The sequence below is a fragment of the Pedobacter sp. AK013 genome (assembly GCF_014205835.1).
Taxonomy (GTDB): domain Bacteria; phylum Bacteroidota; class Bacteroidia; order Sphingobacteriales; family Sphingobacteriaceae; genus Pedobacter.
The window spans coordinates 1-57,671 of record NZ_JACHCQ010000026.1 but is presented as its reverse complement, the minus strand read 5'-3'; the positions used below and the strand labels follow the sequence as shown (position 1 = coordinate 57,671).

Sequence of the window (57,671 nt, the reverse complement as noted above, 5' to 3'; positions counted from 1 at the left end):
TTAGTGATTAAACGTCCTACTGGAATAAACCTATAAGATACCGGAAACATTATTATGATTTTTGATATAAGCAAGACTAAGTCTATCGCCAATACCTTTATTGCCGAACTTCGGGATGAGCACATCCAGAAGGACTCGATGCGTTTCCGCAAAAATATGGAAAGGCTCGGCGAGTTTTTTGCCTACGAGATCAGCAAATCATTGAAATACACCAATAAGGAAATTGTAACCCCATTAGGCGTATCGTCTTGCGAAGTTTTAAGCCAACAGCCTGTTTTAGCTACGATCCTTAGGGCCGGGCTGCCACTTCAACAGGGTCTGCTCAACATCTTCGACCAGGCTGAATGCTGTTTCATATCTGCCTATCGCAAAGTAAAAAAAAGTGGCGATTTTGTGATTCAGATGGATTATATTTCTACCCCTGATCTGGAAGGAAAAGTGTTAATTATGGCCGACCCAATGTTGGCAACGGGACAAAGCATGGTGATGTGCTGTAAAGAATTAATTAACCGCTATAAAGTTGCCGAACTTCATATCGTTGCCGCCATAGCCAGTACAGAAGGTGTAGCACATGTACGCGCTAATTTACCTAAAGCAAAACTTTGGCTCGGGGCAATAGATCAAGAAATGACCAGTAAATCTTACATCGTACCGGGGCTTGGCGATGCAGGTGATTTAGCCTATGGAGAGAAGGTGTAATTAGTCCTTCGTCTAGCGTCTTTAGTCCAAAGTCTACATTCTTATAAAAACAATTGAGTGAACATCCTCTTTATATGCAGCAGAAATAAATGGCGTAGCGCCACTGCTGAAAACATCTATAAAAACCATCCCGATCACCAGGTAAGATCAGCAGGGACCGAACCATCGGCAAGGATTAAAATTAATGCAAAATTGATTATCTGGGCAGATCTCATCTTTGTAATGGAGAAAAAACATAAACAAAGAATCGTTAAACGTTTTCCTGAAGAAACCTGTGAAAAGGAAATTATTACACTCGATATCCCTGATGATTATCAGTATATGGATGAAGAGCTTATTGGAGAGCTAAACTCAAAAGTTGCCGATTATTTATAAATCAAAAATCATTAGCCTACCTTTGTGAAAATAATGATTCATGAAACCATCATGATTTTTCAAATCATGTAGGGGATTAGAAAAATCTGATAGCTTCATTACAGCTGCAGCTAATATATATACTGATGAAAAAGCACATCTTCTTCGACCTTGACCACACGATTTGGGATTTTGACCGCAACGCCGAAGAAACATTAAATGAACTTTATCATATTTATAAGTTAGATACACTTGGCCTTAAGTCTTGTGCCGATTTTATCAGTACTTATACCGACAACAACCATCAGTTGTGGGCCGACTACCACCAGGGCAAAATCACTAAAGATTTTTTAAGATCTGAGCGCTTTAGCAAAACATTTATTCAACTGGGTGTTCATCCTGATGCCGTTCCACATCAATTTGAGGATGATTACGTAAATATTTCGCCAACTAAAACCAACCTGTTCGAAGGGGCAGAAAATGTTTTGGGCTACCTAAAGCAAAAATATACCCTGCATATTATTTCTAACGGGTTTAAGGAAACAACCTTAACCAAAATGAATCTTTCGAATCTTAACCCATATTTCGAAAATGTAATCATCTCTGAAGATGTAGGTGTAAACAAGCCAAACCCTATTATTTTCGAATATGCGTTGAATAAGGCCAAAGCCTTAAAAGCAGAAAGTATTATGATTGGCGACAGTCTTGAAGCCGATATTTACGGTGCACTAAACTTCGGTATGGAAGCGATATTTTTTAATCCTTCAAAAAAAGAGAAACCCGATGATGTCCAGAAAGAAATTATTCACCTCGAAGAGTTGTTAAAACTTTTTTAAGTTACTCCTTTTTGTTTGGTTTTGGCATTCATTTGGCATTAACTTAATACACACACAAATGAAACCTTAATTAAAATGAAGAAAACCATCTTTTTAGGATTGGCAATGCTTTTTGCTACCCTAAGTTTCGCTCAAAACAACCGCAGTGCTGCTGAAGTATTCCTGCAAATTGCTAATCCAGGCAAGTATAACGTGTATTTAGACGATGAACTTGTTGCATCGGCCAACGGTAGGTTCCGTTTTTATGATGTATACAATTCAGCACCAACACTATCTATTATTCAGGGCAGTACAATAATTTTGAAACAGAGAATAAGGGCTGTTCCACAACAAAGGCTTATTTTAAGTTTGGAAGATAAGCGGTTAATTACGTTAAAGCAGCTAACAATCTACCGGAACAGACAATATGCGCTTGATGATTTTGACGGTTATACCGGAGACTATAATACAGGGATCGTTCCGCCGCTACCACCACAGCCCGAATTAAATTACAGATTACTATCTGACGAAGCTTTTCAGACTTTTTTAACGCAATACAGAAAGGAAAGTTTTGATGATGGAAGATTAAGAATGATAAATGTGGTGAGCAAAAATTCGTCACTGCTGAGCGCCCAGGTGAGGGTACTCTTAAAATCTTTTACCTTTGATGACGAACGTTTGAAGGTAGCCAGGAACCTTTATAAAAACGTTGCCGACCCGCAGAACTATTTTACCCTATCCGATATTTTTGTTTTCCCATCCAATAAGGACGATTTCTTAAAATATTTGGAGAAACAGTAATTCAGCTTATCTTTATTAAATGACGGCTGCAAAAATTAAGGCATCGATACATAAAATTGTCGATGCCTATAAATCGAAATTATCTCACTATTCTGAAGATATTTTTCAAATCACTCCACCTATTGCCGGTTGGAGTTACAGTGAAGTATATTCGCATATTTTCGATTCAAGCTTACTCTCCTTAATTGCACTTGAACGCGCAGCAAGCAGTAAAGGTGAAAACAAACCCACACTTTTTATTGTAAAACTGATTTTGCTTTTAGGCACCCTGCCGCCGTCAAAAAAGTATAAAGTTCCGAAAAGACTGGCTGAGCGTGTTAAAAAAATCAGCAAAACAGAAGCACTCGATTTTATTTTAGAATTTGAAAAAGGTCTTGATGATAATTACCCTTTAATTGCCAACGCAGAAGCCGATTGTAAAACAAAACACCCACGGCTAGGCTACTTAAATGCCAAACAATGGTTAAGGTTTATCGAAATTCATTTAAAACACCACCTCAAGCAGTTAGAAAGGATAGAAAAGAGTTTTTAGGCGTAAATTAATTTCGCCATATTTGGGTAAACTAAATTCAGCGCCATGAAAAATGCCTTTTATCTATTAGCCATTGCTGTTCTTTGCGCCTGCAATAGCGAAAAGAAAGAAACTACCCAGGCAGTTATTCCAACTCCTACCGGGATACAGGGACTCCAAAAAAGCAATACTGTTCAGCCTGCAGCACAGCAAGCCAAAACCAACCTTATTTTCAATCCGCCACATGGCGAGGCTGGGCATACCTGCGCATTGGCCGTTGGCGCACCATTACACCAAACAGCTGCAGTTCAACCACAAAAAAGTGTTAGTTCACAGCCAGTGACCGTTCCGACGACTCCTGCAATAAATACATCAGGTAAAAAACTTAATCCTAAACACGGGGAACCTGGCCACAGATGTGATATTGCGATTGGTGCCCCTCTGGATAGTAAACCAACGCAGATAGTGACCACACAGCCAGCAGTAAAGCAAACCGTAGCTATAAAAACCGGGAAGGGTTTAAATCCACCTCACGGCCAGCCTAACCATAGGTGTGATATTGCTGTTGGCGCACCTTTAAATAGCAAACCTGTCCCGGCTGTAAATACAACTCCTATACCAACACCTGAAACTAAAACTTCAGAAACAAAAGCTCTGGAGGCAAAAAATGAAGGGAAATAATCGTGTATTCATGGTGCCCTTAATATTTTGAATTTTCAGCATCTAACTTAACGCACATTTTTTTACATCTTTGCGTTAATGAAATTACCCGCCATAAAAGGTTTTGATGAAGAAGCGTTTAACAAGTATTTAAAAAATACAGGGTGGGTTATGTTTGGCAAAATACTGAGCATGATTGTTGGCTTTGTTGTCGCCAGGTTCCTGGGGCCAATTTCCTTCGGTGATTTAAGCTTTGCCGATGCATTTACGGCTATTGCTGCAGCTATTGGAGCCTTAGGCTTGGATACGTTCATCATTAGAGAAATATTAAATGACCCGGATAAAAAAGATGAAATATTAGGAACTTCCTTATTACTAAGGTTAGGCGTTAACCTATTATTGATCCCCATTTCAATCGGTTTATATCTTGTTTTTCATAAATTGTCAGATAATCCTGGCGAACCATTAACCTATGTGGTTGCACTACTGTCTTTTGCCGCGTTTTTTAAATCATTTAATGTAATCGATTCCTACTTTCAATCACAGGTACAATCTAAGTATGTAGTGCACATTCAAAATATCTGTGTAATACTTTCGGCGCTAGTAAAAATTTTATTAGTTGTTTTACACTTGCCTGTAATTTGGTTTGCCTGGGCATTGGTTTTCGATGGTTTTATTTTAGCCCTTGGCCTCGTTTTACTTTATCAAAATAAAGGATTAAGCCTATTTAACTGGCATTTTAAGAAAACTCGGGCAAAATCACTTTTAAAGCAATCAGCTCCTCTAATACTATCGGCTGTTATGGTATCTATTTACATGAAAATAGACCAGGTGATGCTAAAAACAGAAGGGAGTAGTGCTGTTGGAATTTATAGCGCCGTGGCCAAAATTAGCGAGGCCTGGTATTTTATCCCTGTAGCTATTGTTACTTCAGTTTTTCCGGCGCTGATAAATGCCCGTAAAACAGATCATGGCCGCTACATTAAACGCCTGCAAAACCTATATGACCTATTAGTTGCAATAAGTTTGCCTGTTGCAGTAATTATTACTTTTGCATCAACACTCATTATTCGTATTATTTACGATAATCGTTTTGAAGGTGCAGAACACATGTTACCCATCCACATTTGGTCGGGTGTATTTGTCTTTTTAGGAAGTGCCAGCTCCCAGTACTTATTGGCAGAGGGATTTACAAAGATTTCCTTTTACCGTACCGCTTTTGGAGCGATCATAAATATCATGTTAAACTTTTGGCTAATACCACGCTATGCTGGTATTGGAGCATCAATTGCAACCTTAATAGCCTGTGCCTGTTCGGCATTTTATATTTTATTAATCCCTAAAACCAGACAACAAGGTATAATGATGTTAAAATCATTATTTTTGGTCACCGCATTTCAAAAAATATTTAAACGTTGAGTACTCTTAAAGCATTAACCACATTAATTGCAAAGCCAAGCAGGCTTAAGGCATTATTATCTTACGGACATAAAGGCTACCTGAACAGCATTGGCTGGTTTACCGCCTTCGATAAAAAACAGGCCGTAGACGGACAAGGGAAAGCTTTGCCTTGGGTAACCTATTCGTTTATCGATTTTATTAAAGAGCGGATAAACAAAACACAACACATTTTCGAATATGGCTCTGGCAGTTCTACTATTTTTTATGCAGAAAGAGCGGCCTCTGTAACTTCTGTGGAGCATGATAAAGGCTGGTTTGATAAAGTAAAAAATTCAAGCCCAGCCAATGCCGAAATGATATTCTGCCAATTAGAAAAGGACGGGGAATACGCTAAAAAAGCAACCTTACTTGATAAAAAATTCGACATTATTATTGTTGATGGGCGCGATCGTGTAAACTGTTGCAAGTATAGCGTGGCTGCGTTATCAGCTAATGGTGTGCTGGTTTTGGATGATAGTGAACGTGAAGTTTATAACCCGGCCCGTGGGCTTTTAAAGGCCCAAGGTTTCAAAGAAATCAGTTTTAGTGGAATTTCGCCAGGCCTTTTTTACGAAAAAGCAACCTCGGTTTTTTATAAACAGGATAATTGTTTAGGTATTTAGATTATTGAGCATAATGTTAAGCGAAGAAGTAAAAACAGCCTACGATAATTTTTATACCAATAGCGATGTAGCATGGAGAATGCTTGGCGCAAAATATAAAGCACAGAATATTGTTGATGTTTGCAAAGGGCTAAAGCCTAAGAAGGTACTCGAGGTTGGCGCCGGAGATGGCAGTATTTTACATTTTTTAAATGATTGGCACTTCGCGCCAGAACTTTATGCTTTAGAAATTGCACAAAGTGGCGTCGACATTATAAAAGACCGTAACCTCGCCAGTTTAAAAGAAGCACAAACTTTTGACGGATATAAAATCCCTTATGAAGATGATTCATTTGATCTGATTATTCTTGCGCACGTTTTAGAACACGTAGAACATGAGCGGATCCTGATCCGTGAATTGAAGAGGGTAGCAAAATATATTGTAGTTGAAGTACCTAAAGATTATCGCTTCGGTGTAGACCAAAGAATGAAACATTTTCTTGATTATGGGCATATTAACATGTACACACCAACTTCTTTAAGGTTCTTGTTACAGAGCGAAGGTTTAGAAATTTTAGAAGATAAAGTATCAATGACTGCACCAGAAACGGTAAAGTTTAATGAGTTTATCAATAAAAAGGCACCTAAAACATTTTCTAAAAACCTAAAAATCGAACTGGAATACCGGATTAAAAAAACCTTAGGCAATTTGTTTGGGAAGAAAAAACAAGAACGGTTTGCCAATGCCTATACTGTGTTAACCAAAAAATCTGACCATAACCTGCATATATTTTAGTGGTTAAATGTGAATACAGGGCATACCCCCCCAAACTTATATGAACCTTAAGCTTCTTGTATGGCGAAAACCATAACTGGATATAATATACTCTTATCTTAATAATTGGAATTTTATCGTGGCCATTTAACCATATAAGGAATAGAAGAAAATATAAGTGTGGGTTGCTACTACTACCAAACTTTAATTTAATATATTGCAATAGAAATTAAATCTGTTAAAATACATCCCTAGTTGATTATTAATAAATATAAACAAAGGAATGTTATTAACTAGAAATTACTTAAAGGACTTAGTTTACAAGGTAAACGGAGCAGCCATTGAGGTGCATAAAACCTTAGGCCCAGGACTATTAGAATGTACTTATCATAAGTGCATGATTCACGAACTGGAAATCAGAAATATAAACTTCAAATCCGAGTTAACAATCCCAATAGATTATAAAGGGTTATTAATTGATTCAGAACTAAGGTGTGACTTATTAATTGAAGATTCCCTTGTAGTTGAGTTTAAAGCTGTAGAAAATACTGCACCAATTCATGTCGCCCAACTACTAACTTATATGAAGTTACTAAGGCTACCGCTCGGACTAATGATAAATTTTAATTGTTTGCATATCTTTTCAGAAGGACAAAAAACATATGTAAACGAGCTATATGAATCAATTTATTAGTATATTTTTGCTTTGCCTTAAATGAACCTTAAATTTCTTATATGGTGAAAGATGTGGCCAACTTATTACTATGATTACCCCTATAAAGCTTCAATCGTAAAACAAAAATGCAAAACCTTGCCCCAATAGCACTTTTCGTATACAACCGTCCGCAGCATACCGAGCGTACTTTACAATTCCTGCAACAGAACGAACTGGCTGCTGAAAGCCATTTATACATCTTTTCGGATGGGGCAAAAACCATTCGCGAAGAGGAAAATGTTGCTGAAGTGAGGAAAATCATCAATAAAACGAAGGGTTTTAAATCTGTTAAAGTAATTGAAAGAAAAGATAATGCTGGCCTGGCTAACGCTGTAATTGCGGGTGTAACCCAGTTAGTAACAGAATACGATCAGGTAATTGTTTTTGAAGATGACCTTGTTACCTCGCCTCATACTTTAGCTTATTTTAACAACGCTCTAAATCATTATCGCGAAGAGGAAAAAGTAATGCATGTTGGGGCCTATATGTATCCACTAAAATCAGATAATCTTTCACAATCCTTTTTCTACAGGGCAGCTACAAGTTGGGGGTGGGCAACATGGGGAAGGGCATGGAAAAACTTTGAACCAGATATTAATATTCTTATTAAACAGTTTGATAAAAAGAAAAGAGCTGCATTTTCCATCGATAATAAAATGAATTTCTGGAAACAGATGCAGGAATTTAAAAAAGGGAAAAATAATAGCTGGGCCATAAGATGGTATGCCTCTATCTTTTTAAAAGGAGGTATTACGCTTAATCCATCGCAATCACTCGTTAACAATATTGGCCATGATGGCACTGGTGTACACTCAGGAATAAACGATATCTATAATGTAATTATCAACCCCAAACCAATTGTCGAATTTCCAACTGTAATAGCCGAAGACCCCATTGCATACAAAGCCATTAAGAGTTTTCTGATTAAAAGGAAAGGCAATATGGTAACCCGTGTTAGGAGTTTTGTAAAAGAAAAGCTTGCACAATACTTTTCAAAGAAATAATTAAGCCGATATAGCTCACTGTTGTAGACAATTAAAAAAATGACAAACCTTTTTTTAATTGGTCATGTTGCTTTTATACATCGAAACTATAAAAATAAAAACATGAAAACGACAACAGCAACAGCAGAGGTATTAAACGATCTGGTTCAAATTAATAACGATCGTATTGAAGGTTATGAGAAAGCCCGTCAGGAATTAAAAGATGGTGATACCGACTTAAAGACGCTATTTTTAAATATGATAGGCGAAAGTCAAAAATATAAAATGGCTTTAGCGACAGAAATATCGGCCTTGGGCGAAGATGTTGAAACAGGCACCACCAATTCTGGTAAAATTTATAGAGCCTGGATGGATGTTAAAGCGTTTTTTACTGGCCACGACCGTAAAACCGTTTTGAACAATTGTGAGTTTGGAGAGGACGCTGCACAAAATGCGTATAAAATGGCCTTAGAGGAAGAAAACATTCCTTCAAACATCAGAGATTTAATTTCAGAACAAAAGGCAACCTTAAGAGAATCGCATGATGAAATTAAAAGATTACGTGATGCTGAGGCATAGAGCGAAATATTAAAAACAAAAAAACCTCCTTCGATTTATTATCGGAGGAGGTTTTTTGTTACAGGGTTTCGTCATCTCCTGGAGCAACGCGGAGTGGAGATATCTATCAAGAAAGATTTCTCGGCTTCATTGCATTCTGCTCGAAATGACGATCGGCGGCAGGGTAAACTAAGTATTTACGATTCTAACTCTCGGTCCAAATGTTCAGTAACACGTTGAATCGTATTATCAATCGTGTTACTTAAAATTGTCAGATAAGAACCCTTTTTAGCAGCTTCAATAGCGATTCGCAAGCACTCGGTACTTTTATTATTGATGATGATCTCTTTATTAGGATCAACTTCCTTAATGCCTTTTACCAGCAGATCAACTAAATCCTGTTGTTGTCTGCCACGCAGGTATTTCTCCTGACAAACATAAATTTTATCGAACATCTGTGCAGAAATACGGGCTGTTTCGATAATGTCTTCATCTCTTCTATCTCCCGTTGCAGAAATAATGCCTACATGTTCTGTAGCCTCTACGCCTTGTAAGAAACCTTTTACACCATTAAATCCATCAGGGTTATGCGCAAAATCGACCAATACTTTAAAATCTTTGAACCTGAAAATATTCATCCTTCCTGGCGTATGTGCTGCAGAAGGGATAAAGGTTTCTAATGATAAGCGGATATCTTCGGGTTTATAGCCCCATAAATAGGTTGCAAGTGTTGCTGCAAGCACATTTTGGATCATAAAGTTTACAGAACCACCAAAAGTTAAAGGAATGTGGGTGGCTTTATCTACTCTTAATTTCCAGTCGCCAGTTTTAATGGTAATATATCCATTTTCATAAATGGCTGCAATACCACCCTTTTTACAATGTTCTTTAACTACAGGATTATTTTCATCCATGCTGAAATAAGCCACATTACAACGGGCATCTTTAGCAATACGAACGCAATAACCATTATCGGCATTCAATACAGCCCAACCTTTACGGCGTACTGCCCCAATTACAACAGCTTTAACCCGGGTTAAATCGTCAAGATTGTGGATATCAGAAATACCCAGGTGATCTTCCTGAATATTGGTAACCACGCCAATATCGCAGGCATTAAACCCTAAGCCTGCTCTTAAAATTCCGCCACGGGCAGTTTCCAGCACCGCAAACTCTACTGTCGGATCTTTTAAAATGAACTCGGCACTTACAGGCCCAGTGGTATCACCCTTCATCAGCATGGTGTTATGTACATATACCCCATCGCTGGTGGTAAAACCTACACGTTTACCATTGCTACGGATAATGTGTGCAATTAAACGTGTGGTAGTGGTTTTTCCATTTGTTCCGGTTACGGCAATAATCGGGATTTGCGACAACTTCCCTTGAGGATAGAGCATATCAATAACCGATGCAGCTACATTTCTAGGCAAACCTTCGCTCGGTGCCAGGTGCATTCTAAACCCTGGTGCTGCATTAACCTCCAAAACCACTCCTCCATTTTCTGTTAAGGGCTGGGTAAGGTTCTGCGCCATGATATCGATACCGCAGATATCTAATCCGATTACCCTCGAAATCCTCTCACAGATAAAAATATTCTGAGGATGAACAATATCAGTTACATCAATAGATGTTCCACCTGTGCTTAAATTTGCTGTAGATTTTAAGTAAACCACTTCTCCCTTTTCCGGAATGGTTTCTAAAGTATATTCTTTTTTGGCCAGCAGATCCAATGTATCCCGGTCAACAGCAATTTCTGTTAACACATTTTCGTGACCATAACCACGACGTGGATCTTCATTTTCCTTATCAATTAACTCTTGAATGGTATGAATTCCGTTCCCTTTAACATGTGCAGGATCGCGCTGTGCTGCGGCAATAACTTTATGATCGATTACCAGCACCCTAAAATCGAAGCCGGTAATGAATTTTTCTATAATTACCCTTCTCGAATAGGTTTTGGCATATTCAAAAGCGGCCAAAGCATCTTCCATCGTTTTCACATTAATGGTTGCGCCTTTGCCATGGTTGCCATCAAGTGGTTTAAAAACTAAAGGAAATCCAACTTTTTTTACAGCTGCTTCCAGATCATCAGGATTTGAAATGGTTACCCCAGAGGCTACCGGAATGGCTGCTTCGGTAAGCAAGCGTTTCGTTTCTTCCTTGTTGCTGGCAATATCTACTGCAATACTACTGGTTTTTTCAGTCATAGTCGCCCTAAAACGGACCTGATTTTTACCATAACCTAACTGTACCAACGAACTTTTATTCAGCCTGATCCAAGGAATACTTCTACTCACTGCCTCTTCTACGATAGAGGCTGTACTTGGACCCAATGCCTCTAGCTCGCGTATTTCCTTCATCCTACGGATATCGTGCTCCAAATCGTATTCTTCATTATTAATCAGGGCTTCGGCAATTTTAACTGCGGCTTCAGCAGCATAAACACCAACCTTTTCTTCCAGATAACTAAAAACTACATTGTAAATCCCTTCGGTTTTGGTCATGCGAGTTCTGCCAAATCCAGTTTCCATACCAGCGAGCGTCTGAATTTCGAGCGCAATGTGCTCAATTACGTGCCCCATCCAGGTTCCTTCTTTAACGCGGGTAAAAAATCCCCCCTCAACACCTTTTGAGCAACGATGGGTAAACATACTGGGCAACAGTTTCTCAATCCTTTCACTAAAACCTTCTATTACATTTGTTGGTCTTTGTTCTAAATCTTCTAAATCCAACCGCATCTGGATCAATTTCTTCCGGCTAATCGACCATATATTTGGCCCTCTTAATACTTGTATGTTTAATATCTTCATGTAATGTTTTGTTCGTTTTTTATTTTAAACAAGGATTTGGGATAGCCTTTTTAACTCAATTTTTAGAATAAAATTGATGACTGTAAATTATGCATTTATTTTGGAATTAGACGCCCCATTTACCTAAATCAATTTTAGCGCCTATTTGTTTTATTTTCAAGTACAACACCGTTAATTTTACGTTATAATATTTTAACGTTTGTTAATAAATTGAATATTCTTGACAAAAAAAGTCGTGTTTTTTATCTTAAGCCTATATATTTGGGTTTTTTGATACAATTATAATACACAAAAAATGGTTCCGAAAGGTAAACTCATCATCATTGGTGGCGCAATAAACACAGGTAGCTTCGCAGAAACGCAATTTGGACTGCCTGAGAATATGAATTTTTTTGAGCGTGGAATTTTAAAACGGATTACTACAGAATCATTAAGGGATACCCAATCCCGCTTCGAGATCATCACTACGGCGTCATTAATGCCCGAAAAAGTTGGTGAGGAATATATCAAGGCTTATGCACAATTAGATGTACATAATGTTGGTGTTCTTAATATTAAGAACCGGGAAGAAGCCAATTCTGATGAAAATTATGAGCGTATCAAAGCAGCAGAGGTAATTATCTTTACCGGTGGCGATCAGCTCCGTCTTTCTTCAATCTTTGGCGGAACAAAAATCCACCACCTCTTGCTGGAAAAATACAGGGATGAGCCTGTGGTCATTGCCGGAACTTCTGCTGGGGCCGCTGCCAGTTCTAAAAATATGATTTACCAGGGTAGCAGCAAAGATGCTTTACTTAAAGGAGAGGTTAAAATTACCGGTGGATTAGGCTTTATTGATGATGTTATTGTAGATACACATTTTGTTCAACGTGGAAGAATTGGCCGTTTGTTATATGCTGCTGCCAGTAATCCTGGTATTTTAGGGATTGGTCTTGGTGAAGATACCGGACTTTTCATCTCTGATGGCCATACGATGGAAGCCATTGGTTCTGGTATGGTAATTTTGGTAGATGGCCGGAACATGGCCGATACCAATTTAACTGATGTAGAAATGGGACAGCCTGTTTCAATCAAAAACATGGTGGTACACGTAATGTGCGATGGTGACGTTTATGATTTAACAGACCATAGCTTAGTCATCCATCACCCAAAGGTTGTTCCTATAGGATAATTCAGGTAGCAGTTGACAGTAGGCGATTTTCAGTTAGCACTTACCCAATCTTGCTACCTAATACTACAATAAGAAAAAATGAAACTAATCATACACGGCGGCTTCTTCAGCGAATCAGCTACCAACCAGGAAACAAAAAAGGCTAAACAAGATGCTTTAGCTTTAATTGTTACGCTCGGGCACGAATATCTAAAAACACATACTGCTTTAGAAACAGTGGTCTATACTGTTGCGCTGTTAGAAGATAACGAGCTTTTTAATGCAGGTATCGGTTCGCAGATTCAGAGTGATGGAAAGGTGAGGTTAAGCGCGGCCCTAATGGATGGCAAAACTGAAAAATTTAGCGGTGTAATTAATGTAGAGGATGTTAAAAACCCTATACAAATTGCACAAAACCTGCTAACATATGATGACCGGGTACTTAGTGGCGCCGGAGCCCAGCAATTTGCAAGAGCAAATGGATTCGAATACTTCAACCCCATTACCCTACAGCGTCAATCAGAATACGAAACTAAATTAAACCAAAAGAACAATAAAGGAACGGTAGGCTGTGTAGCACTCGATGCAGATGGGAATTTAGCAGCAGCAACCTCCACAGGCGGAAAAGGATTCGAAATCCCTTGTCGGGTTAGCGATTCTGCAACCGTTGCAGGCAATTACGCCAATCAATATGCGGGTATTTCTTGTACCGGAGTAGGCGAAGATATTGTAAGTGGTGCCTTAGCTGCTAAAATTGTAACCCGTGTTACTGATGGTTTTTCTTTAAAGGAAGCATCAGATAAATCTTTTACCGAACTTAAAGCTTTTGATGGCTTTGCAGGCATTGTAGGCATATCTGCAGCTGGAGAAGTTTACCATTGCGACTCGCATCCATACATGGTTTGGGCGTCTTTTGATGTTAATTTACAGGTATTTAGCTAAAATTAGATTTAAAGTATTATTTTTGTTGCATGACCAAGATTGTATTGGCTTTAATTGGCCTTTTTGCATCATTACAACTACAAGCTCAAAATATAGATAAATCTGAGTCCCAAGAACCTAATGGTAGTGCTATCAATATAGCAGTATCTAAGTTTGATTTGGAGGATGGGAATTCTTTTTTTGAGGAAGCAGAAGATTTAGAGCGAAAAGGCGATTATAACGAAGCCCTCACCTTATTTGGCAAAGCAGCTTTCGAGTATAATGCCGTAAAAAATTTCAACAGGTACGGACAGGCCATTATCAAAATGAGCAATATGCATTATCAACTTGGCCGGTTCACTGATGCAGAGCAGATTCTTTTAAACGTAGCCTTAAAAAATTATTCAAAAACCGGGAACAGAACCGGGGTAATGAACACCTATAATCTTTTAGGCAAAGTTTACCTGGCCAATACCAAGTATACCCAATCAATGTGGTTTTATACGCAACAAGGTATTCTCGCAAAGCAGTTAAAAAGCAACAATGCTTATATCGAATCTATTTTAGGTATTGTACAGGTTAAAATTAAAAAGAAAGATTTTACGCTTGCACTAAGGGATCTGAAATCGGCCGAATGGCTGGCCAACTCCATCAAAACTACCCAGTATAAAACGCAAATTAAAGATGCCAGGGAAATGATTGCCAGCAAAACCACCAGTAAAAAGGTAAACCCAAGCTAATTTAAATACTTATTTTCCGCTAAAATTTCCTGCATTATTGATCCTTATAACCTTTAAAGGTCTGTAATCGGTCAAATTTTGGGCACCGAACAAAACAAAAAATAACGCTCAACGTTCTACATAAGAAATTGTTAAATAAAAAGCTTTTAGTTAGATTTGATAAAGTTTTAACAAGAGACGGTAATAATGCTGTCTCTTTTTTGTTTTTTTGCTAAAATGGTATCATATTGGCTATATAGAATTGGAAATGGATTTTAAATCATTTAAAGAGATGTTAAAGAGAATATTTTTTGTAATTTTTACTGCGGCAGTGCTTGCTTGTCATGCTGCACCTAAAACTCAGCCAATGGTTGAGGGTATTACCAATGTGAAACCTGATGAGCAGCAACAACTCGTTATAAAAGAGGTTGTAAATTTAATTGAGAGTTATAATTATAAAAAAATCCAGATTAATGATTCTATTTCTTCGATCATTTTAGATAAATACATCAAATCGCTAGATCAGGGCAAAAATTACTTCCTTGCATCGGATATCAAAGAATTTGAGAAATACAGATATACCCTGGATGATGATTTTAAAAATGGTGATTTAAGTGGCCCATTTTTTATCTATAATGTTTATGCCAAAAGATTAAACGAATATTTTACTTATTCTCTAGCACAGATTAAAACAAAATTTGATTTTAATCAAACGGACACTTATGTATACGACAGAGAGAAGCAGCCTTGGGCAACTTCTTCTGCAGCATTAAATGATACCTGGAAAAAACGTGTTAAATACGAATTGATCAACTTAAATTTAGCTGGTACGGCCGAAGCAAAGAATGTAGAAACATTAACTAAACGTTATCAAAACTTACAGTCGCAAACCTCAAAAACCAATAATCAGGATGTTTTCCAGATTTTAATGGATGCTTTTACCGAATCGATTGATCCGCATACCAATTATTTTAACCCAACTAATGCGGCAGCATTTAATGAAGATATGTCTCGTTCTTTCGAAGGTATTGGCGCCCGCTTACAATTAGAAAATGAAGTAGTTAAAATTTCCGAAATTATTGCAGGTGGACCTGCCTTTAAAGGCAAACAACTGAGCGCTGGCGATCGTATTATTGCCGTAGCCCAGGGTGATGGAGAGTTTGTTGATGTAGTAGGTTGGAGATTAGATAACACTGTAGCGAAAATCAAAGGCCCGAAAGGCACTAAGGTGCGTTTAAAAGTAATCCCTGTAGGAAAAGAAATGTCATCTAAACCAGTAATTATCGAATTGGTTCGTGATAAAATTGTTCTGGAAGAAACATCTGCCAAGAAAAAAGTTAAAACCATTAACAGTAATGGTAAAGATTATAAAATCGGAATTATTACTTTACCGGCATTTTATGCTGATTTTAAAGCAGCTAACGCTGGCGATAAAAATTACAAAAGTACCACCCGCGACGTTAGAAAATTAATCGACTCGTTAAAAACTTACGATAAGGTAAATGCCATAGTAATGGATTTACGCGGAAACGGTGGCGGTTCATTGGTTGAAGCCATATCATTGACCGGTTTATTTATTGATAAAGGACCTGTTGTTCAGGTAAAAGACTTACGCGGTAAAATTGAAGTAGATGAAGATGAAAACAGCGGTGTAGCTTGGGATGGCCCTTTTGGTGTAATGGTAGACCGTTTAAGTGCATCAGCATCAGAAATCTTTGCTGGAGCAATACAAGATTACGGACGCGGTATTATTATGGGTAGCCAAACCTATGGTAAAGGTACCGTTCAATCTTCAATCGATTTAAATAAACTCGTAAACCCAAGTATGCTGCAAAGGGTGGCAGGGTTAATCTCGAAAGATAAAACTGTTGGAACATCTCCTAGCAGTGCTAATCCTGCTGATATTAATTTAGGTCAGATCAATTTAACCATGGCTAAATTTTACCGCGTGGCAGGTAGCAGTACACAACATAAAGGGGTAATGCCTGATGTTGTTTTCCCTTCTATTTACCCAATGGATAAAATTGGTGAAGATACAGAGCCATCAGCTTTGCCATGGGATGTTATTCCAAGCTCTAACTTTAAAGCAGTTGCCAATCTGACTCCTGTTAAGGCACAATTGATTAAAAATAGCGAACAGCGTATTGCAAACTCATTGGACTTTAAATACCTGAAACAAGATATTGCGGACCTTAAAAAACGTGATAGTGAGGTTTCCGTAACCTTAAACGAGGCCAAACTTAAAGCAGAGCGCGATGCGCAAGAAACTAAAACACTAGCCAGACAAAATGAGTTAAGGGCATTAAGAGGATTGCCAGCCATTAAAAAAGGAGATAAAATTACCAAACAGGATGCTTTCGATTTTATTGAAGATGAATCGTTAAAAGTAATGGGCGATTTTATGCAACAATCTGGTAACTATGTAATGAACTTAGGTGTGATACAAAAAAATAACTAAGAAATATATGTTTTAACTCCTAGTCGTCACCCTGAATTTATTTCAGGGTCTATATAACTAGAAAGATGCTGAAACAAGTTCAGCATGACGATAGGCACAGTAAAAGGCTGCTTTAGCAAACTAAAGCGGCCTTTTTGTTTTTTAAAAAACCTATGAGGTCTAAAATAGTTATTTTCGTGGTGTCAGATATTTCTATCTGACACTAGATAATTCATCTTTAAATTTTAATGTCAGATGGTAACATCTAACAGCACAACAAACCTTAGAGGGCTAAAATAGCTTATTTCTTTCCGGTAGGCTCGTTCTGTTTGGTCATTTGCATTGCCATCATTTCTTTCATGGTTTTGTTCATGCCCTCAGTACTGCCATCTAAAAAGATTACGTTGCCCTCGCTATATTCTGCAAATTGCTTAATGGCCTCTGTCCACATGGTAAATAAGATTACAGAAGTGTCTAAATTCGCCTGTTGCATTTCGTGTGCAGCGTTAGTCATACCTTTTGCAACTTCTTCCCTAAACAAGGCAATACCCTGTCCGCGTAACTGAGCAGCTTCACGCTCTGCTGTAGCGGCAATTTTAATTGCATTACCATCTGCTTCTGCAGCTTTGGTTTTGGTAATCAGCAATGCCTGTCCTTCATTCTCCGCCGCTGCTTTTAAGTTGTTTGAAGCTACTACACGACTCATTGATCGCATAATTTCTTCATCGAAAGTAATATCGTTTAATTGAAGATCCTGAAGATGGTAACCCCATCCGTCTAAAACCTGGTCAATCTGCTCCTTAACATGAAGCACAATTTCGTTGCGCTGGGCCAATACATTTGCCTGCTTTTGCGTAGCAACATATGCACGGATAGAACCTTCGATAGTTCTAATCAAAGCCTGCATTAAGTTGGTGGCATCAACAAATTTAAATGCTACATTTTTGATGGTTTCTTCATCTTGGTTAATTACAGAATAAAGAAGCATGGCCTTGAAGTAAACATTGGCCTGATCTTGTGTTACCGCTTGAAAAGAAAGCTCTACAGAGCGGTTTTGGATCGATATCCGCGAATAAATCTGCTCTATTAAAGGGATTTTAAAATTTAAACCTGGCCTTAAGAGCCTTTGGTACTTACCAAAAACGGTTACCACCGCAATGGTGCCCTGTTTAACGGTAACGAACGAACTTAGTAGTATAATAACTCCTATTACTACTAAAATGTAAACGGTGTATTGCATAATTAGATTTTTTTATGAAGTTATAAAAAATTCATGCAAACTACATCAGGCATTTTGTAGCTTTAGATTTTCTAACTAACTTATATACAATGAAACCATCATGATTTTTCAAACCACGCAGTGGGATGAACAAATCTGATCGCTTCATCACCTTAAAAAAAACAAATTATAGACAGATGAAAATTAAATTATTTCTTCCGGCGGCAGGCGTTTTGCTGTTTGCAGCATGCCAGAATAAGAGCCATCAAGAAACCGATACAGTAAATGCACGTACCGAATTTTTCGATAAGGCTGGCATGGATACCACTGTAAAACCCGGCGATAACTTTTTCTTATATGCCAATGGAAAATGGATGAAAAATACTGAAATTCCTAAAACCGAAACAGGCTGGGGTTCTTTTTATACGCTATATAATGATAACCTGAAGAATCTGAACAGTATTCTCGAAAACGCTTCAAAAGCTAATGCAGCCAAAGGAAGTACCGAACAGAAAGTTGGCGATTTCTATACCAGTGGAATGGATACCCTTACCATCGAAAAGTTGGGCATCGAACCTATAAAACCACTATTAAGTAAAATAGATGGGATTAAAAACGATAAGGATTTAATTAATTTTATAGCCGACGGCTATAAAGATGGTGAGGGAGATTTATTGGGCTTTGGTGTAGAACCAGATGATAAATTAAGCACTAAAAATGCTTTATCATTTTCGCAGGCTGGTCTTACCCTGCCTGATCGCAGTTATTATTTAGAACAAGATGATAAGGCAAAAAAAATCAGAGCCGAGTACATCAAATACATCACAAAAATTTTTAACCTGTCAAGTGATTCTGCGAATGCGAGTAAATATGCCGACAATATTTTAAAACTGGAAACAGCGATTGCACAATCGCATTCAACTCCAGTGCAACTCCGCGATCCACAGAAAAACTATAACAAAATGACGGTGGCTGATTTTCAAAAGCAGACACCCAATATTGAGTGGAAATCTGTTTTAAGTAAACTGGGCGCAAACACAGATACCGTTATCGTGAGGCAGCCAAAATATTATCAAACCTTATCAGCACTGGTTAAAAGCCAGCCTATCGAAATCTGGAAAGAAAAATTAAAGTTTGATGCTTTAAACAGATCGGCTAATGCTTTTACCAAGAAATTCAGAGATGCTAAATTCGATTTTTTCTCTAAAACACTCTATGGTCAGCAAGCGCCAACAGAAAGATGGAAAGCCATTGTAAATGCTACCGATCGTAACTTAGGCGAGCTTTTAGGCCAATTATATGCCGAAAAATATTTCAAGGCAGAGGCTAAAGCGCGTATGTTAACCTTGGTAAACAATTTACAGAAAGTATATGCAGAAAGAATCCAAAAGGTAGATTGGATGATGCCAGAAACCAAAAAGAAAGCCTTAGAAAAACTAAATGCATTCATCAAAAAAATAGGCTATCCTGATAAATGGAAAAAGTACGATGATGTAGAAATTTCGAAAAACACTTATTATGCAAACCTTCAATCAGCAAGCAAGCATGCCTACAAAGAAATGATGGATAAACTGGGCAAAAATGTAGATAAAACAGAGTGGGGAATGACTCCCCCTACCGTTAACGCCTATTACAATCCATCGTTCAACGAAATTGTTTTCCCTGCCGGAATTTTACAGTTCCCGTTCTTTGATTTTGCTGCAGATGATGCCATTAACTATGGTGCAATAGGTGCGGTAATTGGTCATGAAATGACGCATGGTTTCGATGATCAAGGTCGCCAGTATGACGCCGTAGGCAACTTAAAAGAATGGTGGACCAAAGCCGATGCTGATAAATTTAAGATCAAAGCTGGTAAAGTAGAAACATTTTACAATAACTTCTCGCTATTGGATAATCAGCATGTAAATGGCTCGCTAACTTTAGGTGAAAACCTGGCCGATATTGGTGGCTTAAACATTGCATATGATGCTTTTAAATTAACTGAGCAAGGCAAAGGCGACAAAAAGATTGATGGTTTTACGCCTGATCAACGCTTCTTCTTAAGTTTTGCCCAAGTGTGGAGAATCAAAACCCGTGACGAAAGCATGCGCGTAAGGTTAAAGACAGATCCACATAGCCCGGAGATGTTCCGTGTAAATGGCCCCGTATATAATATGGAAGCCTTTTATAAGGCATTCAACATTCCTACTACGGCGAAAATGTATATCGCTCCAACAAACCGATTAGGAGTCTGGTAAATTATCTTTTCATCTAATAAAAGCAGCCCATCCAGTTAATGAGATGGGCTGCTTTTTTGGTTTAAAACAAAAGCGAGAATATTTTGTCTATATTTTATAAAAAAGACAACCACATGAACGTAAAACGCACTTTCGGAACGATATTAACCATATTGGGGATTATCGGTTTAATTTATGCCGGGTACGGTTTTGTAAACCATAGTCAAAACACAAGGGGATTGATGGTTTACGGCATCATCGGGCTTATATTTTTTGTATCAGGAATTGGCCTGGTGAAGAATACGAAGGACGAGAGCTAAACCAGGCTTTTCTCCTAAATTTTTTAGATAGCAGAAAAAGTACAACACCAGCTCCTATGGCGAGACGAAGGTAAATACCCTTTTAAAATTTTCACCCTTTGTTGCCTGGAGAATAATTGCCGTTATACTATTGCTTCTTTTTTTGTTTAATGATCTGGTATTGGCTAAAAGCAACCAGGCAACCTGCCAGGATAATAATTCCTGCAGATAATAAGTTATCAGGATTTCGGTTGATGTAGTAGGCTGCTGCCAATACTAAAATTGCAGCTGCAATACCTATGATATAATGAAGTATTAGTCCTTTTTTCATCCGTATATAATTATTTTAAAGTTGATGAAACGATCAGCTTTTTCAGCCAATGTGAAGTTTTAACGGTGCTCAAGAAAGCTCGAGCCGTTTATGCAGATCACTGTGTGGTTTGAAAAACATGATGGTTTCATACCACAAATATTCTGAAATAAATTGAGATTGATGTCGTAGAAGATTAATCTTTTAAACTGATTCTGTTATCAGCAAATTTCAAGTTATGGCCAATAAAATCAGCATCTGTTAGTTCTCTGATCCGTTTAAAAGCGCCATGATTAACATCCAAGGTTAAACGGTTAATTTTATCCTGCTTAACTGATGTAATATCCGCATATAGAAAATCGCCTTTCGCATTTATTTTTAGCTGAAGTAAAGGCGCAATACCGTTATTACCATTTAAGCTGAACATCCCATAGGTACAAAAATTGCCCAAACTGTAAGCGATGAATTTATTTTTATAAACTTCAACAGCTCTTGTTACATGCGGACCATGCCCCAGCACCACATCGGCACCGGCATCGATAACTGCATGTGCAAAGGCATAAACATTGCCCCTGTTCTCTTTATAAAAAATCTCGTTTTTGCGGGGAACATGCTCAAACCTTGCACCTTCACCTCCACCATGAAAAGAAACAATCACAATATCGGCCAATAATTTTAAACGGGCTACTAAAGCCTTTGCACTGTCAATCTTATTAATAGACACTGTATTCTCATTCGGGGCAAAAGCGCAGAACGCATACTTTACACTGTCTTTTTCAAAAACTTCAAAAGGTTTGTTTACCTGCCCGGCGTAATGGATTTGTAGCGAATCTAAAATCCTTGCTGTATTTTTCCTCCCTTTAGCATCAAAATCGCCAACATGGTTATTGGCAATGCTTAAAACATTAAATCCTGCCTCCTTGTATATCCCGGCATAACGCTCTGGCATTCTAAAAGCATAACAGTTGTTCGGATTAATGCCGTTACATTTGTTCGAATTGCCTGAGTTCAGGAAGCAACCCTCTAAGTTTCCAAAAACAATATCTCCTTTTAATAAACTATCAACCGCACGAAAGCTGTTTACCGCATCATCGGGCGGCAGGTTTGTTTTAGATGGGAAAGCGGAGCCGAGCATAATATCGCCTACAGCAGTAATGGATATCGTATCCTTTATTTTTCTAATCACCGTGTCTTGTTTTGTTACAGGAACAGTAACCTGTGCATTATTGCTCGTGCAACTAATTAAAACAATTAGGATAAAAGGTAAGATTAGGATGGTATTGATGAACTTCATTAGGCATTTATTGTAGTCGTCATTTCGAATGGAACGTGGAGAGCTATCTTGACTACGTTTCACTCCGCTCGAAATGACGGATTGGAGTTGTGTTAAACAAAAAATCCTCCGAAAATTTCTTTAGGAGGATTCTATATTTTTAATTAACGGTTAACTGAAAATCGTCAACTGTTAACTGATTTATTCTACAGTGAATTCTTTCTTAAACGATTCTAAAACACGACCACCCTTATAAAAATAACGGCTGTAATAAGGTTCGTTGAGGTTGCTGATTACCACACCACGAGAACTTGATGCATGTGCAAATCTATTATCGCCCAGGTAAATACCAACATGTGAAATACTTCTGCTTTTAATCTTGAAGAAAACCAAATCGCCCTCTTTTAAATCTTCTTTTGATAACGGATCTACCATGCTGAAAATATCGCGCGAATTTCTTCTAATGGTGGTGTTGAAAACTTTATCGTAAATCGCTTTGGTGAAAGCCGAACAATCGATGCCTCTTTTGGTGTTTCCACCATAACTATAAGGAGTTCCGATCCATTCGTAAATAAACTTGTATAGTTTTAAATTCGAAGTTGCATCTACCGCAACGCCCATAACCTGCGAAAAATATTGGGATGCAAGGTTATCAGGATCATTTAATTCTTTACCAGATTCTTTTGTTTTTGTTTGCGCAAATGCGGCTGAGAGCGTGCAAATAGCAATTAGAGAAGAAAACAAAATTTTTTTAATCATGTTATACAGTTATGTTTGGGTATTCACTTACACATTAACGTACACCACATGGGCTTATTGTTGGTTGTCAAAAGTATTGATTATACAAATGTTATCCAAATGTAATGTTATAAAAACTGAAAGTTATTAACATTTTTGTTTTTCACCCATCATTTTTGTTTATAAACGCCGCCTACAAATTATCTTTTTTAAAAAAATGATTTAATTCAATATTCTAAACAGGAATAAATTTGCATTATTTTAAATTATGGAAACAAGCACTTATACAGAATTAAATTTTAGAATAAATTGATTCCATATTATGATAAAGGGTGTTGATTTAATTATAAAAAATCGCTGTTAAACCGACATCAGTAACCCAGGTTTATATTTAATTGTAAAACAACTGTTAAATCTGATTAGAACCCTAATACTATGATGTTTTTACACTAAAAAGTGCCAAAAATTACAATAAAAAAATTAGATTTGCTGTCGCAAAAAACAAATACCCTAAAATGAGTGCAGTAGAAATAAATAAAGATACCTGGTTAAAGTGGTTCGAGTCGATGTTGCTGATGCGCAAATTCGAAGAAAAAACTGGCCAGTTATACGGACAACAAAAAATACGTGGCTTTTGTCATTTATACATTGGACAAGAAGCTGTAGTTGCAGGTGCAATATCTGCAATGCAAAAAGGTGATTCAATGATTACAACATACCGTGATCATGCTCACGCCTTAGCTTTAGGAGTTAGTGCTGATAGTATTATGGCAGAAATGTACGGTAAAGCTACAGGATGCTCTAAAGGTAAAGGTGGTTCAATGCACATGTTCAGTAAAGAGCATAACTTCTATGGTGGTCATGCAATCGTTGGCGGTCAGATTCCATTAGGTGCTGGCGTTGCTTTTGCAGAAAAATACAAAGGAACTGACAATGTTAATATTTGCTATATGGGCGATGGTGCTGTGCGCCAGGGCGCATTAAACGAAACTTTTAACATGGCGATGTTGTGGAAATTACCTGTTGTTTTTGTTTGCGAAAACAATGGTTATGCAATGGGTACATCAGTACAACGTACCACCAACATGACTGATATTTATAAAATAGGTTTAGGTTTCGATATGCCATGTGCACCTGTTGACGGTATGGATCCGGTTGCCGTGCACAATGCAATGGACGAAGCGATTCAACGTGCACGTAAAGGCGAGGGACCTACTTTCTTAGAAATGAGAACTTACCGTTACCGCGGTCACTCAATGTCAGATCCGGCAAAATACCGTACCAAAGAAGAATTAGAAGATTATAAAGCAAAAGATCCGGTTGAGCACGCAAGAGAAACTATTCTTAAAGAAAAGTATGCAGATCAGGCCTGGATTGAAGAAGTAGAAGCTAAAGTAAAAGCAATTGTAGATCAAGCAGTAAAATTTGCTGAAGAATCTCCTTGGCCTGATGCATCTGAATTATACAAAGATGTATATATGCAACAGGACTACCCTTACGTAATGGACTAATATTAATAAGATTTCAATTAATTAGATATAATGGCTGATGTAATTAAAATGCCTAAAATGAGCGACACCATGACCGAAGGGGTTTTGGCAAAGTGGCACAAAAAAGTGGGCGATAAAGTGAAAAGCGGCGATGTTTTGGCAGAAGTAGAAACTGACAAAGCAACAATGGATATGGAATCTTATTGGGATGGTACACTTTTATACGTTGGTGTAGAAGAAGGAACAGCTGTTCCTGTTGATGCTATCATGGCCGTTATTGGTAAAGAAGGCGAAGATTATAAAGCAGCATTGGAGGCAGAAAAAGGTGCAGCGGCTCCAAAAGCCGAAAATACCGATGCTCCACAGGCTGAAGATAAAAAAGAAGAGGCAGCACCTGCTCAGGGTGGTGACTTAAGCGAAGAAGAATTAGCAGCAAAAGGTGTTACGGTTATCCGCATGCCTTTGTTAAGCGATACCATGACTGAAGGCGTAATTGCCGAATGGCATAAAAAAGTTGGCGATAAAGTAAAAGACGACGATGTTCTTGCCGATGTAGAAACCGATAAGGCTACTATGGAAGTAATGGGCTACGCAACCGGAACTTTATTGCATATCGGTGTAGAGAAAGGTGCTGCTGCAAAAGTGAACGGAATTATTGCTATCGTTGGTCCAGAAGGAACTGATGTTAGCGGAATTTTAGCTGGAGGAGCTGAAAGTCCAAAGGCGAAAGACCAAAGCGAAGCGCCTAAAGAAGAAAAACAAGCTACAAGCGCATCTGCTCCGGTTGCAGAAAGTTCTTCAGATAGCCGTGTTAAAGCATCTCCTTTGGCTAAGAAAATTGCCAAAGATAAAGGTATTGATTTATCGCAGGTTGCAGGTAGTGCAGAGGGTGGCCGTATCATTAAAAAAGATATCGAAAACTTTAAACCAGCTGCTGCTCCGGCAAAAGCAGAATCTGCAGCTCCAACTGCTGAAAAAGCTGCTGCACCAGCACCAGTTATTCCTCAATATGTTGGCGAAGTTAAATTTACAGAAGCCCCGGTTTCGCAAATGCGTAAAGTAATTGCAAAACGTTTAGCAGAAAGTTTATTCACTGCACCACATTTCTATTTAACCATTAGTATTGATATGGACAATGCAATAGCTGCTCGTACGGCTATTAACGCAGTTGCCCCTGTTAAGGTTTCTTTCAACGATATCGTAATTAAAGCGGTTGCCGTTGCCTTGAAAAAACACCCTGCTGTTAATTCATCATGGGGTGGCGATAAAATCAGGTTTAACGAACACACCAACATTGGTGTAGCTATCGCCGTTGAAGATGGCTTATTGGTACCAGTAGTACGTTTCGCTGATGGTAAATCTCTATCACACATCTCTGCAGAAGTAAAAGATTTTGGCGGTAAAGCAAAAGCTAAAAAATTACAGCCAGCAGATTGGGAGGGTTCTACTTTCACTGTTTCTAACTTAGGTATGTTTGGTATTGACGAATTTACTTCAATTATCAACTCTCCTGATGGTGCAATTTTATCAGTAGGCGCAATACAGCAAGTTCCGGTGGTTAAAAACGGCGCTGTTGTTCCTGGTAATGTAATGAAATTAACTTTAGGTTGCGATCACCGTGTGGTTGATGGCGCAACCGGAGCACAATTCTTACAAACATTAAAAGGTTTATTAGAAGAGCCGATCAGACTATTAGCTTAATACGTATTGTCATCCTGTTCAAAGGACACCTACGGAGCGCTTGTTGAAGGATCTCATTATAAAAATTAAAGCCATCCTTAAGGATGGCTTTTTTGCATTTAAGGCTTTTAGCAAATGGCCACTTAATTTGCTATTTTTGATTAAAGACCTTAAATCTAAACAAATGAAAAAAACACTTCTTTTTGCTGCCTGCATTACTGCAATGCTTTCCTGTAAGCAAAAAAACAGTTCTGATAATGGCACAGAAAACAAAACCTTTGCGGCCCTTTGTGAACAATATTATCAGGATGGATTAAAAATAAACCCATTAAGCGCCACCTATATCGGAGATGAACGTTATAACGATCTTTTGGCCAATGATGGATCGCAAGCCTATTTAAAAGCGTTTAAAAGCTACAATCAGCGTTATCTGGATAGCTTGGGAAAATATGACCGCGAAAGCCTTGGCGCAAACGACAAATTATCGTATGACTACCTAAAAGATCAACTGGAAATTAATCTGGAAGGATTAAAATATCATTCCGAATACCTGCCTTTTAACCAGATGTTTGCTTTGCCCCTAACCATTGGGCAATTTGGCTCTGGAACGGGGATCCAGCCTTTTAAAACGGTAAAAAACTACGAAGACTGGCTAAAACGTGTTGATGCATTTGCGATATGGGCCGATACCGCCATTGGTAATTTTAAAAAAGGTGTGGCAGCAGGTATTGTACTGCCAAAAGCATTGGTGGTTAAGATGATCCCTCAGATGCAGAGTATGGTTGTGGCTACACCCGAGCAAAGTTTATTTTACGGACCGATAAAATTAATGCCTTCAAGTTTTTCAGCCGCTGATAAGCAAAAGTTAACGGAAGCTTATCGCAATTCGATTACTAAAGTAATTATCCCAACCTATAAAAAATTGGGCGATTACCTGCAGAACGAATACCTGCCAAAAACAAGAACTACCTCGGGTTATTCTGCCATGCCAGGTGGCTTGGCCTGGTACACTTATCTGGTTAAACAACAAACTACCACCAACAAAACACCTGAAGAGATCTATCAAACAGGCTTAAAAGAAGTTGCCAGGATTAAAGGCCAAATGGACAGCATTAAAAATCTGGTTGGCTTTAAGGGCGATTTAAAGGCTTTTTTCGAATACATGAAAACAGATAAAAAATTCATGCCTTATAAAACACCAAAAGAAGTGTTAGCGGCCTTTGAAAATATCCATCAGCGCATGAAACCCAATTTGAAAAAGATGTTTGATGTAGAGCCTAAAACACCTTTCGAAATCCGCCAAACCGAAGCTTTCAGAGCAGCATCGGCAAGTGCAGAATACAATCCGGGTTCTGCCGATGGATCACGTCCAGGCATCTTTTATGTGCCAATTTTAGATGCCAAAACATTTAACACCACCTCAGGAATGGAATCTCTTTTCTTGCATGAAGCAATACCCGGTCACCATTACCAGATTTCTTTAACCCAAGAAAATAAATCGCTACCTAATTTCCGCCGCTTTGGCGGGCATAATGCTTATGTAGAAGGTTGGGCCTTATATTGCGAATCGTTGGGTAAAGAATTAGGCTTATATCAGGATCCTTATCAGCACATGGGTGCATTGGGTGATGAAATGCATAGAGCCATCCGTTTGGTGGTTGATGTGGCCATCCACACCAAAAACATGAGCAGAGAAGAGGCTATAAAATACATGACAGATAACGAAGCCATTAGTACCGAAGGTGCAACGGCAGAAATTGAACGTTATATGGGTATACCTGCGCAGGCTTTGGGCTATAAAACAGGCGCAATGAAAATAAGGGAATTGAGAACCAAATATGAGAAAGCATTAGGTCCGAAGTTTAAATTGGCAGCTTTTCATACTGCAGTTTTGAAAGATGGATCTTTCCCCTTATCTGTTTTTGAAGCTAAGATGGATACCTGGGCAGAAAGCCAGAAATAGAACTATTCGTCATTGCGAGGAGGAACGACGAAGCGATCTTTTACTACTGCTATTCGCGATCGCGTAAAGATTGCTTCGTCGGCTGAAAAAGCCTTCTCGCAATGACGACCACTTCTATACAAAATATAAATCCGCAGGAAACCATCCAAATCTTTAAACCCTTTGCCAATTACTTTGTTAATTATTAAAACACCCAAATCATGGACAAAGAAAAATTAATTCAAGAAGCTTATCTGGTTGCACATAAAATAGAGGAGAATGGCAATTTCCCAAATAACCCTAATTTACCTTTAATGATTTACAAAGGCACATTCAGGTTGCATCCTGATGATACTGAAGACGTGATCAAAAGGGTTTTCGCACAGAACGGATACACCAATGCCTGGGTGGATGGCATCTTTGATTATCACCATTACCATAGCAATACTCATGAAGTAATGGGCGTATTTTGTGGCAAAGCCGATGTGCAGTTTGGAGGCGATCATGGGGTTTGTATAGAGTTGGATAAAGGTGATGTAATTATCATTCCTGCAGGTGTAGCGCATAAAAAACTGAATTCGACCGGCGACTTCACTGTTGTTGGTGCATACCCGAATGGCTCAGATTATGACATTAAATATGGCAAAGCAGAGGAGCGGCTTGAAGCAGACGAAACCATAGCTAAAGTGAAAAATCCAGACAGCGACCCCGTTTATGGAAGTAAAGGTCATTTATTTGAATGCTGGTACAACCAAAATTGCGAAAATGTGTAAAACTCTTTCGTTTTAACCGTCTAAAATTCTTTAATTTTCGGGTTTTAAATACACTACTCCCAATATAAATGAATTTTCGATATATATGTTCAGCATTAGCCCTCTCTGCAACTTTATTAACCGCTTGCTCAAGCAAAAAATCTGAAGAGAAAAAGGCGGCTGAAAAAAAAATCCGCACTAAAGAAGACGACAAAGCAGATAGCCTGTTACTGGTTTATAACCCACAAAAAGGCGATAAATGGATAGCTGATTTTGTAGATAACCTACACCGGAAATTCGGTTTCAATGGAAACATGCTGGTAGCCAAAGATGGAAAAATTCTTTACGAAAAAGCCATAGGTTGGGCCGATTACCTGCACCGTGACAGTTTAACCATCAATTCAGAATTTGAGCTGGCCTCAATTACCAAAACTTTTACCGGTACAGCCATTATGCAATTGGTAGAGGCAGGGAAACTTTCATTGAACGATAATGTTAAAAAATTCTACCCTAATTTCCCATATGAAGGCATAACGGTGAAACTGTTACTTTCTCACCGAAGTGGCATGATGAACTATGTTTATTTCATTGATGATATCTGGCGTAAGGAAAAACGCAATATGAAAAAAGGGGTAACCAACCAGGAAGTAATGAATGTTATTGCCGAGCGGAAGCCAAACCCATACACTAAACCAGATAACCGTTTTCACTATAACAACTCAAACTTTATGGTTTTGGGGGCTATTATAGAAAAGGTTACCGGACAGCGTTATTCACAGTATATGATGGAGCATGTGTTTAAACCTGCCGGATTAAAACATACACATGTATATAGCACCACCGAGTATGAAAAAATTCCTGTTGATGTGGTTGGTCATGACCGTACCTGGAGATATTCTGTTGCCCAGAATTTTTTAGACGGGCCAGTTGGAGATAAGGGCATTTACAGTACGGTACACGATTTAGTATTATTTGATAAATACCTGAAAAATGGGCGATTATTAACTAAAAAAAGCCTAGATTCAGCATACGTAGGTCGTAATAAGCCCGTAAATGGTCACTTTAACTATGGTTATGGTTGGAGGATGTTCGATGGAGAAAAGATGGACAAAGTAGTTTACCATACAGGTTGGTGGCATGGTTTTCGCCATATTTATGTGAGGGATTTAGATAAAAATATTGTGATTATATTTTTAGGTAACCTTACTAATGGAAGTTTGATGCATCTTGACGAACTTTATAAACACTTCAATATGCCTATTATCCGTAAAGGTGCCTACCATGGCAACGGAAGTTTGCCTGGTTCAGACGAAGATTAATTTTTTATGGCAAAAACTAAATGGATTATAGAACCAAGTGCGTTAACCAACTATCCTAAAAGAAATTTAAGGATAGTTGGTGTTATTTTCTTTGTGCTGATTGCGGCCTTTATTTTCTTTTTATCGAGATCAGTGCAAGGTTATTCTACTGGCTTTACCTTAGGATATTACGGCTTCCTTTTATTGATTCCATTAATGCTGATTTTTATTGCCGAAACAAAAGTAATTTTTGATGGGAACAATAGAATTTTATATAAAAAGATTGCGTTTTTGCCAACCGGATCAATTCCTTTTGATGATATCGCTTCAGTAGAACCATACGAAGTACTAGGAAGCGGTTTTAATTATAAACTGTTCAAAAAAAGTAACAGGCATGGCAAAGGCTTAATTGTTTCTTCCGGATACAGCAAAGCCACTAATGCCAACCTGATTGCTTTTCAGCAAGAGGTATTACCCAAGATTGATGAGCTGGTTTTTGCCAATGTACCTGTAATTCCCAAACAGACCATTTACGATTTTAGATTTTTCAGAGAAGAAAGTGGTGTTTACCTGTTGCGGGATAATAAGATAGGAAACCTTATTGTTGGATTGATTTTGATCGGTGCTACTGTAGCCATATTGTTTAGTCCAGATTTTTTATCAAAAGAAGGGTCTTTTCAAAAAATACTCTTAACCTATTTTCCCGCAGCAATCGGTTTAGCGCTTCTTTTTGCAGCAACCTCTAACTTCCGCTTTGATAAAAGCCAAAAAAAAATTATCCGTTCTACTTTTGCTGGCCGTTTTAAAAAAGAATATCCTTTTGATGATCTGATCCGTTTTCAGGTTATCCGTAAAACAACCAATCTTATTTATTCGGGTACCGAAGTTAGGGCAGAGATTTTATTACCTGCCAAAAACAAAACAATCACTTTAAACCTTAAAAGTTTTATAGGCACTAAAAAGATTGAGCGCTTCCTTGATGAGGCCAATACGATTTTAGGCCGGATTTAGTTTTATTATTAAACAAAACGATTATGTTCGATAAATTATTTGCGGCTCAACAAAAAGCCGAAGAAATTAAAAAACGTTTGGATACTATCTCGGTATTTGGCGAAGTTGAAAATGGCGCAATAAAAATTACTGCTACCGCCAACAAAGCCATTACCGGAGTTTCTATTGATGAAGAGTTTTTGAAAAATGCCGATAAGGAAGAATTAGAAGAACTTTTGTTAACGGCTATTAACAAAGCGATGGCAAGCGCCGAGCAAGTTAGTGCAGCCGAAATGCAGGCATCGGCACAAGATATGCTAGGTGGGTTAGGCGGTATGTTTGGCCAATAAAAACCATTAGAAGACTCAACTGTTATACTTAAAACAATCAGTCTTAATACTCAATTCTCAGATCTTGCTACTTGTTATTCAAATCTAGATACTATTATTATGAAATATACTTATTACGGCCAATCATGTTTCTTACTGGAAGCAGCTGGTAAAAAATTACTATTCGATCCGTTTATATCGCACAATCCCCTGGCTAAAAATATAGATATTAAAGCCATTGAGGCCGATTACATATTGGTAAGTCATGGTCACGGGGATCATGTGGCCGATCTTGTACCCCTGGCAAAACAAACTCAGGCTACGGTTATAGCCATACCAGAAATTATTGATTGGGTTTCGAAACAGGGGGTAGAAAAAGTGCATGGAATGAATTTCGGTAAATTTACTTTTGATTGGGGAACTGTACGCATGGTACCAGCTACACATTCATCAGGTTTCCCAGATGGAAGTTACGGTGGAAATCCTGCTGGTTTTGTACTTGAAGTAGGCGGTAAACAGATTTATTTTGCAGGCGATACGGGATTAACCATCGAGATGAAAGTTTTGGCTGATATTTACAATCTGGATTATGCCATCTTACCCATTGGCGGGAATTACACCATGGATGTTGATGATGCTTTGATTGCGACTAAATATTTCGACTGTGACAATGTAATTGGTGTGCACTACAATACTTTCCCGGTAATTGAAATTGATACACAGGCTGCGTTAGATAAATTTAAACGCGAAAATAAAACCTTATTGTTGCCAAAAATTGGGGAAACGATAAGTTTATAATTTTCAACAGGTCGCCATTAAAACAAAAAAGGGCCTCTAATTTTCATTAGAGACCCTTTCAAATTATAAACCTGAACCTAATTCTTTTTAGCAGCAGCTTTATTTGCTTTATAGCGCATATCTGCTGTACCGTCTTTTTTAGTTGGACCAGCAACTTTAGTTACCGCTTTTGCTTTATTTTCTTTAAAACGCATATCTGGCGTGCCATCTGCTTTTACCTTGGCAGCTGTAGTAGTTGTTTTAGTTTCTACTTTTTTAGCTTCCATTTTAGCACCTGCTTTTACTGGAGCAGTAGTTGTTTTTACTTCTTTCTTAACAACTGTTTTAGCTTTAGCTGCAGGAGCAGTAGCTGGTGTTTGAGCAAATGCAGTTGTTAAACCAAATGCTGCGATTGCGATTAAACTCAATAACTTTTTCATGTTTTTTCGATTTTTGTTTTACTCGTTTATTTGTTGATATAAAATTGATTAATCGGGATGAAGTTTTTATGAAGATAACAAATATTTTTATTTTTTAATGTGCAGCCAACCAATTATCCCCTTCACCAATTTCTACAACAATAGGCACAGTTAATTTAATGGCATTGGCCATTTTATCCTGAATAATTGCTTTCATGGCTTCTTTTTCAGATTTCAGCACATCAAATACTAGCTCATCATGCACCTGCATCGTCATGGTTGATTGCAAATTCTGCACTTTCATTTCTTTATGGATATTAATCATTGCAATCTTGATCATATCGGCCGCAGAGCCCTGTATAGGCGCATTAATGGCATTCCGTTCTGCAAAACCTCTTACCGTTTGGTTGGCTGAGTTAATGTCTCTTAAATAACGTCTTCTACCCATTATGGTTTCTACAAACCCATTCTCACGCGCAAAATTCATGGTATCACTCATGTAACGTTTAATGCCGGGATATTGCGCAAAGTATTGTTCAATAATCTCAGCTGCCTCTTTACGCGGAATGCCTAAGTTCTGAGATAAGCCAAAGGCAGATTGACCATAAATGATTCCGAAGTTAACCGCTTTGGCATTTCTGCGCTGCGTTCCGTCCACTTCTTCGATACTTACACCATATACTTTAGCCGCTGTTGCGGTGTGGATATCGATCCCTTTGTTAAAAGCATCGAGCATGTTCTCTTCTTTACTTATTTCGGCAATAATGCGCAATTCTATCTGCGAATAATCGGCTGATAACAAAATGTGGTTTTCATCTCTTGCAATAAAGGCTTTGCGTACTTCTCTTCCGCGCTCGGTACGGATCGGGATATTCTGTAAATTTGGATTGTTAGAACTTAATCTTCCTGTTGCAGCGACAGCCTGATTGTAGGACGTATGCACCCTGCCCGTTTTAGGGTTAACCATTAACGGTAATGCATCTACATAGGTTGATCTAAGTTTCTGCAACTGGCGGAAATCTAAAATATCCTGTACAATATCACTCTTACTGGCTAATGCCAACAAAACATCTTCGCCAGTCTGATATTGACCTGTTTTAGTCTTTTTAGCTTTCGGATCGAGCTGAAGTTTATCAAATAAAACCTCTCCTAATTGTTTTGGCGAAGCCAGGTTAAATTTAACTCCTGCTTTATCGTAAACATTCTGCTCAAACTTAATAATTTCAGTTTCGAGCTCTTTAGAATAAGCTTTTAAGGTTTCGATATCGATACGAACACCTTCCTTTTCTATATCTGCCAAAACATAAACCAAAGGGTTCTCAATCTCTTCGGCTAGTTTGGCTGCATTTAATTCTTTTAATTTTGGCTCGAAGATATGTGCCAGTTGTAGTGTCACGTCTGCATCCTCGGCGGCATAATCTACCACATCAATTACCGGAACATCGCGCATGGTGCCCTGGTTTTTACCCTTTGCACCAATCAGTTTGGTAATCGAAATAGGAGAGTAACCGAGGTAGTTTTCTGATAATACGTCCATACCATGGCGGGTATCTGGATCGATCAGATAGTGGGCAAGCATGGTATCAAAAAGTTTTCCTTTTACTTCCACGCCATACCATTTCAGCACTAAAATGTCGTATTTGGTATTCTGACCAATTTTTTCGATTTCTTCATTTTCCAATACGATCTTAAATTCATCAACAATCGCCTGAGCTTCTACTCTGTCTGCCGGAACTGGGATATAATAACCTGTGCCAGGTTTTATTGAGAAAGATAGACCAACCAAATCGGCCATGTTTGCATCGGTACCTGTAGTTTCGGTATCAAATGAGATCCTTTTTTCGGCGAGCAATAATTTGATTAAATCGGCTCGTTGTTCAACGGTATCAACCAACTGATAATCATGTGCTGTATTTTCGATGGTTTTAGCCGGAAGCTTTTCTGCTGGTTCTTCTTCAAGTGTATTCGTATATTGAATGGCCTCCCCTGGCTGGTTACCGAATAAATCGGTCTGCGTACCTTCCTGAAAGCGTGCAGTAGTAACCGAAAATTCATCACCAAATACCCTGCGGCCCAAAGTCCTGAATTCTAACTCGGTAAACAAAGGTTCTAATAAATCGCGACTTGGATCACAAAGTTCGAGGCTAGCTTCATCCAGTTCTACAGGTACATCCAATAAAATCGTGGCCAGTTTTTTGGAAATGAGCCCTTGTTCTGCAAAATTTTCTACGTTCTCGCGCTGCTTACCTTTTAACTCGTGCGAGTTGGCAATAATGTTTTCCATCGAGCCATATTGCTTGATCAGCGCTTTGGCGGTTTTCTCGCCTATGCCCGGAATACCTGGGATATTATCTACGGCATCGCCCCATAAACCTAAGATATCGATCACCTGCAATACATTTTCGATTTCCCATTTAGCCAATACTTCTTTTACACCCAATATTTCCATATCGTTACCCATACGGGCAGGTTTGTAAATAAAAATATTTTCAGAAACCAATTGTGCAAAATCCTTATCTGGTGTCATACAGTAAACCTGGTAACCCTTTTGTTCCGCTTTTTTTGCCAGCGTACCAATAATATCATCGGCTTCGTAGCCATCAGAAGTAATTACGGGGATATTAAAACCAGTAATCAATTTAATCACATAAGGCATTGCTGCGGCCAGATCTTCGGGCATGGCCTGGCGCTGTGCTTTATAGGCTTCGAAGGTAGTGTGCCTTTCAGTAGGTGCTTCGGTATCGAAAACAACTGCTATATGTGTTGGTTTCTCTTTCTTCAAAACATCGAGCAAAGTATTGGTAAAGCCCATTACCGCCGAGGTATTGATTCCTGTTGAAGTAAAACGCGGATTTTTACTTAATGCAAAATGCGCCCTGTACATTAGCGCCATACCGTCGAGGAGAAAGAGTTTTTTCATGTTATGATTTCACTGATTAAATAATTACACCGATAAATAGATTTATCAGATGATAAAAGTAACCAAAGTTTAAGGTTTAGAAAAGATAAAACCCCAATTTAAGAGAAAAAGAACGTTAATAATATCATTATAAAATTAATGAGACTATGAAATAAGATGGCGTAGATTAAGCCATATTTAATACGGAGATATCCCAACGATAATCCACCAAAGAATTGTGAGATGACAAATATAATAAAGGCCGGGTCGCTAAGCGTTAAGTCTTTTATGTTGGTTAAATGGATTAAACCAAATATTATAGCTGAATAGTAAAACAGATATCCGAAAGATTGACGTCGGAAAACAATTCTTCTCCGGATATCCATTCTTTTAAAATGTCCTCGAACAACTAGCGCTACAAGAAGAAAAAAGATATAGACAGGCCAGGTAAGGTAGCTGCTATTAATAAAATAATTAGACATCAAACCAAGGGTAAAACATACAAAATAAATAGGGATATATTTTTTTGTTAGATGCCACCTGAATAAAGACTCTTCTAATAGCGGGGCTAAAATACACCCGATCAATAGCGCTGCCGGTAGGCCAAACTTTTTCAGGATATCGATTTTTTCTACATATTCATCGATAACTTTGAAATGTACGAGAATATAATAAATGCCCATCACTAAACCTGCAAATAATAGGTCAAGCAAAAGCAACCACAACACATCTCTCCAAAGAGATTTATTATCTTTACTGCGTTTTAAAAGTTTTGGTTTTTTTAAGAACTGCCAAAATGTAGAGAGCGTTTCAATCATTATTATTTTTGGAGATTATTTTTAAATAATTTACGTTATATCCTGATATTGCTAACTTATGAAGATTCTTAACCTTTTTATTTTATTTTTTTCAATAACATTTATTGCTAAAGCCCAGGATTTTATTGTTAAAAACAACGACGATGTGATACGCGGAACGATAAAAGGAACCGATTATTTTTCTGTTTTTATCAGTGCCAATGATGAAGCTGATGTGATTTTACCAGCGAAGGATGTTAAAAATTTCTTCTGGAATGGTGACAGCTTTGTAAGCAAAGGATTTGCAAATGGGCGCAATTTCGAGTATCGTTTTGTGAAGGTAATCGAAATGGGATCGGTTAATCTTTATTCTTTTGGCGGAGGCACCCTGGTTCCTGAAGTGAAAGAGAAAAAGGTAAAATTCAGACCATCAATTGGGATCGGTACAGGAACCGGTGGTTATGGTGGCATGGGTATGGGTGGTGGCATTAGCATTGGCGGGGGACGTAATGCTGCACCAGAAAGACCTGCAGGTGCACCCGTTATCCGCTACTTTATTGAAAAACCTGGCGCCGGGCCTTTACAGGAAGTGCCTATGAAAGCAATAACCGAAGATGCAAAAAAAACCGAAGTCAAAAATATCTTACTGCAAAAAATGGGCGATCAGCCTGCTTTAAAAGCTAAAGTTGAGGCTGGAACAGATTTTAACAGCCGAGATGTTATTGAATGGGTTAAGGAATATAACGCGACAAAAAAATAAAATCAGGATTAACGGATTTTAGGATTGCTTAAATTATACTATTACACTTAAGCTTTACATAGACCGCTAAACTGATCTGCTTATCATTTTTAATTTCACAGTTCTCCATTGTTTTTTGATAATCAAAATCAAGTTTTTGAAGCACCTTTTTGCTATTTTCATTTTGAGTTTCAACCATAGCCTCGATCTTTATTAAGCCTAATTTCTCAAAGGCATAATTGCATACAGGATTTGCTACTTCTTTAATGATGCCTTTTCCCCAATATTTGGGCAACAGCCAAAAACCTATTTCGGCCTTTTGATCCGTTTTACTTAAATCATTAAATCCTATGGCACCTAAAGCACCAAGGTTTTCTTTATCACAGATTGCCCACCAGATACCCGTTTCATTTTTCTGAAGGTTATTGAACCAGACCAATTGCTCTTTGGTTTCCTCGAGGCAGGAATAACTCACCCCGTAATAAAGGATCACATCCGGATGGGATAATCCTTCAAAAACAAATGTTAGATCGTCAGAACAGAACTGCCTCAATAAAAACCTACTCGTGTGTATTGTAGCTGAAGCAAACATTATCTTGCGCAGCAGTTTAATAAGTGGTCATTCACCATTCCGGTTGCCTGCATATGTGCATAGCAGATAGTGGTGCCGAAAAATTTGAAACCGCGTTTTTTCATGTCCTTACTAATCTGATCAGAAAGTTCGGTTCTTGGTGGCACATCACTCATTTTTTCGATGTGATTTTGAATCGGTTTACCTTCTGGAACAAAACCCCACATGTATTTAGAGAAACTGCCAAATTCTTTTTGAATTTCGATAAACAGCTTGGCATTCGTGATTGCACCGCTAACTTTTAAACGATTACGGATAATACCTTCATTGTTCATCAAACGCTCAACATCTTTTTCTGTAAAAGCAGCTACTTTATTAACCTCAAAATCGGCAAAAGCTTTACGGTAGTTTTCACGCCTTCTAAGGATGGTAATCCAGCTTAAACCGGCCTGGGCACCTTCGAGTATTAAAAATTCGAATAAAACTTTATCATCATAAACAGGCTTTCCCCATTCCTCATCATGGTATTTGATGTAGAGGGGATCGGAGCCGGCCCAGCTGCAACGGATAATTGAGTTTGGAGTTTGGGGGTCTTGCATAAAGTATATTTTAAGTTAAGTTGTTTCAATTTTTTTGTAAACTGCTCAATGAGAAATCTCCAATGCCAATCGTCACCCTGAATTTATTTCAGGGTCTTTATCTCAGATTGATTTTTCACAGAAGGATGCTGAAATAAATTCAGCATGACGTGTTCATTAATAAAAATTCTAAACTCCCGAGTCCAAACTTAATTCATCCCAATACTCCACAGCCCTCCTGTAATGCGGGATTACAATGCTACCACCCACAAGATTCGCAATCATGAAAATTTCGTTCATCTCATCATGGTTTACACCAGCATCGAAGCACTTGCCTAAATGGTATTTAATGCAATCATCACAACGCAAAACCATCGAGGCTACCAGGCCTAACATCTCTTTCGTTTTAACGTCTAAAGCTCCATCAGCATAGGAGGTCGTATCGAGCGCAAAAAAACGTTTAATATTTGTATTCGCCGTTTCCATAATTCTATCGTTCATTTTTTCACGATAGCCATTAAATTCCTCTACAAGCTTTCCCATATTTTAAAATCTTTTTTAATTATTATTTGTTAGGAATATAAACATTTGATGATGAAAATGATCTCTCCAAAATTTCATGCCGTTTTAGATTACCTATTAGTTATGCTTTTATTGGCTTCACCCGATGTTTTTGGTCTTTCTAAAACCGCTTCAACACTGGCTTACGCTCTGGGTATCATTCATTTTTTATTAACAATAAGTACTAATTTTAGCGGGGGTATTTTTAAAATCATTAATCTTAAACTTCATGGCCTTATCGAGTTTTTCGTCAGTATTATTCTTGTTATTTTAGCGTTTACACTGTTTAAAGGAAATTTAGTAGACGAAATTTTCTACGCCTGCTTAGGCTTATTGATCCTGGTTATTTTTACCCTTACCGATTATAAACGAAGTTTACCTGTTATATTGTGATTTCTTCCAGCGGATTCCAAAATACTTTTTTAAAGTTTACCACCTTGTCGTTCTTCACTTCAACACCTTCTTTCCTCAACAGCTCCTCCATCAATTCTGGCGGTTTGAAATGAAACTTTCCGGTTAGCAAGCCACTACTGTTTACTACTCTGTGTGCGGGCACATTAGGATGTGCTGTTCCGGAATAAAGCATGGCATGCCCTACCATTCTTGACGATTTTGCTGCACCCAAACTTTTTGCGATAGCTCCATAAGAAGTAACCCTTCCTTTCGGAATTAACCGGGCAATCTCATAAACCTGCTCGTAAAAGTTGGTATCCATTATTCAAAAGAAAATTGAATATAATTAATATTTTTATCGTGTAACAAGTATTTTTTCTCGTAATAGGTTTTGATCGACAATACCTCGTCAACCAGTTCAGAAGTATACAGATGATCGGTATTTTTATGTACAGGCAAGCCCAATTCTGCCACCTTTTCGCAAGTATAAGTATACAGTTGGTCGTTATCCGTTTTTAAATTAACATTGCCACCTGGTTTTAAAACAAGTTTATAACGGTTCAGGAATGCCGGGAAAGTCAAACGTTTTTTCTCACGACTGTCCTGCGGTTGCGGATCGGGAAAAGTAATCCAGATCTCATCAATCTCTCCATTGTTAAAATAATCCAGTAAGTTTTCAATCTGGATTCTTAAAAAAGCCACATTATCAATCCCGTCTTCAATAGCAGTTTTGGCCCCGCGCCAAATGCGGTTACCTTTATAATCAACGCCTATAAAATTCTTATCCGGGAATAATCTGGCCAGATTTACCGAATATTCACCCTTTCCACATGCCAGTTCGAGCACTATTGGATTCGTATTTTTAAAATGTGCTGAAGCCCAGTTTCCCTTTAAAGCTTTTCCTTGTTCTAATTGATATACGTTTGCAAATGTTTCAATTTCTGCAAAGCGCCTAAGTTTATCTTTACCCAAAAGTTTTTTTTCTGCAAAAATACAATTAAATCAATAATCGGAGTTTCTTTTGCCATAAAGATTAATGTCATTCTTGTATAGGAATTGTATTTTTGTACCCTTATAAAAATACCGTGGAAAAAAACGCTAAAATATATGTCGCAGGTCATCGTGGTATGGTGGGGTCGGCCATTTACCGTAAACTGCAAAAAGAGGGTTACGAAAATATCATTACCAAAACGTCGGCCGAACTTGATCTGCGCAACCAGCAGGCAGTTACCGATTTCTTTGCAAAAGAAAAACCAGATTATGTGTTTCTTGCAGCAGCAAAGGTAGGTGGCATTGTAGCCAATAATACATACAGGGCCGACTTTCTCTACGAGAACTTAGCCATACAAAATAATGTGATCCACAATGCTTATGTAAATGGCATTAAGAAACTCATGTTTTTGGGATCGAGCTGTATCTACCCTAAAATGGCTCCACAACCTTTAAAAGAAGATTACCTTTTAACCGGAACTTTAGAGCATACCAACGAACCCTATGCCATTGCAAAAATTGCGGGAATTAAAATGTGCGATGCATACCGCGATCAGTATGGCTGTAATTTCATCTCGGTTATGCCCACAAATTTATATGGCTTTAATGATAACTATCATCCTCAAAATTCGCATGTTTTACCAGCTTTGATCCGTAAAGTTCATGAGGCAAAAGCGAATAACGAAAAAGAGATTGTGGTTTGGGGATCAGGATCGCCAATGCGCGAATTTTTGTTTGCAGATGACCTGGCAGATGCCTGCTATTTCCTGATGCAAAACTATAACGAACCACATTTAATCAACGTAGGCACGGGACACGATTTAACCATTAAGGATTTAGCTTTATTAATCAAAGATGTATTGGGTTTTGAAGGTGAATTGGTATTCGATGCCAGCAAACCTGACGGAACGCCCCGTAAATTGATGGATGTAAGCAAACTCCACGATTTAGGCTGGAAACATCAGATAGAACTTCGTGAGGGTATAGCCTTGGCCTATCAGGATTTCGAAAGCAGATATTGAGAAATTATGGAATGAGAGCGTGATTGAAAGATCGAATGTTTTAATCGCAAGTTCATTCTCTTATTCCATAATTTTATATAGCTAAAATTTATATATTTGTTTTACTAAATAAATTTTACCTATATGACTTTAGTTCAGCTAGAATATATCGTTGCTGTAGATACTTACAGAAGTTTTGTTACCGCTGCAGATAAATGTTTTGTAACGCAACCCACCTTAAGCATGCAGGTACAAAAACTGGAGGAGTTGATTAGCGTTAAAATTTTTGACAGAAGTAAACAGCCAGTAAGTCCTACAGAAATTGGCGCCCAGATTATTGCTCAGGCCAGAATCATTTTACAGGAAAGTGGGAAAATAAAAGAACTGATCAGCAGTCAGCAACAGGATGTTTTAGGCGAGCTAAGAATAGGTGTAATCCCAACTATTGCACCGTACCTGCTACCTGAAGTAATTTCGGCCATGTTGGATAAATATCCCGAATTAAAACTTTTAATCTGGGAATATACCACTGAAGATATTATTCACCATTTAAAAACAGGCGTACTCGATTGCGGTATTTTAGCCACTCCCCTTACCGACCCGAATATTACAGAAATCCCATTATATTACGAAAACTTTGTGAGCTACATCAGCAAAAACAGCAAGCTTTATAAAAAGAAAGCCGTTGATGCAGAAGATCTGAATGATGAAAACATCTGGCTTTTGAACGAAGGTCATTGTATGCGCAACCAGGTATTGAATATTTGCCGCTCTACAAAAAACAACAGATTACAGGGGCTGGAATACAATACAGGCAGTGTAGAAACCCTGGTGCGCATGGTTGATTTAAATGGAGGCGCAACACTACTCCCTGAGTTGGCCATAGCTGAATTAAATGCAAAGCAGACCAATAAAATTCGTCATTTTAAATCGCCTGAGCCTGTTCGCGAAATCAGTCTGGTAACACACAAAAACTTCATCAAAAAAAGGATGCTCAATGCTTTAAAAGACGAGATTTTAGAAATTATCCCAAAAACGATGAAGCAAAAAAAGAAAAAAGATATTGTTGGGATTTAGAATGCCTTGCGAAGTTTAAGCATTCTTCAAGCTATCGTTATTTCGAGTGGAGTGCAACGCAGTCGAGATGACGACTTTTCTATAAAACTGATTACTTCACAGCCTCGGAAAATACTTTCCTATCTTCATCTACATGATCAGCAAGTTTATAGCTTTGGGCAGCGGGATTTTTATCTTCTAAAAAGATCAAAATAATTAATGAAATAATGGGGATTAAAAAGGAAATGAAAAACCAAAACCAGAAATTCCGCCCTGTTCGCTTTGCCAAAAAACCTGCAAGTAACTGTGGCGATAACAGTAATCCGAGTACAATAGTGCCTAAGATAATCTCTGGCATTTGTTATTGATTTAATTGATTACAAAACCACTGTTTTGATTAATAAATGCTACTGATTTTGTTTTCCTACGGGAGGCGCAGATAACAATCCTTTAATATCGCTCTCCACTTCTTCCTCTTCGCCTTTTTTCTTTTTCTTGTTTTTAGCTTTTAAGCCTTTACCACTTAACCGTTCCTCAATAATTTTATCATATTCGGTTTGTTGCTCTGGCCTTAAAACATTGCGGATATTTTTTGAGGTTTCGTTCTGGAGTTTATAGAATTTATCTACATCCTCTTCGCGCGAGTTGCCTGCCTGTTGTCTTTTAATTAAATCAGCCTGTTCTTTCGCCTGGTTATAGGTAAAGCTGTAAATTACACTTTTTTGCGTTCCATTAAGTTTTAATCGCTTATCCAGATCCTCCACATTCTTCTGGGCAATTTCTGTTGGAGTAGGTACTTTATTCTGTTGTGCATGTACCAATCCATTTACACCAACAATAATTAAAAATAAAATTACAAGCCTTTTCATTCCGAACATTTTATATCTGCGAAGTTACTTAATTATCTTAAAACAAGAAAGTCCCGATTTGCATCGGGACTTTTCTTAAATTTTATTGAATGTTTAGCTTATAGAGCTTTTTTGTAAAGCTCAGCAACTGCATCCCAGTTAATTACATTCCAAATGGCCGCTAAATAATCAGGGCGTTTGTTTTGGTATTTTAAGTAATAAGCGTGCTCCCAAACATCAATACCTAAAATTGGTGTTCCTTTTACTTCAGCAATATCCATTAAAGGATTATCCTGGTTTGGTGTAGAAGAAACTTGAAGTTTTTTATCAGCACCTACTGATAACCAAGCCCAACCAGAACCAAAACGGGTAGCACCAGCTTCTTGTAATTTAGTTTTAAGCTCAGCAAATGAACCAAAAGTTTCGTTAATTGCCTTAGCTAAATCGCCAGTTGGCTCACCACCTTTATTTGGGCCTAAAATGTTCCAGAATAAAGAGTGGTTATAGTGTCCGCCACCGTTGTTTCTTACAGCAGCAGGGAATTTTGAAATGTGTTTTACAATTTCTTCGATGCTTGAAGTCGCCTCTGGTTTACCTTCTAAAGCTTTGTTTAAGTTAGTAACGTAAGCCTGATGGTGTTTATCATGGTGGATTTCCATGGTAGTTTTATCAATATGCGGTTCTAATGCATCGGTTGCGTAATGTAACGCAGGTAATTCAAAAGCCATAATGTTTTATGTTTAAAGATTTAAAAATGTTTCTTGTAGCAAATATAACATTAGAACGTTAAGATTTGTTCATGTTATTATCATCAAATCATTTTCTGTAAGAAGTTGTAAAGCTAGAAGGGTTGAAAAGTTGTAAGGTTCAGGGCAGTAAGTCTAAAAAAAAGATTTAGGGCTCTCATCTAATATGTAAAACTATTACGCCATGGATTATAAGATCAGACCATCAACTCAAATTACCTCTTCTTTGCAAAAAAACCTTTCATTAACGCTCCACACTCCTCCGCCATTACACCGCCTTTTAATATTGTTTTGGGATGGAGCAGGTTTACATTTTTAGAGATAAATCCTCTTTTCTCTTCTCGCGCACCATACACAATGCGGCCAATTTGTGTCCAATAACTTGCACCGGCGCACATTACACAAGGCTCGATGGTTACATATAAAGTACAATCCCTTAAGTATTTCCCTCCAATGGTTTGCGCAGCAGAAGTAAAAGCCTGCATTTCGGCATGTGCTGTTACATCGTTAAAGCGTTCAGTTAAATTATAACCACGGCCAATAATCCTGTTTTTACTTACCACTATAGCACCTATCGGAATTTCGTCATCAGCCAAAGCTTTTTTTGCTTCTTCCAAAGCCAGTTTCATATAATGGATGTCTTCTTCTTCGGGGTCCGTATTTTCGAAATTGTAAAAACTCATGGAGCAAATATAGGGTATAAAGGCCAAAAAGGCTTCCGAAGTTTTGGTGACCACGAGCGCGGTAAACTTCTGAAGTCTAAGCTGAAAATTTGGTTAGATTTTGGAGCACAATGTTACTGCTTATCGGTTGCTTCAGTCCTGCTTTCCACTTCAATCAGGGATATTCGTGTTAGGCCTCAGCTAAAACACTTCAGAAATTGGCTAAATCAATTTACTCCCGTTAGGCACTTTACTTTGCACAGCCGTTAACACGATATCGCCGTTTTCATCAGCAAAACCGGTAACTAAAAATTCGGACATAAATTTTCCGATCTGTTTTTTAGGGAAGTTAATCACCCCAACAATCTGTTTTCCGGGTAATTCGTCCAATGTATAGTGTTTGGTAATCTGCGCACTGCTCATTTTAATGCCAAATTCACCAAAATCTACCTTTACTTTATATGCCGGTCTTCGGGCTTCAGGAAATTCGAAAGCCTCTAAAATGGTCCCCACCCTTAATTCTACCTTTTCGAAATCATTCCAGGTAATCTCTTCCATAGCTTAATTTTAATGTGTAAACGGCAAAAATATAAATTATTAAATAATTCGAGTACAGTTTAAATCAACGCAAACACTCAATTCAACCGATTGCATAAAGAGAACAGATTTTATAAAAAATTTGCGTTTTATCTTTTAACCACTATCTTTATGCAACCGTTTGCATAGCCAAATATTAAAATAATTTAAAACGATGTATTTATTAGGGATTGATTTAGGTACCTCATCTATAAAGGTCGCAGTTGTTGATGCAACTACACAAAAAAACATAGCCACAGCTCAATATCCAGAGGAGGAAACAGCCATCAAATCTTTACAGTCCGGCTGGGCAGAACAATCACCTAACGATTGGTGGCAAAATGTTCAACAGGCCATTCTCAAATTAAATTCGACAGGTCTTTTTGATCCTAAAGAAATTAAAGCCATTGGCATTGCGTACCAAATGCACGGATTAGTTGTTGTAGATAAAAACCAGCAGGTGCTCCGCGATAGTATCATCTGGTGCGATAGCCGAGCAGTTGAGCTAGGCAATAGTGCTTTTGAGGCTATTGGGCACGAAAAATCGCTAAAACATTTATTAAACTCTCCCGGAAATTTTACGGCGTCAAAACTGGCCTGGGTAAAAGCCAACGAGCCAGACGTCTATAGTCAAATTGACAAGATAATGCTACCTGGCGATTTTATCGCGATGAAATTAACCGGAGAAATTACAACAAGTATTTCTGCACTATCTGAAGGCATTTTCTGGGATTTTGAAAACCACGAGATTTCTAAAGATGTAATGGATTATTATGGCATTTCGGGCAACCTTATCCCAACGGTGAAACCTTTATTTTCGGCTCATGGTTATTTAAATGCAGATATTGCATATTCTTTGAGTCTACCAACCGGAATTCCAGTTGCCTATAAATCTGGCGATCAGCCGAACAACGCGCTTTCTTTAAATGTATTAAAACCTGGGGAAGTTGCCGCAACTGCCGGAACATCGGGGGTGATTTATGGCGTAAGCGATGAGCTTACTTACGATAAACAATCGAGAGTGAATACCTTTGCACACGTAACCTATTCGGAGGAAAAAAAACATACTGGAGTTTTACTTTGTATCAATGGTACCGGCAGTATGTACCGTTGGGCAAAACATAATTTCGCACCACAATCTACCTATGCCGAACTAAATATTCTGGCGTCAAAAGCACCAATAGGTAGTAAAGGTTTAAAAGTGCTTCCGTTTGGAAACGGTGCCGAAAGGATGTTAAACAACCAATATACCGGCGCACAATTATTAGGTATTGATTTAAACCTACACAATCAATCAGATATCTTCAGAGCAGTACAAGAAGGGATTGCTTTTTCTTTCCGTTATGGATTGGATATTATGCGAGAAAATGGCATGCAGCCTAAAGTAATCCGGGCCGGAAGGGCCAACCTATTTTTAAGTGATGTATTTGCGCAAACTTTTGTAGATGTTACGGGCATTCCGGTAGAACTTTACGAAAACGATGGTAGTGTAGGTGCAGCGTTAGGTGCAGGTATAGGCGCCAGAATTTTTAAAAGTGCAGAAGAAGCTTTTAGCAACCATCAAATAATTAATACTTTAACACCACAACATTCAGCTGTATATGAAGCAATCTATCAGGATTGGAAAGAAATATTAGAAAAACAATTAGCAATTGGTTAAGGGTTGATCGTCCATAGTAAGATCTGCTATGAACTATTGACCAATAGACCATCAACCAAAAAAAACAAAAAACATGACAAAAGTAGTAACAGGAGCAAAAGAATTTTTTAAAGGCATTGAGCAGATCAAGTTTGAAGGTCTGGAAAGCGATAATCCATTAGCATTTAGATGGTATGACGCCAACAAAGTAATAGCGGGCAAAACCATGAACGAACATTTTAAGTTTGCTTGTGCTTATTGGCACTCATTTAATGGTAATGGTGCCGATCCATTTGGAGGCGCAACGCACATTTTCCCTTGGGATGAAAAAAAAGATGCAGTAGAAAGGGCAAAAGATAAAATGGATGCGGCCTTTGAATTTATCACCAAAATGCAGATCCCTTATTATTGTTTCCATGATGTGGATGTGGTAGATTATAGCGACGATATTGCGGAAAACGAACGCAGATTACAGGCTCTTGTTGAATATGCCAAACAAAAACAAGCAGATAGCGGCGTAAAACTATTGTGGGGAACAGCCAATTTATTTAGCCACAAACGCTACATGAATGGCGCATCTACCAATCCCGATTTTCATGTGCTGGCACACGGAGCTGCCCAGGTTAAAGCAGCTTTAGATGCTACCATTGCCCTTGGTGGCGAAAATTATGTTTTCTGGGGAGGAAGAGAAGGCTACATGAGCTTATTGAATACCAACATGAAACGTGAGCAAGAGCATTTGGCTAAATTCTTACATGCCGCTAAAGATTATGCACGCAAACAGGGTTTCAAAGGAACATTCTTCATTGAACCAAAACCTTGTGAACCTTCTAAACACCAATATGATTACGATGCTGCAACAGTAAAAGGCTTTTTACAACAATACGATCTGTTGGCCGATTTCAAATTAAATTTAGAAGTTAACCACGCTACTTTGGCTGGTCATACTTTCCAGCATGAATTACAGGTTGCTGTAGATAATGGCTTATTAGGATCTATCGACGCTAACCGCGGCGATTATCAAAACGGCTGGGATACCGATCAGTTCCCTAATGATATTAACGAACTAACGGAAACCATGTTAATCATTTTAGAGGGTGGTGGCTTACAAGGTGGAGGAGTAAACTTCGACGCGAAAATCCGCCGTAACTCAACTGATCAGAAAGACTTATTCTATGCGCATATTGGCGGCATGGATATCTTTGCAAGGGCATTAATCACTGCAGATGCCATTCTTCAAAAATCTGACTACAAAAAAGTAAGGGCAGACCGCTATGCTTCATTTGATAGTGGAAAAGGCGCCGAATTTGAACAAGGCAAATTAAGTTTAGAAGATTTAAGGAACTACGCTGCAGAAAATGGCGAACCAGAGGTACGCAGCGGAAAGCAAGAATACCTGGAAAACTTAATTAACAGGTATATTTAAGTTTAATTCTCCCAGGTCTGTGCGTATACAGGCCTGGGGTGATACCATATTTTATTTCGGCAAATCTCAAAAATTTCTCTGCTCCGCTGCAAGGCAGTAAAAATGACGATGAACTTAGTCTATCTTAGCTTAATAACCTTGAATTTAAGAGGGGCCAAATTAATAAACGTCATTTTAACATTTTTTAATTCAAAAAAAGCGGAGATTAATTTATGATTTTGCTACATTTAGATTTCTAAACCAAATAACTTATCTTAATCTTAAATGAAAGTCACAGATTACATTATTTTTCTAGCCTACTTTGCCATTGTGGCAATTTACGGTTTTTGGATTTACAACCGTAAAAAGCAAAAGCAGATGAGCAGCAAGGATTATTTTCTTGCGGAAGGTTCACTTACCTGGTGGGCAATTGGCACATCCTTAATTGCCTCGAACATTAGTGCCGAGCAATTTGTAGCCATGAGTGGCGACGGATTTAAAATGGGACTAGCCATTTCTACTTACGAATGGATGGCAGCTGCAACGTTGGTAATTGTTGCTACATTTTTTATTCCTGTATATCTTAAAAATAAGATCTACACCATGCCACAATTTTTAAGTCAACGTTACAACGGCACCGTAGCCATGATTATGGCTGTGTTTTGGTTGTTATTGTATGTTGTGGTAAACTTAACTTCTATCTTATACCTGGGTGCCCTAGCTGTAAGCAGTATTTCAGGTATTGGCTTTTGGTATTGTATGATGGGCCTAGCCATTTTTGCTGTAATTATTGCATTGGGTGGTATGAAAGTAATTGGTTACACGGATGTAATCCAGGTAGCGTTTTTAATTTTCGGCGGTTTAGCAACTACTTATTTAGCACTTAATTTAGTAAGCAATCATTTCGGCGGCCATGGCGTATTAGATGGCTTATCGTTCTTAAGAGAAAAAGCACCAGATCATTTCCACATGATATTTAAGAAAGACAGTGCCAATTACGCCTCATTACCTGGTATGACGGTACTGCTTGGCGGGATGTGGATTGTAAACTTAAACTATTGGGGCTGTAACCAGTACATTACCCAGCGTGCTTTAGGTGCTGATCTAAAAACAGCCAGAGCTGGTATTTTATTTGCTGCTTTTTTAAAGCTGCTAATGCCGCTAATTGTAGTTTTGCCAGGTATTGCAGTATATATGTTGTACCAGGAAAAAACAGGTATTGATGTAAATTCAATGATGCCTGGTGGAGAGCTTCGCCCGGATAGGGCTTACCCTACTTTATTGAGTATCTTACCAACAGGGTTAAAAGGTTTATCTTTTGCAGCTTTAACCGCAGCGATTGTTGCCTCATTAGCTGGTAAAATTAATAGTATCTCTACCATTTTTACTTTAGATATTTTTAAGAAACATATTAATTTAGAAGCCAGTGAGAAAAAACTGGTAGGTACCGGACGCGTAGTGGTAATTGTTGCAATGGCTATTGCCATCGGCATTTCGCCCTTCTTAGGTATCGATAAAAAAGGCGGTTTCGAATTTATCCAGGAGTATACAGGTTTTGTAAGTCCTGGTATTTTTGCCATGTTTATATTGGGCTTCTTCTGGAAAAAAACGACTTCGAATGCAGCCTTGTTTGCTACTATTGGTGGGTTTGGTTTATCCGTATTGTTAAAATTCTTGCCAGGGATGATGGATTTGTCTTTCCTTCACAATTTTGGATTCTCGGTTGCCAATGCAGATGGGATCTACGAAATACCTTTCTTAGATAGAATGGGCATTGTATTCGTAGTCTGTATTGTAGTGATGTTTGCTATTAGTATGTTCGAAAATAGCAAAGGCGATAAATCTAATGGTTTAGAAGTCGATTCGAGCATGTTTAAAGTTCATCCTTCGTTTGCCGTTGGATCGCTAATTGTGTTCGGAATTTTAGTTGCGCTTTACTCTACTTTCTGGTAAAACTAAAAATCAAGAATATGTAAAAGGCTCGCAATGAAAGTTGCGAGCCTTTTTTGTTTTTCTACGAGACCAGTACATTCAAGCACTAGCATACTGCAGTTTTCCATGACGGGAACTCATCAATCCATAGCGGCGCTGCACATAACTCTACAGGTAGGATGGTTTAGTTGATAGTAGCAATACCCAGCCAAAATAGCCCTGATTGAAGTGAAAGCCCACAAGCGAAGCATGAGCTCAGACTTATAACGGAAAGCAGGGCTGAAAGAACCGATTAGCATTGCGCTTCAAGAAAAATGAAAATAATAATCTAAATAAATAAGTCGTCGAGGCGGTATCATAAGGTGCAATTTCACCTCTAATTTGTCACGTTGAGCCTTGTCGAAACCCCATTAAGATATTAAAGGAGGCCCTTCAACAAGCTCTCCGTAGGAGTCCTTTGGACAGGATGACAATTTACACTTAATGATACATCCTCCGTTATAGCATGATAGATGTTAAAATAAATTCAGTATCTCGATTTCTAAAGGTTTTAAATGAATTATTGCGCGCAAGGCCCATCAGGAATTTCTTTGCTAATTTTGATTAATTTGGTTACTACTAGCGTAGAATCGAAGTCGGCAGAAACAGTTGCTGTATCTGATTTAGCAAAATAACCCTCTAATTCTACATATACCGGCTCGTATGGCTTTTCGAAGCCTAGCTTGCTATAAGAGAGCTCTAAGTTTTTTACACTGTCTTTAACCCAATATTCACGCCCATCTTCGCACAAGGTAAAAGATTTCATTTCCGGGCCAAAACTATACAAACCTTTAACCGTTTTCAGATTACTTTTTTCTCCCTCGGCTTTATCGTTTCTACAAGCTGTAGCGGCCACGCCAAGGAGCACAACGAGTACAATTGCTTGCTTAAATAACTTCATTTTATATAGTTTGATTAATTTGATCTATCTTTTTAACACTTAAATTGGATGACAAAGCAGATGCCAAAAATGAGAAGATGCCTACCGTAACAAAAACTAAAACAAAATCTTTCCATTTTAGTCCGATTGGATAAGAACTTACCAATGTTTTGTTTACGTCATCGCCCATCTTAATAAAACCATAGGTGTGTTGAAAATAATAAAATATAAGGCCTATAATTAAGCCCAGTACACAGCCAGACATGGTGATCATCATGCCCTCAAATAAAAATATACGTTTAATTAATTTCTTGCCTGCACCTAAACTGCTCAGAATGGCAACATCCTTTACCTTATCGATTACTAACATGGTTAACGACCCTATGATATTAAATATAGCAATAATCAGGATAAAAGTAAGAATAATATATACGGCCCATTTTTCGGTATTTAAAATGTGGTAAAGCGATTTATTTTGCTCAGCCTGATTTCTGACTTCATAATCTTTACCAGCCTTTTCGATTACTTCTTTTTGAAAATCGTCTACATCAATACCAGGTTGGAGATTGATCTCTATTGCAGACACTTTTTTATCTTCGCCCAAAAGTTCGCGGGCAAAATTCAATGGTACAATAATACCGTTGTCGAAATCTTGTTGTACCTCAAAAACACCGCTTACCCGAATGTTCTTCACCACAAAATCATCGGCTGGATTTAAGGTATTGGCGGCAATATCTTTCTTTGGCGAATAAATCTCCAACTCTGTAAAGGGATCAACAGTATTTACAGCCAGATAACTTTGTAATGCAGAACCAATTACTGCGTTATCGCCACTTCTGTTGTGCAATATAAAATGGCCTTCTTTAATGGTACTATCTAATTTGGTATTCTTCAAATAGTCTAAACTTACACCTTTAACCATTCCAACAGCCTGCTTATTGTTGTATTTTAGTAAAGCATTTTCTTGCAGCACCTCAGTAAAAGCGGCAACACTTTTATCTTTTCTGAGCTGATTAAAATAGCTGGTATTTGGATCAAAAGTTTTCCCCTTAGCTGGGGTAATGGCAATTTGCGGGGTAATGGTATCGAACATATTCAATACTACTGTTTCTAAACCGTTAAATACCGAAAGGATAATAATCAAAGCAGCGCTACCAACCATTACCCCCACCATTGATATGCCCGATATCAGGTTAATGGCATTGGTTGATTTTTTGGCAAAAAGATACCTTTTGGCAATATAAAGCGATGTATTCACAGCTGTAAAGATAGGTAAAAGGTTGAGGGTTTAAAGGTAGAAGGTATAGAGTTATAAACTGCTACATTTAAAATACCTCATAAACAATATTCAATTTTAAAAAAATGGGTTATGCTGTTTTTCAAAACCAATGCTTGTGGCCGGTCCATGGCCAGGATAAACTTTGGTTTCATCTGGTAAGACAAAAAGTTTATCAGAAATGTTTTGGATTAATTGCTGATGGTTGCCACCCGGCAGATCGGTACGGCCAATGCTGCCATAAAAAAGCACATCGCCACCCATTAAAATATGATCGGCCGCGCTGTAGAAACATAAATGTGCAGGAGAGTGGCCAGGGGCAAAAATTAAGCTTAAAGTGCTGTTGCCAAAGGAGATTGTTCCGGTTTCGGGCAAAAAAGTATCGGGTAAAGGCGAAACATCATAACGGGTAAAACCCATTGATGGCGCATAACCCGGAACCGCATTTAAAATCGGTAATTCGCCCTGATGAAACTGTGGTTTTAAGCCATAGGTTTCGTACACAAATTTATTGCCGAAAACATGATCGAGATGACAATGTGTATTGAGCAATAAAACGGGTTTTAACCCTTCGTTTTTAATGAATGCCGCCAATTCATTTTGCTCAAAACCCTCGTACATACCCGGATCGATAATGGCACATTCTTTGGTTTCATCGTAAAGTACGTAAGTATTTTCGCTGTAAGCGTTAAAAGTGAAGGTCTTTATTGTAATCATATGTTTTAGAAAAAAACCTGCTGCCAAGAACAGGATAATAAATTAATTTTTCCACCTAAAGGTAGAAATCAAGGTATCGATATCCTTTTTAATAAATTTAACAACGGGTTCAATAGAATCGTATTGTGGGCGTTCATTAAAATATAAAGCCCCTCTAAAATAATGTTTGGCGCTATCTGTTAAAAAAAACTGAACGGAAGAAGCCGTATTCCCCTCAATGGCGTAGTAAATGCCATAAACTTTATGATCAGGGTAATGGATGATTTTTTGATCAATAGCGCTTGCTTTTATCGTATGTTTAAAGGCAAGTTTTCGGGCATCTTCTACCATTTCATCATATTCGCTTTTACCCGAAACATCATAATAAGTTAAATGCAAAAAGCCATTAAACTGCTTAAAGTGTAAATTGTACCAATTTTTTTTTGCATCGCGGCTTTGATCTTGCTCTACCGCAGCATAAACAGGATATTTGAAGGTAAAAGGAACAGGCTTGGTAAATGTGATATAGTCTTTTTTAGGAAAAACAACCCTGAAATAAGCCTTTGGCTTCGGACTATAATCGTGGTTCTGACAAGCTGTTATGAACAAAAGCAATACAAAGGGAAAACAAATTAGTTGTTTCAGTTTCATAACATTCTATCAAAGTTTGCTTCGTCGTTCCTCCTCGCAACAACGATAAGTTAAATTATTTATTCCAAATTGCCCAGGCTTTTTCTGCTTGTTTGTATAGCATTTCCAAACCGTTTTTAATCGCCGCACCACGCTCCGCAGCTTTAGCTAAAAATGCAGTCTCCAGCGGATTGTACACTAAATCGTAAGCCAAATATCCTTCCCCAAGCAAACTATAATCAATTTCGGGAAAGGTATCTACACTTGGCGACATCCCCAGGGGCGTGGTATTAATCAATAACTGGTGCGAGGCCAAAATCTCCGGTGTAATTTCCGAATATAGAATAGCACCAGGAACAGCTGTTCTTACCACCACCTGATATTGGATCTTTAATTTATCTAAAACGTACTTTACTGCTTTCGCCGCCCCGCCATCGCCAAAAACAAGTGCTTTTGTGTGTTGCGGCCCTAACAATGGCTTTAGCGATTCTTCAAAGCCATATGCATCGGTATTGTAGCCTTTTAAATAGTTTTTATCTTCAAAATTTTTAATGGAAATACAATTTACTGCCCCAATTTTTTCTGCAGCTTCATCTACTTCGTTTAAATAGCAAAGCACGTTAACTTTATGCGGAATCGTCACATTGAGTCCACAAAGTGATGGGTTTTCACTTAGCAGATCGGGCAGTGATTTAATATCGGCGATAGGGAAAAGTTCGTATTGATGATCGGCTATACCCTCATTTTGAAATTTTTCTGTGAAATATTTTTTCGAGAAAGAATGAGAAAGTGGATATCCGATTAAACCGTATGTTTTCATATTGATAAAAAAATAAGTAGCCATATTACAAAATCGAATTGTCATCCTGAGCCTGTCGAAGGACTATAGCGGATTTATATAGGGCATTTCGACAAGCTCAATGTGACAAAATCCAAGAATATACCGATTTATAATATAGACACTTAAAATTGGATTATTTTACTTGGTTCAGGAAATAATCAAAAGTATCTCCGCGTAATCCTAAACGGATAGTTTCCAAAGGAATTACTTCTGCTGGGGCAATGTTACCCAGGTTTACATTACTACCAATTAATTTAATAAACCAAACTTGCTGTTCTTTTTGAGGTGCTTCCCAAATAATGGTTTCTTCAGGAATCTGAGTTAAAATTTCATCAACCAATCCTTCACGCACTTCTCCGCTTCCACGATAAATTCCAACATTACCACCTTCCCGTGCTTCGGCAATTACCTTCCACGATCCCGCCTCAATTTCTGCCTGCATTAATTTAATCCACTTATATGGGGCAAATATTTTAGCGGCATCTTTACTGCCTACTTCAGAAATAACGGTTACCTGTTTAGCCAGTTCACTGATAAAACCACATTTTTTATCATGCTCAATTTCGATAGAACCATCGGAAACTTCTGCATATTCCATTCCATACTGATCTAAAACACGCTGGTAATCTGAAAACTGGTTTCTGATGATAAAGGCTTCAAATAATGTTCCACCAAAATAGGTAGGAATGCCTGCACTTTTATATAAAGCTAATTTTTCTTTAAGGTTTGGTGTTACATGTGATGTTGCCCAACCTAATTTCACGATATCTGTATGTACGCCGGCAACTTCAATAAAATCTTCAACTTGGCGTAGGCTCAATCCCTTATCCATAACCATTGTTAAGCCCTTTTGGCGTGGTTTAGCTGGACGTTCGGGAACGTTTAATAATGGATAATTCATATGCGTACAAAAGTGAAAAAAATTTTGAGATTTATTTGTTAAATTTTTCTCACAAGGTCGTTACCTTATATATCGGTTTATAACGTTTAAAATGGCACTATTATCCTGCAATTGCGGTAAATATTCAAATAAAATATAGTGTTTATCAGGGTCGGTTGTTAAAGCCGTTTCTAAATATCCCAGCGCATCGCCATAGTTTCCTAAGGCAAAAAGATAAGCTACCATCCGGTAATACAGTTCTGCCGCTTCCGGATTATTCTTAATCGCTTCTGCCATTGTTTCAGATGCTTCCAGCAATTTCCCCTGCTCGTAAAGCACGGTACTAAAATCTAACCAGGCTTCAATATCCAAAGGATTAAACTCCAATACCTTTTCGTAAGCTTCTATCGATTCGTCAATCTGGCCTAATTTATAATAAGCATCGGCCATAGCGAACCAGAAATCGGCATTCTCAGCTTCTAAATCGATTGCTTTTTTATAAAAATGCAGCGATTCGAAATAACGTTCTTCAAAATTTAGTGTAACACCGATCCCAAACCAGGCATCTGCCATTTTAGGGTCCATTTTTACCGATTTTTTGTAGTAAGAACGGGCTTCGTCCATTTTTTCCAGTTTCTCGTAACACTCGCCAATGGCACAATAGGTATCGGCATTAGGCTGTTCGTATTCGAAAGTCTGTTTATAAACATCTATCGCTTCATCGTACTTATCCAACTGTACGAGTGCATTCCCTTTGTTAAAATAAGCCGAACTAAAATCTTCTTTAATTAGTATCGCGTAATCATAAGCGTCAATCGCTTTTTCGAAAAGGTTCAGCTTGTGGAAACTGTTGCCCAAATTATACCAGGCCGCATAAGAATAAGGATCGGTATCGATGTACTGCTGATAAAACTTGATACTTTCTTCTTGTTTATCTAACACATCGTAACAGAAAGCCAGCTCATACAAACCATCCTGGTTCTCCATATTCTGCTCTAAACTAAGCTTAATATAGGTAATAGCACTTTCATAATCGCTCATGCTCTGGTAAACATAAGCCATCTGTAATAAAATCTCATCGGTACTTTCGGCCAGCCCCAAAGCTTTTTCATAATTTTCCAAAGCCTCATCAAAACGTTCGGTATTTTGAAAAATATTACCGCGAAGCAAATAAATATCTGGTTCAGACGGTTCTAAAAGCTCGGCCTTTTGCAAAGCAATAAAAGCCTTTTCGTTGTTGTTGGTTAAAATGTAAAGGTGAGCCTGTTTGATTAAAAATACTGTTGCATAAGGGTGTTGACTGATTGCAAAATCAACTACCTGCAAAGCTTTGACCGGATCATTTTTCTCAATGTAGAAATCTACAATGTATTCGAATGCCCCTGCATCGAAGAAATACTGATCCTGGTTCCGGAGCATTTCTTCGTAACGTTCTACCGAGCGTTGTGCATCTTCGTTGGATTCAAAAAAGAATTCTTCTTCCATATATTATACTATTAAAGAACCGTGCCAGTTAGCAGAAAAACACATTATAAGTTTACAAGTTTTAATTATCCGTTTTTAAAATAATTATTAACATCAATCGGTTAAAACAGCGTAAATAGCTGACTATAAAGCGTATTGACTGTGATTAAGATGTGTGGATAATCGATAGATTTTTTGCAACATCGCGGTTCCTTTTCCCTTCTTTTACAAAAATACTATAAATTTATGGTATATACGTAATTAAGAAGTCATGAAAGGATTAGTTGTTTTTGCCCTGTTTTTACTATGTTTTATTACAAATGGCTTTGCACAAAGCGATGATGAAAGTGCGATTAAAAAAACCATCGCCAACCTTTTTACCGGCATGAAAGGCGGGGACAGCACTTTAACCAGGAGTGCCTTTGCACCAGCAGCAATAATGCAAACCATCGCCAACAAAGAAGGTAAAGTAAGTATACGCACAGAATCTGTTAACAACTTTATCAAATTTATTGGCGCTCCGCACCAGGATAAATACGATGAGCGTATTGTTTTTACCAAAATCTTAATCGATGGTCCTCTCGCTTCTGTTTGGACAGACTATAAATTTTACCTGGGCGAAAAATTTAGTCATTGTGGGGTTAATTCTTTTCAGTTGGTAAAAGGAGATCAGGGCTGGCAAATTGTTTATATTATAGATACCAGGAGAAAAGAGGGATGTAATTAATGGTATTGTTTGAGTCTAAAAGATTTTATTGCAGATCAGGCCCATGTAGAAATCGTCATTGCTGTAAAGGTTTAGTAATTCGGTAACAGAATTAGCTTTGTAAATAGCTAATTATGATTTATGCGAATAAACACTAATGACCTTACCTTAAAGCGCA

General features: G+C 38.0%; 59 protein-coding genes. 34 read left to right on the top strand and 25 right to left on the bottom strand.

All coding sequences use genetic code 11. The features are described 5' to 3' along the window. The first annotated feature begins 54 nt into the window (after positions 1-54). From upp to HDC90_RS17130, 12 genes are all read left to right on the top strand, one after another. The gene (upp, locus tag HDC90_RS17185) at positions 55-699 is read left to right on the top strand and encodes a uracil phosphoribosyltransferase (protein WP_184468562.1); all 645 of its coding nucleotides are present in this window, start codon (positions 55-57) and stop codon (positions 697-699) included. A 57-nt stretch (positions 700-756) separates the two neighbouring features. After that, entirely contained in the window at positions 757-1,074 is a 318-nt protein-coding gene (locus tag HDC90_RS17180; RefSeq protein WP_184468561.1) for a low molecular weight protein tyrosine phosphatase family protein, read from the top strand. Between the two features lie 125 nt (positions 1,075-1,199). Continuing rightward, positions 1,200-1,889 (top strand): YjjG family noncanonical pyrimidine nucleotidase, encoded by a 690-nt coding sequence (locus tag HDC90_RS17175; RefSeq protein ID WP_184468559.1) that lies wholly within the window; start codon positions 1,200-1,202, stop codon positions 1,887-1,889. 75 nt (positions 1,890-1,964) lie between these two features. Next, complete coding sequence (locus HDC90_RS17170; protein ID WP_184468557.1) at positions 1,965-2,669, top strand: DUF4476 domain-containing protein; 705 nt, start codon at positions 1,965-1,967, stop codon at positions 2,667-2,669. Between the two features lie 19 nt (positions 2,670-2,688). Next, entirely contained in the window at positions 2,689-3,201 is a 513-nt protein-coding gene (locus HDC90_RS17165; protein ID WP_184468555.1) for a DinB family protein, read from the top strand. A gap of 45 nt (positions 3,202-3,246) precedes the next feature. Then, positions 3,247-3,861 (top strand): hypothetical protein, encoded by a 615-nt coding sequence (locus HDC90_RS17160; RefSeq protein WP_184468553.1) that lies wholly within the window; start codon positions 3,247-3,249, stop codon positions 3,859-3,861. A gap of 78 nt (positions 3,862-3,939) precedes the next feature. After that, positions 3,940-5,259: a flippase gene (locus tag HDC90_RS17155; RefSeq protein WP_184468551.1), complete on the top strand. Its 1,320-nt coding sequence runs from the start codon at positions 3,940-3,942 to the stop codon at positions 5,257-5,259. Further along, the gene (locus tag HDC90_RS17150) at positions 5,256-5,903 is read left to right on the top strand and encodes an FkbM family methyltransferase (protein WP_184468549.1); all 648 of its coding nucleotides are present in this window, start codon (positions 5,256-5,258) and stop codon (positions 5,901-5,903) included. The genes HDC90_RS17155 and HDC90_RS17150 overlap by 4 nt, the downstream gene beginning before the upstream one ends. Positions 5,904-5,916: 13 nt before the next feature. Then, positions 5,917-6,678: a class I SAM-dependent methyltransferase gene (locus HDC90_RS17145; protein ID WP_184468547.1), complete on the top strand. Its 762-nt coding sequence runs from the start codon at positions 5,917-5,919 to the stop codon at positions 6,676-6,678. A 262-nt stretch (positions 6,679-6,940) separates the two neighbouring features. Continuing rightward, positions 6,941-7,351 carry a GxxExxY protein gene (locus HDC90_RS17140; RefSeq protein WP_184468545.1) on the top strand — a complete coding sequence of 137 codons (411 nt, stop codon included), beginning with the start codon at positions 6,941-6,943 and terminating at the stop codon, positions 7,349-7,351. 107 nt (positions 7,352-7,458) lie between these two features. Then, a complete protein-coding gene (locus tag HDC90_RS17135; RefSeq protein WP_184468543.1) occupies positions 7,459-8,376 on the top strand; it encodes a glycosyltransferase in 918 nt (305 codons plus the stop codon). A gap of 102 nt (positions 8,377-8,478) precedes the next feature. Beyond that, on the top strand, positions 8,479-8,934 hold the full coding sequence (locus HDC90_RS17130; RefSeq protein ID WP_184468541.1) for a PA2169 family four-helix-bundle protein: 456 nt from the start codon (positions 8,479-8,481) through the stop codon (positions 8,932-8,934). 176 nt (positions 8,935-9,110) lie between these two features. Here the strand turns inward: HDC90_RS17130 and cphA are convergent, their stop codons facing one another. Beyond that, positions 9,111-11,726 carry a cyanophycin synthetase gene (gene cphA / locus HDC90_RS17125; RefSeq protein WP_184468539.1) on the bottom strand — a complete coding sequence of 872 codons (2,616 nt, stop codon included), beginning with the start codon at positions 11,724-11,726 and terminating at the stop codon, positions 9,111-9,113. Positions 11,727-12,021: 295 nt separating this feature from the next. Between cphA and HDC90_RS17120 the strand changes: the two genes are divergently transcribed. The 4 genes from HDC90_RS17120 (at position 12,022) to HDC90_RS17105 (ending at position 16,974) form a co-directional block, all read left to right on the top strand. Continuing rightward, a complete protein-coding gene (locus HDC90_RS17120) occupies positions 12,022-12,897 on the top strand; it encodes a cyanophycinase (RefSeq protein ID WP_184468537.1) in 876 nt (291 codons plus the stop codon). A 78-nt stretch (positions 12,898-12,975) separates the two neighbouring features. Continuing rightward, positions 12,976-13,818: an isoaspartyl peptidase/L-asparaginase gene (locus HDC90_RS17115; RefSeq protein WP_184468535.1), complete on the top strand. Its 843-nt coding sequence runs from the start codon at positions 12,976-12,978 to the stop codon at positions 13,816-13,818. A gap of 29 nt (positions 13,819-13,847) precedes the next feature. Further along, positions 13,848-14,537 (top strand): hypothetical protein, encoded by a 690-nt coding sequence (locus HDC90_RS17110; protein ID WP_184468533.1) that lies wholly within the window; start codon positions 13,848-13,850, stop codon positions 14,535-14,537. A 271-nt stretch (positions 14,538-14,808) separates the two neighbouring features. Continuing rightward, positions 14,809-16,974 (top strand): carboxy terminal-processing peptidase, encoded by a 2,166-nt coding sequence (locus HDC90_RS17105; protein WP_255497732.1) that lies wholly within the window; start codon positions 14,809-14,811, stop codon positions 16,972-16,974. A 280-nt stretch (positions 16,975-17,254) separates the two neighbouring features. Here HDC90_RS17105 and HDC90_RS17100 read toward each other — a convergent pair whose 3' ends face one another. Further along, positions 17,255-18,193, bottom strand: coding sequence for an SPFH domain-containing protein (locus HDC90_RS17100; RefSeq protein ID WP_184468529.1), 939 nt, complete (start codon positions 18,191-18,193; stop codon positions 17,255-17,257). A gap of 176 nt (positions 18,194-18,369) precedes the next feature. On the opposite strand from HDC90_RS17100, the gene HDC90_RS17095 reads away from it, so the two are divergent. Further along, positions 18,370-20,412, top strand: coding sequence for a M13 family metallopeptidase (locus HDC90_RS17095; protein WP_184468527.1), 2,043 nt, complete (start codon positions 18,370-18,372; stop codon positions 20,410-20,412). Between the two features lie 113 nt (positions 20,413-20,525). Further along, positions 20,526-20,711 (top strand): hypothetical protein, encoded by a 186-nt coding sequence (locus HDC90_RS17090; RefSeq protein ID WP_132395471.1) that lies wholly within the window; start codon positions 20,526-20,528, stop codon positions 20,709-20,711. A 127-nt stretch (positions 20,712-20,838) separates the two neighbouring features. On the opposite strand, the gene HDC90_RS17085 is transcribed toward HDC90_RS17090, so the two are convergent. From HDC90_RS17085 to HDC90_RS17075, 3 genes are all read right to left on the bottom strand, one after another. Continuing rightward, complete coding sequence (locus HDC90_RS17085) at positions 20,839-21,021, bottom strand: hypothetical protein (RefSeq protein WP_184468524.1); 183 nt, start codon at positions 21,019-21,021, stop codon at positions 20,839-20,841. 175 nt (positions 21,022-21,196) lie between these two features. After that, the gene (locus tag HDC90_RS17080; protein WP_184468522.1) at positions 21,197-22,294 is read right to left on the bottom strand and encodes a CapA family protein; all 1,098 of its coding nucleotides are present in this window, start codon (positions 22,292-22,294) and stop codon (positions 21,197-21,199) included. A gap of 180 nt (positions 22,295-22,474) precedes the next feature. Continuing rightward, positions 22,475-23,032 (bottom strand): C40 family peptidase, encoded by a 558-nt coding sequence (locus HDC90_RS17075; RefSeq protein ID WP_184468520.1) that lies wholly within the window; start codon positions 23,030-23,032, stop codon positions 22,475-22,477. A 494-nt stretch (positions 23,033-23,526) separates the two neighbouring features. Between HDC90_RS17075 and pdhA the strand changes: the two genes are divergently transcribed. The 8 genes from pdhA to HDC90_RS17035 all read left to right on the top strand — a co-directional run bounded on the left by pdhA (position 23,527) and on the right by HDC90_RS17035 (position 32,290). Continuing rightward, a complete protein-coding gene (gene pdhA / locus HDC90_RS17070) occupies positions 23,527-24,522 on the top strand; it encodes a pyruvate dehydrogenase (acetyl-transferring) E1 component subunit alpha (protein ID WP_184468518.1) in 996 nt (331 codons plus the stop codon). A 30-nt stretch (positions 24,523-24,552) separates the two neighbouring features. Further along, positions 24,553-26,202, top strand: a complete 1,650-nt coding sequence (locus HDC90_RS17065) for a pyruvate dehydrogenase complex dihydrolipoamide acetyltransferase (RefSeq protein WP_184468516.1) — start codon at positions 24,553-24,555, stop codon at positions 26,200-26,202. A gap of 163 nt (positions 26,203-26,365) precedes the next feature. After that, on the top strand, positions 26,366-28,144 hold the full coding sequence (locus HDC90_RS17060) for a DUF885 family protein (protein WP_184468514.1): 1,779 nt from the start codon (positions 26,366-26,368) through the stop codon (positions 28,142-28,144). Between the two features lie 200 nt (positions 28,145-28,344). Then, positions 28,345-28,896, top strand: coding sequence for a cupin domain-containing protein (locus HDC90_RS17055; protein ID WP_184468511.1), 552 nt, complete (start codon positions 28,345-28,347; stop codon positions 28,894-28,896). Positions 28,897-28,964: 68 nt separating this feature from the next. Beyond that, positions 28,965-30,194 (top strand): serine hydrolase, encoded by a 1,230-nt coding sequence (locus HDC90_RS17050; protein ID WP_184468509.1) that lies wholly within the window; start codon positions 28,965-28,967, stop codon positions 30,192-30,194. 6 nt (positions 30,195-30,200) lie between these two features. Continuing rightward, entirely contained in the window at positions 30,201-31,184 is a 984-nt protein-coding gene (locus HDC90_RS17045; protein WP_184468507.1) for a hypothetical protein, read from the top strand. A 23-nt stretch (positions 31,185-31,207) separates the two neighbouring features. Continuing rightward, positions 31,208-31,513: a YbaB/EbfC family nucleoid-associated protein gene (locus tag HDC90_RS17040; protein ID WP_167295672.1), complete on the top strand. Its 306-nt coding sequence runs from the start codon at positions 31,208-31,210 to the stop codon at positions 31,511-31,513. Between the two features lie 99 nt (positions 31,514-31,612). Next, entirely contained in the window at positions 31,613-32,290 is a 678-nt protein-coding gene (locus HDC90_RS17035; protein WP_184468505.1) for a metal-dependent hydrolase, read from the top strand. Positions 32,291-32,367: 77 nt separating this feature from the next. Here the strand turns inward: HDC90_RS17035 and HDC90_RS17030 are convergent, their stop codons facing one another. The 3 genes from HDC90_RS17030 to HDC90_RS17020 all read right to left on the bottom strand — a co-directional run bounded on the left by HDC90_RS17030 (position 32,368) and on the right by HDC90_RS17020 (position 36,405). Then, a complete protein-coding gene (locus tag HDC90_RS17030; RefSeq protein WP_184468503.1) occupies positions 32,368-32,709 on the bottom strand; it encodes a hypothetical protein in 342 nt (113 codons plus the stop codon). Between the two features lie 94 nt (positions 32,710-32,803). Continuing rightward, positions 32,804-35,608, bottom strand: coding sequence for a DNA polymerase I (polA, locus tag HDC90_RS17025; protein ID WP_184468501.1), 2,805 nt, complete (start codon positions 35,606-35,608; stop codon positions 32,804-32,806). A gap of 98 nt (positions 35,609-35,706) precedes the next feature. Continuing rightward, on the bottom strand, positions 35,707-36,405 hold the full coding sequence (locus HDC90_RS17020) for a CPBP family intramembrane glutamic endopeptidase (protein WP_184468499.1): 699 nt from the start codon (positions 36,403-36,405) through the stop codon (positions 35,707-35,709). Between the two features lie 58 nt (positions 36,406-36,463). Between HDC90_RS17020 and HDC90_RS17015 the strand changes: the two genes are divergently transcribed. Further along, the gene (locus tag HDC90_RS17015; protein WP_184468497.1) at positions 36,464-37,144 is read left to right on the top strand and encodes a hypothetical protein; all 681 of its coding nucleotides are present in this window, start codon (positions 36,464-36,466) and stop codon (positions 37,142-37,144) included. A 28-nt stretch (positions 37,145-37,172) separates the two neighbouring features. Here HDC90_RS17015 and HDC90_RS17010 read toward each other — a convergent pair whose 3' ends face one another. The 3 genes from HDC90_RS17010 to HDC90_RS17000 form a co-directional block, all read right to left on the bottom strand. Beyond that, positions 37,173-37,715, bottom strand: coding sequence for a GNAT family N-acetyltransferase (locus tag HDC90_RS17010; RefSeq protein WP_184468495.1), 543 nt, complete (start codon positions 37,713-37,715; stop codon positions 37,173-37,175). Next, positions 37,715-38,293 carry a DNA-3-methyladenine glycosylase I gene (locus tag HDC90_RS17005; RefSeq protein ID WP_184468493.1) on the bottom strand — a complete coding sequence of 193 codons (579 nt, stop codon included), beginning with the start codon at positions 38,291-38,293 and terminating at the stop codon, positions 37,715-37,717. The genes HDC90_RS17010 and HDC90_RS17005 overlap by 1 nt, the downstream gene beginning before the upstream one ends. A gap of 168 nt (positions 38,294-38,461) precedes the next feature. After that, positions 38,462-38,815 carry a carboxymuconolactone decarboxylase family protein gene (locus HDC90_RS17000; RefSeq protein WP_184468491.1) on the bottom strand — a complete coding sequence of 118 codons (354 nt, stop codon included), beginning with the start codon at positions 38,813-38,815 and terminating at the stop codon, positions 38,462-38,464. Between the two features lie 51 nt (positions 38,816-38,866). Between HDC90_RS17000 and HDC90_RS16995 the strand changes: the two genes are divergently transcribed. Then, positions 38,867-39,226 carry a hypothetical protein gene (locus tag HDC90_RS16995; RefSeq protein ID WP_184468489.1) on the top strand — a complete coding sequence of 120 codons (360 nt, stop codon included), beginning with the start codon at positions 38,867-38,869 and terminating at the stop codon, positions 39,224-39,226. Here HDC90_RS16995 and HDC90_RS16990 read toward each other — a convergent pair. Next, positions 39,216-39,548 carry an MGMT family protein gene (locus HDC90_RS16990; RefSeq protein ID WP_184468487.1) on the bottom strand — a complete coding sequence of 111 codons (333 nt, stop codon included), beginning with the start codon at positions 39,546-39,548 and terminating at the stop codon, positions 39,216-39,218. The genes HDC90_RS16995 and HDC90_RS16990 overlap by 11 nt on opposite strands. After that, positions 39,548-40,198, bottom strand: a complete 651-nt coding sequence (trmB, locus tag HDC90_RS16985; RefSeq protein WP_184468484.1) for a tRNA (guanosine(46)-N7)-methyltransferase TrmB — start codon at positions 40,196-40,198, stop codon at positions 39,548-39,550. Before trmB ends, HDC90_RS16990 begins: the two co-directional genes overlap by 1 nt. Before the next feature lie 113 nt (positions 40,199-40,311). Between trmB and HDC90_RS16980 the strand changes: the two genes are divergently transcribed. Together HDC90_RS16980 and HDC90_RS16975 are read left to right on the top strand one after the other, a co-directional pair. Continuing rightward, complete coding sequence (locus HDC90_RS16980) at positions 40,312-41,238, top strand: GDP-L-fucose synthase (protein ID WP_184468482.1); 927 nt, start codon at positions 40,312-40,314, stop codon at positions 41,236-41,238. A 123-nt stretch (positions 41,239-41,361) separates the two neighbouring features. Beyond that, positions 41,362-42,294 carry a hydrogen peroxide-inducible genes activator gene (locus tag HDC90_RS16975; protein ID WP_184468480.1) on the top strand — a complete coding sequence of 311 codons (933 nt, stop codon included), beginning with the start codon at positions 41,362-41,364 and terminating at the stop codon, positions 42,292-42,294. A gap of 91 nt (positions 42,295-42,385) precedes the next feature. Here HDC90_RS16975 and HDC90_RS16970 read toward each other — a convergent pair whose 3' ends face one another. From HDC90_RS16970 to HDC90_RS16950, 5 genes are all read right to left on the bottom strand, one after another. After that, the gene (locus HDC90_RS16970) at positions 42,386-42,631 is read right to left on the bottom strand and encodes a hypothetical protein (RefSeq protein ID WP_184468478.1); all 246 of its coding nucleotides are present in this window, start codon (positions 42,629-42,631) and stop codon (positions 42,386-42,388) included. Between the two features lie 49 nt (positions 42,632-42,680). Continuing rightward, complete coding sequence (locus HDC90_RS16965; protein WP_184468476.1) at positions 42,681-43,142, bottom strand: hypothetical protein; 462 nt, start codon at positions 43,140-43,142, stop codon at positions 42,681-42,683. Between the two features lie 98 nt (positions 43,143-43,240). Next, a complete protein-coding gene (locus tag HDC90_RS16960; RefSeq protein ID WP_167295689.1) occupies positions 43,241-43,849 on the bottom strand; it encodes a superoxide dismutase in 609 nt (202 codons plus the stop codon). A gap of 233 nt (positions 43,850-44,082) precedes the next feature. Next, the gene (locus HDC90_RS16955) at positions 44,083-44,550 is read right to left on the bottom strand and encodes a nucleoside deaminase (protein ID WP_184468474.1); all 468 of its coding nucleotides are present in this window, start codon (positions 44,548-44,550) and stop codon (positions 44,083-44,085) included. A 201-nt stretch (positions 44,551-44,751) separates the two neighbouring features. Continuing rightward, on the bottom strand, positions 44,752-45,087 hold the full coding sequence (locus tag HDC90_RS16950; RefSeq protein ID WP_167295691.1) for a tRNA-binding protein: 336 nt from the start codon (positions 45,085-45,087) through the stop codon (positions 44,752-44,754). A gap of 193 nt (positions 45,088-45,280) precedes the next feature. Here HDC90_RS16950 and HDC90_RS16945 point away from each other — a divergent pair, with 193 nt between their 5' ends. The 3 genes from HDC90_RS16945 to HDC90_RS16935 all read left to right on the top strand — a co-directional run bounded on the left by HDC90_RS16945 (position 45,281) and on the right by HDC90_RS16935 (position 50,102). Continuing rightward, entirely contained in the window at positions 45,281-46,765 is a 1,485-nt protein-coding gene (locus HDC90_RS16945) for a xylulokinase (RefSeq protein WP_184468472.1), read from the top strand. Positions 46,766-46,838: 73 nt separating this feature from the next. Next, entirely contained in the window at positions 46,839-48,170 is a 1,332-nt protein-coding gene (xylA, locus tag HDC90_RS16940; RefSeq protein ID WP_184468470.1) for a xylose isomerase, read from the top strand. A gap of 264 nt (positions 48,171-48,434) precedes the next feature. Next, positions 48,435-50,102, top strand: a complete 1,668-nt coding sequence (locus HDC90_RS16935) for a sodium/sugar symporter (RefSeq protein WP_184468468.1) — start codon at positions 48,435-48,437, stop codon at positions 50,100-50,102. Between the two features lie 538 nt (positions 50,103-50,640). On the opposite strand, the gene HDC90_RS16930 is transcribed toward HDC90_RS16935, so the two are convergent. From HDC90_RS16930 to HDC90_RS16900, 7 genes are all read right to left on the bottom strand, one after another. Continuing rightward, the gene (locus HDC90_RS16930) at positions 50,641-51,021 is read right to left on the bottom strand and encodes a hypothetical protein (protein ID WP_184468466.1); all 381 of its coding nucleotides are present in this window, start codon (positions 51,019-51,021) and stop codon (positions 50,641-50,643) included. Between the two features lies 1 nt (position 51,022). Beyond that, on the bottom strand, positions 51,023-52,258 hold the full coding sequence (locus HDC90_RS16925) for an ABC transporter permease (RefSeq protein WP_184468464.1): 1,236 nt from the start codon (positions 52,256-52,258) through the stop codon (positions 51,023-51,025). 96 nt (positions 52,259-52,354) lie between these two features. Then, positions 52,355-52,993 (bottom strand): MBL fold metallo-hydrolase, encoded by a 639-nt coding sequence (locus tag HDC90_RS16920; protein WP_184468462.1) that lies wholly within the window; start codon positions 52,991-52,993, stop codon positions 52,355-52,357. 42 nt (positions 52,994-53,035) lie between these two features. Continuing rightward, on the bottom strand, positions 53,036-53,623 hold the full coding sequence (locus HDC90_RS16915; protein ID WP_184468460.1) for a gliding motility lipoprotein GldD: 588 nt from the start codon (positions 53,621-53,623) through the stop codon (positions 53,036-53,038). 55 nt (positions 53,624-53,678) lie between these two features. Further along, complete coding sequence (locus HDC90_RS16910) at positions 53,679-54,422, bottom strand: shikimate dehydrogenase (protein WP_184468458.1); 744 nt, start codon at positions 54,420-54,422, stop codon at positions 53,679-53,681. Positions 54,423-54,576: 154 nt separating this feature from the next. Next, a complete protein-coding gene (locus HDC90_RS16905) occupies positions 54,577-55,344 on the bottom strand; it encodes a phosphosulfolactate synthase (RefSeq protein ID WP_169502713.1) in 768 nt (255 codons plus the stop codon). Positions 55,345-55,404: 60 nt separating this feature from the next. Beyond that, positions 55,405-56,808: a tetratricopeptide repeat protein gene (locus HDC90_RS16900; protein WP_184468456.1), complete on the bottom strand. Its 1,404-nt coding sequence runs from the start codon at positions 56,806-56,808 to the stop codon at positions 55,405-55,407. 250 nt (positions 56,809-57,058) lie between these two features. Here HDC90_RS16900 and HDC90_RS16895 point away from each other — a divergent pair, with 250 nt between their 5' ends. After that, positions 57,059-57,514, top strand: coding sequence for a nuclear transport factor 2 family protein (locus HDC90_RS16895; protein WP_184468454.1), 456 nt, complete (start codon positions 57,059-57,061; stop codon positions 57,512-57,514). The last annotated feature ends 157 nt before the right edge of the window (positions 57,515-57,671 follow it).

Coding starts and splice junctions, on each gene's coding strand:
- upp (WP_184468562.1), top strand. CDS start 55: ATGATTTTTGATATAAGCAAGACTAAGTCTATCGCCAATACCTTTATT.
- HDC90_RS17175 (WP_184468559.1), top strand. CDS start 1,200: ATGAAAAAGCACATCTTCTTCGACCTTGACCACACGATTTGGGATTTT.
- HDC90_RS17170 (WP_184468557.1), top strand. CDS start 1,965: ATGAAGAAAACCATCTTTTTAGGATTGGCAATGCTTTTTGCTACCCTA.
- HDC90_RS17165 (WP_184468555.1), top strand. CDS start 2,689: ATGACGGCTGCAAAAATTAAGGCATCGATACATAAAATTGTCGATGCC.
- HDC90_RS17160 (WP_184468553.1), top strand. CDS start 3,247: ATGAAAAATGCCTTTTATCTATTAGCCATTGCTGTTCTTTGCGCCTGC.
- HDC90_RS17155 (WP_184468551.1), top strand. CDS start 3,940: ATGAAATTACCCGCCATAAAAGGTTTTGATGAAGAAGCGTTTAACAAG.
- HDC90_RS17145 (WP_184468547.1), top strand. CDS start 5,917: ATGTTAAGCGAAGAAGTAAAAACAGCCTACGATAATTTTTATACCAAT.
- HDC90_RS17140 (WP_184468545.1), top strand. CDS start 6,941: ATGTTATTAACTAGAAATTACTTAAAGGACTTAGTTTACAAGGTAAAC.
- HDC90_RS17135 (WP_184468543.1), top strand. CDS start 7,459: ATGCAAAACCTTGCCCCAATAGCACTTTTCGTATACAACCGTCCGCAG.
- HDC90_RS17130 (WP_184468541.1), top strand. CDS start 8,479: ATGAAAACGACAACAGCAACAGCAGAGGTATTAAACGATCTGGTTCAA.
- cphA (WP_184468539.1), bottom strand. CDS start 11,726: ATGAAGATATTAAACATACAAGTATTAAGAGGGCCAAATATATGGTCG.
- HDC90_RS17120 (WP_184468537.1), top strand. CDS start 12,022: ATGGTTCCGAAAGGTAAACTCATCATCATTGGTGGCGCAATAAACACA.
- HDC90_RS17115 (WP_184468535.1), top strand. CDS start 12,976: ATGAAACTAATCATACACGGCGGCTTCTTCAGCGAATCAGCTACCAAC.
- HDC90_RS17110 (WP_184468533.1), top strand. CDS start 13,848: ATGACCAAGATTGTATTGGCTTTAATTGGCCTTTTTGCATCATTACAA.
- HDC90_RS17105 (WP_255497732.1), top strand. CDS start 14,809: ATGTTAAAGAGAATATTTTTTGTAATTTTTACTGCGGCAGTGCTTGCT.
- HDC90_RS17100 (WP_184468529.1), bottom strand. CDS start 18,193: ATGCAATACACCGTTTACATTTTAGTAGTAATAGGAGTTATTATACTA.
- HDC90_RS17095 (WP_184468527.1), top strand. CDS start 18,370: ATGAAAATTAAATTATTTCTTCCGGCGGCAGGCGTTTTGCTGTTTGCA.
- HDC90_RS17090 (WP_132395471.1), top strand. CDS start 20,526: ATGAACGTAAAACGCACTTTCGGAACGATATTAACCATATTGGGGATT.
- HDC90_RS17085 (WP_184468524.1), bottom strand. CDS start 21,021: ATGAAAAAAGGACTAATACTTCATTATATCATAGGTATTGCAGCTGCA.
- HDC90_RS17080 (WP_184468522.1), bottom strand. CDS start 22,294: ATGAAGTTCATCAATACCATCCTAATCTTACCTTTTATCCTAATTGTT.
- HDC90_RS17075 (WP_184468520.1), bottom strand. CDS start 23,032: ATGATTAAAAAAATTTTGTTTTCTTCTCTAATTGCTATTTGCACGCTC.
- pdhA (WP_184468518.1), top strand. CDS start 23,527: ATGAGTGCAGTAGAAATAAATAAAGATACCTGGTTAAAGTGGTTCGAG.
- HDC90_RS17065 (WP_184468516.1), top strand. CDS start 24,553: ATGGCTGATGTAATTAAAATGCCTAAAATGAGCGACACCATGACCGAA.
- HDC90_RS17060 (WP_184468514.1), top strand. CDS start 26,366: ATGAAAAAAACACTTCTTTTTGCTGCCTGCATTACTGCAATGCTTTCC.
- HDC90_RS17055 (WP_184468511.1), top strand. CDS start 28,345: ATGGACAAAGAAAAATTAATTCAAGAAGCTTATCTGGTTGCACATAAA.
- HDC90_RS17050 (WP_184468509.1), top strand. CDS start 28,965: ATGAATTTTCGATATATATGTTCAGCATTAGCCCTCTCTGCAACTTTA.
- HDC90_RS17045 (WP_184468507.1), top strand. CDS start 30,201: ATGGCAAAAACTAAATGGATTATAGAACCAAGTGCGTTAACCAACTAT.
- HDC90_RS17040 (WP_167295672.1), top strand. CDS start 31,208: ATGTTCGATAAATTATTTGCGGCTCAACAAAAAGCCGAAGAAATTAAA.
- HDC90_RS17035 (WP_184468505.1), top strand. CDS start 31,613: ATGAAATATACTTATTACGGCCAATCATGTTTCTTACTGGAAGCAGCT.
- HDC90_RS17030 (WP_184468503.1), bottom strand. CDS start 32,709: ATGAAAAAGTTATTGAGTTTAATCGCAATCGCAGCATTTGGTTTAACA.
- polA (WP_184468501.1), bottom strand. CDS start 35,608: ATGAAAAAACTCTTTCTCCTCGACGGTATGGCGCTAATGTACAGGGCG.
- HDC90_RS17020 (WP_184468499.1), bottom strand. CDS start 36,405: ATGATTGAAACGCTCTCTACATTTTGGCAGTTCTTAAAAAAACCAAAA.
- HDC90_RS17015 (WP_184468497.1), top strand. CDS start 36,464: ATGAAGATTCTTAACCTTTTTATTTTATTTTTTTCAATAACATTTATT.
- HDC90_RS17010 (WP_184468495.1), bottom strand. CDS start 37,715: ATGTTTGCTTCAGCTACAATACACACGAGTAGGTTTTTATTGAGGCAG.
- HDC90_RS17005 (WP_184468493.1), bottom strand. CDS start 38,293: ATGCAAGACCCCCAAACTCCAAACTCAATTATCCGTTGCAGCTGGGCC.
- HDC90_RS17000 (WP_184468491.1), bottom strand. CDS start 38,815: ATGGGAAAGCTTGTAGAGGAATTTAATGGCTATCGTGAAAAAATGAAC.
- HDC90_RS16995 (WP_184468489.1), top strand. CDS start 38,867: ATGAAAATGATCTCTCCAAAATTTCATGCCGTTTTAGATTACCTATTA.
- HDC90_RS16990 (WP_184468487.1), bottom strand. CDS start 39,548: ATGGATACCAACTTTTACGAGCAGGTTTATGAGATTGCCCGGTTAATT.
- HDC90_RS16975 (WP_184468480.1), top strand. CDS start 41,362: ATGACTTTAGTTCAGCTAGAATATATCGTTGCTGTAGATACTTACAGA.
- HDC90_RS16970 (WP_184468478.1), bottom strand. CDS start 42,631: ATGCCAGAGATTATCTTAGGCACTATTGTACTCGGATTACTGTTATCG.
- HDC90_RS16965 (WP_184468476.1), bottom strand. CDS start 43,142: ATGAAAAGGCTTGTAATTTTATTTTTAATTATTGTTGGTGTAAATGGA.
- HDC90_RS16960 (WP_167295689.1), bottom strand. CDS start 43,849: ATGGCTTTTGAATTACCTGCGTTACATTACGCAACCGATGCATTAGAA.
- HDC90_RS16955 (WP_184468474.1), bottom strand. CDS start 44,550: ATGAGTTTTTACAATTTCGAAAATACGGACCCCGAAGAAGAAGACATC.
- HDC90_RS16950 (WP_167295691.1), bottom strand. CDS start 45,087: ATGGAAGAGATTACCTGGAATGATTTCGAAAAGGTAGAATTAAGGGTG.
- HDC90_RS16945 (WP_184468472.1), top strand. CDS start 45,281: ATGTATTTATTAGGGATTGATTTAGGTACCTCATCTATAAAGGTCGCA.
- xylA (WP_184468470.1), top strand. CDS start 46,839: ATGACAAAAGTAGTAACAGGAGCAAAAGAATTTTTTAAAGGCATTGAG.
- HDC90_RS16935 (WP_184468468.1), top strand. CDS start 48,435: ATGAAAGTCACAGATTACATTATTTTTCTAGCCTACTTTGCCATTGTG.
- HDC90_RS16930 (WP_184468466.1), bottom strand. CDS start 51,021: ATGAAGTTATTTAAGCAAGCAATTGTACTCGTTGTGCTCCTTGGCGTG.
- HDC90_RS16920 (WP_184468462.1), bottom strand. CDS start 52,993: ATGATTACAATAAAGACCTTCACTTTTAACGCTTACAGCGAAAATACT.
- HDC90_RS16915 (WP_184468460.1), bottom strand. CDS start 53,623: ATGAAACTGAAACAACTAATTTGTTTTCCCTTTGTATTGCTTTTGTTC.
- HDC90_RS16910 (WP_184468458.1), bottom strand. CDS start 54,422: ATGAAAACATACGGTTTAATCGGATATCCACTTTCTCATTCTTTCTCG.
- HDC90_RS16905 (WP_169502713.1), bottom strand. CDS start 55,344: ATGAATTATCCATTATTAAACGTTCCCGAACGTCCAGCTAAACCACGC.
- HDC90_RS16900 (WP_184468456.1), bottom strand. CDS start 56,808: ATGGAAGAAGAATTCTTTTTTGAATCCAACGAAGATGCACAACGCTCG.
- HDC90_RS16895 (WP_184468454.1), top strand. CDS start 57,059: ATGAAAGGATTAGTTGTTTTTGCCCTGTTTTTACTATGTTTTATTACA.